General features: G+C 71.4%; 52 protein-coding genes (1 of these 52 cut by a window edge). 23 read left to right on the top strand and 29 right to left on the bottom strand.

Translation table 11 applies throughout. The features are described 5' to 3' along the window. Nucleotides 1-1061: the 5' portion of a sugar ABC transporter substrate-binding protein gene (locus J7E22_RS13735; RefSeq protein WP_214982374.1), read on the bottom strand. The gene continues 247 nt to the left of window position 1, outside the view; the window shows 1061 of its 1308 coding nt (coding positions 1-1061); it begins with the start codon at nucleotides 1059-1061; the stop codon falls past the left edge of the window. Between the two features lie 4 nt (nucleotides 1062-1065). Continuing rightward, nucleotides 1066-3048 carry a glycoside hydrolase family 127 protein gene (locus J7E22_RS13730; RefSeq protein ID WP_214982373.1) on the bottom strand — a complete coding sequence of 661 codons (1983 nt, stop codon included), beginning with the start codon at nucleotides 3046-3048 and terminating at the stop codon, nucleotides 1066-1068. A gap of 174 nt (nucleotides 3049-3222) precedes the next feature. Here J7E22_RS13730 and J7E22_RS13725 point away from each other — a divergent pair, with 174 nt between their 5' ends. The 9 genes from J7E22_RS13725 (at nucleotide 3223) to J7E22_RS13685 (ending at nucleotide 15549) form a co-directional block, all read left to right on the top strand. Continuing rightward, nucleotides 3223-4221: a LacI family DNA-binding transcriptional regulator gene (locus J7E22_RS13725; protein ID WP_214982372.1), complete on the top strand. Its 999-nt coding sequence runs from the start codon at nucleotides 3223-3225 to the stop codon at nucleotides 4219-4221. A gap of 559 nt (nucleotides 4222-4780) precedes the next feature. Then, nucleotides 4781-6463, top strand: a complete 1683-nt coding sequence (locus tag J7E22_RS13720) for a xylulokinase (RefSeq protein ID WP_214982371.1) — start codon at nucleotides 4781-4783, stop codon at nucleotides 6461-6463. Further along, nucleotides 6460-7179: an L-ribulose-5-phosphate 4-epimerase gene (locus tag J7E22_RS13715; RefSeq protein WP_214982370.1), complete on the top strand. Its 720-nt coding sequence runs from the start codon at nucleotides 6460-6462 to the stop codon at nucleotides 7177-7179. The genes J7E22_RS13720 and J7E22_RS13715 overlap by 4 nt, the downstream gene beginning before the upstream one ends. Next, nucleotides 7176-8693 carry an L-arabinose isomerase gene (gene araA, locus J7E22_RS13710; RefSeq protein WP_214982369.1) on the top strand — a complete coding sequence of 506 codons (1518 nt, stop codon included), beginning with the start codon at nucleotides 7176-7178 and terminating at the stop codon, nucleotides 8691-8693. Before J7E22_RS13715 ends, araA begins: the two co-directional genes overlap by 4 nt. An 11-nt stretch (nucleotides 8694-8704) precedes the next feature. Further along, nucleotides 8705-9973 (top strand): FAD-binding protein, encoded by a 1269-nt coding sequence (locus J7E22_RS13705; RefSeq protein WP_214982368.1) that lies wholly within the window; start codon nucleotides 8705-8707, stop codon nucleotides 9971-9973. 221 nt (nucleotides 9974-10194) lie between these two features. Next, nucleotides 10195-11862 (top strand): ABC transporter substrate-binding protein, encoded by a 1668-nt coding sequence (locus tag J7E22_RS13700; RefSeq protein WP_214982367.1) that lies wholly within the window; start codon nucleotides 10195-10197, stop codon nucleotides 11860-11862. After that, nucleotides 11859-13619 (top strand): ABC transporter ATP-binding protein, encoded by a 1761-nt coding sequence (locus J7E22_RS13695; RefSeq protein WP_214982366.1) that lies wholly within the window; start codon nucleotides 11859-11861, stop codon nucleotides 13617-13619. The genes J7E22_RS13700 and J7E22_RS13695 overlap by 4 nt, the downstream gene beginning before the upstream one ends. Then, the gene (locus tag J7E22_RS18295) at nucleotides 13616-14554 is read left to right on the top strand and encodes an ABC transporter permease (RefSeq protein WP_214982365.1); all 939 of its coding nucleotides are present in this window, start codon (nucleotides 13616-13618) and stop codon (nucleotides 14552-14554) included. Before J7E22_RS13695 ends, J7E22_RS18295 begins: the two co-directional genes overlap by 4 nt. Continuing rightward, nucleotides 14551-15549, top strand: a complete 999-nt coding sequence (locus tag J7E22_RS13685; protein ID WP_214982364.1) for an ABC transporter permease — start codon at nucleotides 14551-14553, stop codon at nucleotides 15547-15549. The genes J7E22_RS18295 and J7E22_RS13685 overlap by 4 nt, the downstream gene beginning before the upstream one ends. A gap of 45 nt (nucleotides 15550-15594) precedes the next feature. On the opposite strand, the gene J7E22_RS13680 is transcribed toward J7E22_RS13685, so the two are convergent. From J7E22_RS13680 to J7E22_RS13645, 8 genes are all read right to left on the bottom strand, one after another. Beyond that, nucleotides 15595-16572, bottom strand: coding sequence for a squalene cyclase (locus J7E22_RS13680; RefSeq protein WP_214982363.1), 978 nt, complete (start codon nucleotides 16570-16572; stop codon nucleotides 15595-15597). Between the two features lie 105 nt (nucleotides 16573-16677). Continuing rightward, on the bottom strand, nucleotides 16678-18003 hold the full coding sequence (locus J7E22_RS13675; RefSeq protein ID WP_214982362.1) for a GNAT family N-acetyltransferase: 1326 nt from the start codon (nucleotides 18001-18003) through the stop codon (nucleotides 16678-16680). A gap of 40 nt (nucleotides 18004-18043) precedes the next feature. Further along, nucleotides 18044-19519 carry a cryptochrome/photolyase family protein gene (locus tag J7E22_RS13670; RefSeq protein ID WP_214982361.1) on the bottom strand — a complete coding sequence of 492 codons (1476 nt, stop codon included), beginning with the start codon at nucleotides 19517-19519 and terminating at the stop codon, nucleotides 18044-18046. Between the two features lie 190 nt (nucleotides 19520-19709). After that, nucleotides 19710-20237 (bottom strand): hypothetical protein, encoded by a 528-nt coding sequence (locus J7E22_RS13665; RefSeq protein ID WP_214982360.1) that lies wholly within the window; start codon nucleotides 20235-20237, stop codon nucleotides 19710-19712. Between the two features lie 127 nt (nucleotides 20238-20364). Beyond that, a complete protein-coding gene (locus J7E22_RS13660) occupies nucleotides 20365-21030 on the bottom strand; it encodes a signal peptidase I (protein ID WP_214982359.1) in 666 nt (221 codons plus the stop codon). Continuing rightward, entirely contained in the window at nucleotides 21027-21908 is an 882-nt protein-coding gene (locus J7E22_RS13655; protein WP_214982358.1) for a hypothetical protein, read from the bottom strand. Before J7E22_RS13655 ends, J7E22_RS13660 begins: the two co-directional genes overlap by 4 nt. Further along, complete coding sequence (locus tag J7E22_RS13650) at nucleotides 21905-22480, bottom strand: M73 family metallopeptidase (RefSeq protein WP_214982357.1); 576 nt, start codon at nucleotides 22478-22480, stop codon at nucleotides 21905-21907. Before J7E22_RS13650 ends, J7E22_RS13655 begins: the two co-directional genes overlap by 4 nt. 107 nt (nucleotides 22481-22587) lie before the next feature. Further along, nucleotides 22588-23142 carry an alternate-type signal peptide domain-containing protein gene (locus J7E22_RS13645; RefSeq protein WP_214982356.1) on the bottom strand — a complete coding sequence of 185 codons (555 nt, stop codon included), beginning with the start codon at nucleotides 23140-23142 and terminating at the stop codon, nucleotides 22588-22590. Nucleotides 23143-23471: 329 nt separating this feature from the next. On the opposite strand from J7E22_RS13645, the gene J7E22_RS13640 reads away from it, so the two are divergent. Then, on the top strand, nucleotides 23472-24650 hold the full coding sequence (locus tag J7E22_RS13640) for an NAD(P)/FAD-dependent oxidoreductase (RefSeq protein WP_214982355.1): 1179 nt from the start codon (nucleotides 23472-23474) through the stop codon (nucleotides 24648-24650). Between the two features lie 154 nt (nucleotides 24651-24804). Here the strand turns inward: J7E22_RS13640 and J7E22_RS13635 are convergent, their stop codons facing one another. Next, nucleotides 24805-25284, bottom strand: a complete 480-nt coding sequence (locus tag J7E22_RS13635) for a GNAT family N-acetyltransferase (RefSeq protein WP_214982354.1) — start codon at nucleotides 25282-25284, stop codon at nucleotides 24805-24807. 118 nt (nucleotides 25285-25402) lie between these two features. After that, nucleotides 25403-25705, bottom strand: coding sequence for a YciI family protein (locus tag J7E22_RS13630; RefSeq protein WP_214982353.1), 303 nt, complete (start codon nucleotides 25703-25705; stop codon nucleotides 25403-25405). 110 nt (nucleotides 25706-25815) lie between these two features. On the opposite strand from J7E22_RS13630, the gene J7E22_RS13625 reads away from it, so the two are divergent. Continuing rightward, nucleotides 25816-26673: a helix-turn-helix transcriptional regulator gene (locus tag J7E22_RS13625; protein ID WP_214982352.1), complete on the top strand. Its 858-nt coding sequence runs from the start codon at nucleotides 25816-25818 to the stop codon at nucleotides 26671-26673. Between the two features lie 148 nt (nucleotides 26674-26821). Here J7E22_RS13625 and J7E22_RS13620 read toward each other — a convergent pair whose 3' ends face one another. Continuing rightward, entirely contained in the window at nucleotides 26822-27385 is a 564-nt protein-coding gene (locus tag J7E22_RS13620; protein ID WP_214982351.1) for a TetR/AcrR family transcriptional regulator, read from the bottom strand. A gap of 58 nt (nucleotides 27386-27443) precedes the next feature. Between J7E22_RS13620 and J7E22_RS13615 the strand changes: the two genes are divergently transcribed. Further along, the gene (locus J7E22_RS13615) at nucleotides 27444-28082 is read left to right on the top strand and encodes an NAD(P)-dependent oxidoreductase (protein WP_214982350.1); all 639 of its coding nucleotides are present in this window, start codon (nucleotides 27444-27446) and stop codon (nucleotides 28080-28082) included. After that, on the top strand, nucleotides 28079-28987 hold the full coding sequence (locus J7E22_RS13610) for an SDR family NAD(P)-dependent oxidoreductase (protein WP_214982349.1): 909 nt from the start codon (nucleotides 28079-28081) through the stop codon (nucleotides 28985-28987). Before J7E22_RS13615 ends, J7E22_RS13610 begins: the two co-directional genes overlap by 4 nt. Nucleotides 28988-29096: 109 nt before the next feature. Here the strand turns inward: J7E22_RS13610 and J7E22_RS13605 are convergent, their stop codons facing one another. Continuing rightward, nucleotides 29097-29975 carry a UbiA family prenyltransferase gene (locus J7E22_RS13605; RefSeq protein ID WP_214982348.1) on the bottom strand — a complete coding sequence of 293 codons (879 nt, stop codon included), beginning with the start codon at nucleotides 29973-29975 and terminating at the stop codon, nucleotides 29097-29099. A gap of 79 nt (nucleotides 29976-30054) precedes the next feature. Between J7E22_RS13605 and pnuC the strand changes: the two genes are divergently transcribed. Continuing rightward, nucleotides 30055-30720, top strand: a complete 666-nt coding sequence (gene pnuC / locus J7E22_RS13600; RefSeq protein WP_214982347.1) for a nicotinamide riboside transporter PnuC — start codon at nucleotides 30055-30057, stop codon at nucleotides 30718-30720. A gap of 81 nt (nucleotides 30721-30801) precedes the next feature. Beyond that, nucleotides 30802-31434, top strand: coding sequence for a hypothetical protein (locus J7E22_RS13595; RefSeq protein ID WP_214982346.1), 633 nt, complete (start codon nucleotides 30802-30804; stop codon nucleotides 31432-31434). Between the two features lie 21 nt (nucleotides 31435-31455). Here the strand turns inward: J7E22_RS13595 and J7E22_RS13590 are convergent, their stop codons facing one another. The 3 genes from J7E22_RS13590 to J7E22_RS13580 all read right to left on the bottom strand — a co-directional run bounded on the left by J7E22_RS13590 (nucleotide 31456) and on the right by J7E22_RS13580 (nucleotide 35465). After that, nucleotides 31456-32676 (bottom strand): ABC transporter permease, encoded by a 1221-nt coding sequence (locus J7E22_RS13590; RefSeq protein ID WP_214982345.1) that lies wholly within the window; start codon nucleotides 32674-32676, stop codon nucleotides 31456-31458. Then, a complete protein-coding gene (locus J7E22_RS13585) occupies nucleotides 32673-33638 on the bottom strand; it encodes an ABC transporter ATP-binding protein (protein ID WP_214982344.1) in 966 nt (321 codons plus the stop codon). Before J7E22_RS13585 ends, J7E22_RS13590 begins: the two co-directional genes overlap by 4 nt. A 144-nt stretch (nucleotides 33639-33782) precedes the next feature. Beyond that, a complete protein-coding gene (locus J7E22_RS13580; RefSeq protein ID WP_214982343.1) occupies nucleotides 33783-35465 on the bottom strand; it encodes a glycoside hydrolase family 13 protein in 1683 nt (560 codons plus the stop codon). Nucleotides 35466-35806: 341 nt separating this feature from the next. Here J7E22_RS13580 and J7E22_RS13575 point away from each other — a divergent pair, with 341 nt between their 5' ends. The 5 genes from J7E22_RS13575 to J7E22_RS13555 all read left to right on the top strand — a co-directional run bounded on the left by J7E22_RS13575 (nucleotide 35807) and on the right by J7E22_RS13555 (nucleotide 39459). After that, the gene (locus J7E22_RS13575) at nucleotides 35807-36925 is read left to right on the top strand and encodes a glycoside hydrolase family 5 protein (protein WP_214982342.1); all 1119 of its coding nucleotides are present in this window, start codon (nucleotides 35807-35809) and stop codon (nucleotides 36923-36925) included. Nucleotides 36926-37090: 165 nt separating this feature from the next. Further along, a complete protein-coding gene (locus J7E22_RS13570; protein ID WP_214982341.1) occupies nucleotides 37091-37645 on the top strand; it encodes an RNA polymerase sigma factor in 555 nt (184 codons plus the stop codon). Beyond that, complete coding sequence (locus tag J7E22_RS13565; RefSeq protein ID WP_214982340.1) at nucleotides 37642-38565, top strand: hypothetical protein; 924 nt, start codon at nucleotides 37642-37644, stop codon at nucleotides 38563-38565. The genes J7E22_RS13570 and J7E22_RS13565 overlap by 4 nt, the downstream gene beginning before the upstream one ends. 38 nt (nucleotides 38566-38603) lie before the next feature. After that, on the top strand, nucleotides 38604-38822 hold the full coding sequence (locus J7E22_RS13560) for a hypothetical protein (protein WP_214982339.1): 219 nt from the start codon (nucleotides 38604-38606) through the stop codon (nucleotides 38820-38822). Nucleotides 38823-38976: 154 nt separating this feature from the next. Continuing rightward, nucleotides 38977-39459, top strand: coding sequence for a GNAT family N-acetyltransferase (locus J7E22_RS13555; RefSeq protein ID WP_214982338.1), 483 nt, complete (start codon nucleotides 38977-38979; stop codon nucleotides 39457-39459). Between the two features lie 13 nt (nucleotides 39460-39472). Here J7E22_RS13555 and J7E22_RS13550 read toward each other — a convergent pair whose 3' ends face one another. Beyond that, nucleotides 39473-40249, bottom strand: a complete 777-nt coding sequence (locus J7E22_RS13550; protein WP_214982337.1) for an alpha/beta fold hydrolase — start codon at nucleotides 40247-40249, stop codon at nucleotides 39473-39475. Between the two features lie 50 nt (nucleotides 40250-40299). On the opposite strand from J7E22_RS13550, the gene J7E22_RS13545 reads away from it, so the two are divergent. Continuing rightward, nucleotides 40300-40713 (top strand): MarR family winged helix-turn-helix transcriptional regulator, encoded by a 414-nt coding sequence (locus tag J7E22_RS13545; RefSeq protein WP_214982336.1) that lies wholly within the window; start codon nucleotides 40300-40302, stop codon nucleotides 40711-40713. Here J7E22_RS13545 and J7E22_RS13540 read toward each other — a convergent pair. From J7E22_RS13540 to J7E22_RS13490, 11 genes are all read right to left on the bottom strand, one after another. Further along, nucleotides 40697-40861: a hypothetical protein gene (locus J7E22_RS13540; protein ID WP_214982335.1), complete on the bottom strand. Its 165-nt coding sequence runs from the start codon at nucleotides 40859-40861 to the stop codon at nucleotides 40697-40699. The genes J7E22_RS13545 and J7E22_RS13540 overlap by 17 nt on opposite strands. A 67-nt stretch (nucleotides 40862-40928) precedes the next feature. Next, nucleotides 40929-42122 carry an alpha-hydroxy acid oxidase gene (locus tag J7E22_RS13535; RefSeq protein ID WP_251009159.1) on the bottom strand — a complete coding sequence of 398 codons (1194 nt, stop codon included), beginning with the start codon at nucleotides 42120-42122 and terminating at the stop codon, nucleotides 40929-40931. Nucleotides 42123-42280: 158 nt separating this feature from the next. Beyond that, nucleotides 42281-43792 (bottom strand): rhamnulokinase family protein, encoded by a 1512-nt coding sequence (locus tag J7E22_RS13530; protein WP_214982333.1) that lies wholly within the window; start codon nucleotides 43790-43792, stop codon nucleotides 42281-42283. A 26-nt stretch (nucleotides 43793-43818) separates the two neighbouring features. Further along, nucleotides 43819-45903 (bottom strand): bifunctional aldolase/short-chain dehydrogenase, encoded by a 2085-nt coding sequence (locus tag J7E22_RS13525; RefSeq protein WP_214982332.1) that lies wholly within the window; start codon nucleotides 45901-45903, stop codon nucleotides 43819-43821. Nucleotides 45904-45907: 4 nt separating this feature from the next. Beyond that, a complete protein-coding gene (gene rhaI, locus J7E22_RS13520) occupies nucleotides 45908-47080 on the bottom strand; it encodes an L-rhamnose isomerase (protein ID WP_214982331.1) in 1173 nt (390 codons plus the stop codon). Nucleotides 47081-47464: 384 nt separating this feature from the next. Then, entirely contained in the window at nucleotides 47465-49744 is a 2280-nt protein-coding gene (locus tag J7E22_RS13515) for a family 78 glycoside hydrolase catalytic domain (RefSeq protein WP_214982330.1), read from the bottom strand. A gap of 115 nt (nucleotides 49745-49859) precedes the next feature. After that, nucleotides 49860-50765 carry a carbohydrate ABC transporter permease gene (locus tag J7E22_RS13510; RefSeq protein ID WP_214982329.1) on the bottom strand — a complete coding sequence of 302 codons (906 nt, stop codon included), beginning with the start codon at nucleotides 50763-50765 and terminating at the stop codon, nucleotides 49860-49862. Continuing rightward, on the bottom strand, nucleotides 50762-51688 hold the full coding sequence (locus J7E22_RS13505; RefSeq protein ID WP_374193279.1) for a carbohydrate ABC transporter permease: 927 nt from the start codon (nucleotides 51686-51688) through the stop codon (nucleotides 50762-50764). The genes J7E22_RS13510 and J7E22_RS13505 overlap by 4 nt, the downstream gene beginning before the upstream one ends. A gap of 5 nt (nucleotides 51689-51693) precedes the next feature. After that, entirely contained in the window at nucleotides 51694-53034 is a 1341-nt protein-coding gene (locus J7E22_RS13500; RefSeq protein WP_214982328.1) for an ABC transporter substrate-binding protein, read from the bottom strand. Nucleotides 53035-53355: 321 nt separating this feature from the next. Continuing rightward, nucleotides 53356-54450, bottom strand: coding sequence for a LacI family DNA-binding transcriptional regulator (locus J7E22_RS13495; RefSeq protein WP_214982327.1), 1095 nt, complete (start codon nucleotides 54448-54450; stop codon nucleotides 53356-53358). A gap of 162 nt (nucleotides 54451-54612) precedes the next feature. Continuing rightward, nucleotides 54613-55623, bottom strand: coding sequence for a LacI family DNA-binding transcriptional regulator (locus tag J7E22_RS13490; RefSeq protein ID WP_214982326.1), 1011 nt, complete (start codon nucleotides 55621-55623; stop codon nucleotides 54613-54615). Between the two features lie 387 nt (nucleotides 55624-56010). Here J7E22_RS13490 and J7E22_RS13485 point away from each other — a divergent pair, with 387 nt between their 5' ends. Then, nucleotides 56011-56925: a metallophosphoesterase gene (locus tag J7E22_RS13485; protein ID WP_214982325.1), complete on the top strand. Its 915-nt coding sequence runs from the start codon at nucleotides 56011-56013 to the stop codon at nucleotides 56923-56925. Nucleotides 56926-57037: 112 nt separating this feature from the next. Beyond that, complete coding sequence (locus tag J7E22_RS13480; RefSeq protein ID WP_214982324.1) at nucleotides 57038-57406, top strand: VOC family protein; 369 nt, start codon at nucleotides 57038-57040, stop codon at nucleotides 57404-57406. Nucleotides 57407-57487 lie beyond the last annotated feature (81 nt).

Below are 57487 nucleotides of genomic sequence, written 5' to 3'. Positions count from 1 at the left end.
TAGCCCCCGTCCGGCAGCGCCTGCTGCTGCTGGAGCCCGTTCGCGTACTGCATGAACGCCCAGCCGCCGGACGGGTTCGCCGCCCCGTTCGGGATGCACATGTTGTCGCCGCCGTCGAAGAACGACCGCTTGCCGTCCCACGACGGGATGAGCACCGTCCGCATCCTCGCCCGCATCGCCTTCGTCGCCGCGGGCACGGTCGCACCGTATGACGTCGGGAAGATGCCGACCTTGCCGGCCCGGAAGTCGGCGCCCCACGTCGTGCCGGCGTCCGCGAAGGACCCCTTCGCGAGGACCCCGTCCTTCCACAGCTGCCGGTAGAACTCGAGCATCCGTTCGAGGGCGTCGTTCCCGGTGATGTTCGCGTGCTGCGAGCCGACCCCGCCGCTCATCATGTCCGTCCCCGTGGCCCAGACGTGCGGCTGGGTGACGAACCCGATGATCCCCGCCGAGTTGCCGGGGAGTGACCAGCCGTAGACGTCGTCGCCGGTCTTCCGGATCGCCTTCGCCGCGTGCAGCAGGGTCGACAGGTCCTTCGTGGACTCGTCGACGTCCAGGCCCGCCCGCTCGAACAACTCGGTGTTGACGAAGAGCTGCGAGTTGTCCGCCAGGTACGGCAACCCGTAGTACCGGTTCCGGTACTCGAGCAGCCGGAGGTGGCCAGAGGAGATCTGGTCGAAGTAGTCCAGCCCCTTCACGACGTCGGTCAGGTCGGCGAACGCCTCGCGGAAGATGAACAGCTGCGAGTTGATGTCGTCGATGTCCACCACGTCCGGCGGCTCCCCACCGCGGATCGCGGTCGCGAGCTTCGTGACGTACTGGCCGTCGGGCACCGGCGTCAGTTCGACCTGCAGCTTCGGGTTCGCCTTGTTGAACCCGGCGACCGCGGCGGTGAGTCCGGCCTGCGTCGCCGCGCGGCACCAGACGTGCACGGTGCCGGTCGCACTGCGGCCGAAGCTCGCCGCCTTCGCGTCGACCTTGGGCAGGGTGCCGGCGCACCCCGCCAGGGCGAGGGCCGCACCGCCGGCGAGCCCGCCGGCGAGGAACGCTCTGCGGTCCATGACGTCACCGCGCCAGCGGGAGCCAGACGCGCATCGGCGCGGCTCCGCGGTTCGCCCAGGCGTAGTACGGCACCGCGGTCGCGGTGACGGTCTGGAGGCCCGTACTTGCGTCGCCGGGGCCGGCCGCGTCGTCGACGCTGGTCGCGGTACCAGCGTTGGTCGTGCCTCCCGGCCGCCCACCGTCGATCCGGCGGTACGGCCATGCTGGCTGCTCGTGCTCGGCGGGGGCGCGGCCCTGGATCCGCAGCGTGACGATGCCGTCGAGCAGGTCGTCGCGACGCTCCTCGGTGATCGGCGCGTCCACGTCGACCACCAGGTCGTCGACCGTGAAGCCCTGCTGGTCCGCCTGCTCGACCGCGTAGACCAACGGACCGCGCTCGATCGCGACCTGGCCGCGCGCAGCGTCGATCCTGCTGTCCGCGACGAAGCGGTGCGGCGTCGTGTCGAAGGTGAGCTCGACGGTGTCGCCCGCCGACCACTCCCGGTCGATGACGTGCACCGTGCCGGCAGCGGGGTGCTCCTGCCCGTCCGGACCGTCCACGGTCGTGACGTCCGACCACGCCGGGATCCGCAGGCCCAGGGCGAGCGGGCCGTCCTCGGTGACCGTGACGACCACGCGGCCGTCGTGCGGGTACCCGGTCTGGACGTCGACCGCTCCGAGCGATGCCGTCGCGTACTGGTGGACCTGCAGGCCGCCGTCGGTCGCGGTCGCCAGGTAGCCGTCCAGGCTGGCGAAGGTCCGCATGATGTTCGGCGGGCAGCAGGCGCAGTCGAACCACCCGCGGCGCCCGTGGGCGGGGGAGCGGTTCTCGTCCTGGTGGGCGTGGTCGCGCTGCTGCAGGGGGTTCACGTAGAAGTACTCGGTGCCGCCCAGGCTGACGCCCGCGAGGAACGCGTTGTACAGCAGCCGCTCGATGGCGTCCGCGTACACGGGCTTCCCGGTGGCGAGCAGCAGACGCCATGCCCACTGGATCCCACCGATCGCGGCGCAGGTCTCGGCGTAGCCGCGGTCCGTCGGGAGCTCGTACGGGTCGCCGAAGGCCTCCCAGTCCCAGCGGGCCCCGAGGCCACCGGTGATGAACGCCTTCGTCGCCATCATGTCGGCGAACTGCCGCTCGCTGGCTGCCAGGAGCTCGGTGTCGCCTGTCTCGATCGCGACGTCCACCGCTCCCGACGCCAGGTACACGGCACGGACGGCGTGGCCTTCGACGGTCGTGGCCTCGCGGCTCGGCACCCGGTCGGAGAAGTACGTCGGTTCGCCGCCGGCCCGCTCGATGATGCCGTGCCCGCGGGCGTCGACGAACCAGTGCGCCAGGTCGAGGTAGTCGCGGTTGCCGGTCTCGCGGTAGAGCTCCACGAGCCCCATCTCGACGACGGGGTGGCCGTCGATGTCGGTCTTCTTGCCGTCGCCGTCGCCGAACGTCCGCACCAGGTGGTCCGCGTTCTTGATCGCGACGTCGAGCAGTCCGGTGTCGCCGGTCGCACGGTGCTGCGCCACGGCGGCCTGGTACAGGTGCCCGGCGCAGTACAGCTCGTGGCTCCACTTCAGGTCCGTGTACCGCTCGCCCTTCCCGCGGACCTGCTGCACGGAGTCGAGGTAGCCGTCGTCTGCCTGCGCCTGGGCGTACAGGGCGGTGACCTCGCGCTGGAGCTCGAGCAGGTCCTCGGACGGAGCGCGTCCGTACTCCCACGCCACCGCCTCGAGCCACTTGGTCACGTCGGAGTCCATGAAGATCGGGCCGGTGGCCTCGCCCGTTTCGAGCCCCGCGGCGATCCGGAGGTTCCGGAAGTTGCCCGCCGTCTCGAGCAGCTCGTGGGCGCCGCGGATCGCGTCGCGGCCGTTGCGCTCCTGTCGGAGCGCCCAGAAGCCGCCGGTGATGCGGGCATCCCCGGTGGGCAGGGGACGGAGCGTGAGGTGCGCGTCGGCGGTCGGGAGGACCGGGGTCGCGGTCTGTGCGCGGCTGTCCGTCGCGAGCGTGGTGGTCATGTCGCCTCCTTGCGATGTGACTGTCCCCTTGCCGAAGCCTCCGTCGGTGGAGGACCAAGCTTCGGAAAACGGTTTCTGCGGGGGACGTTACGACACGATCGGGAGGCGCGCAAGGGCTGATTGCTCGGAGTCACGTATGATCTCCTCCACATCCTGACCCGGAAAGGAGTTGCCGTGACCCTCGAGCGCACGCGACAGCCCGTCCGGATCACCGACGTGGCGGCGCTCGCCGGGGTGTCGATCGGGACCGCGTCGAAGGCACTGAACGGCACGGGGCAGCTCCGCGACTCCACCCGGCTCCGGGTCAAGGAAGCCGCCGAGAAGCTCGGGTTCGTCGGCGACGCCCGGGCTCGTGCGCTGTCCTCCGGCCGGACCTACACGGTCGGGATGATCACCACGGACTCGTTCGGGCGGTTCTCGATCCCGGTGCTCCTCGGCGCCGAGGACGCCCTGTCCGCCGGGCAGATGGCGGTGCTGCTCTGCGACACCCGCGACGACCACGTGCGCGAGGCCCACTACCTCCGGTCCCTCGTCGCCCGCGGGGTCGACGGGATCATCGTCACCGGGCGGTCCGCCGATGCCCGCCCGCCGATCGACGTGTCCATCCCCGTCGTGTACGCGTTCACTCCGTCGACCTCGGACGCGGACGTGTCGGTCACGCTCGACGACGCTGCTGGTGCGGCGCTCGTCGCGCAGCACGTGGTGTCGCTCGGGCGGAGCCGGGTCGCCCTGGTCACCGGCCCCGAACGACACCGGTCGGCCGTCCGCCGCGTCGCGGGTGCGTCCGGGGTGCTCGGTGACCGGCTCGTCGCACCGCCGCTGTACGGCGAGTGGTCGGAGCGCTGGGGGCGCCAGGCGGTCGACGTGCTCGCGCGGACGACGCCGGACGTCGACGCGATCGTCTGCGGGAGCGACCAGGTCGCGCGCGGGGTCTGCGACCGGCTGCGGGAGCTCGGGAAGCGGGTGCCGGAGGACGTCGCGGTCACCGGGTTCGACGACTGGGACGTCATGGCGCTCGCGAGCCGGCCGCCGCTCACCACGGTCGACCTGCGGCTCGAGGAGCTCGGTCGGGTGGCGGGGCGGGCGTTGCTCGACCTGATCGAGGGTGGGGCGCCAGCGTCGGCGACGGTCACCCCGTCCCTGGTCATCCGCGAGTCCACCGTCGGCGCGTAGGCGGTCCGCTGCCGCTGCCTCCGAGGTCGGAGCTGTCGAGCGGGCAGGACGCGCCGCTCGCGTTCGTCGACCGGGCGGAAGTCGTCGCGGGGACGGGCCGAGGGTGACGAAGAGTGCCCGCTCGGCGTCGGGGCGGCACGGGACTGGCGCGGTATCCCCTGCGCCACGAGCGCGCCACGAGTGGGTAGGACGTGCCGCCGGCGTTCGTCGAGCGGGCGGAAGTCGTCGCGGGGGCGGCCCGACGGTGACGAAAAAGGCCCGCTCGGGGGCGGGGCGACGCGAGACTCGCGCGGCCCCTCCTGCGCCACACCGGCGCCACGAGTGCGCCGTGAGTGGGCTGGACGTGCCGCTCGTGTTCGCCGGGCGGGCGGAAGTCGTCGCGGGGGCGGCTCGGGGGTGACGAAAACGGCCCGCTCGAGGTCGGGGTGGCACGGGACTGGCGCGGTATCCCCTGCGCAACAACTGCGAGGGCCGGGCGGCGCGGCGGCGTTGCGAGAGTGAGCGCTCACGTGCCAGGATGTGAGCGCTCACGAGGGACGACGAGGTCTGGGAGGACTGCATGAGCCACGACCGCAGGCAACAGGTCCTGGACGGCCGCACGACGCTCGGCATCGAACTCGGTTCGACCCGCATCAAGGCGTGCCTGGTGGACGAGGACCTCGTCCCGATCGCCGCCGGTTTCCACGAGTGGGAGAACGAGTTCGTCGACGGCCGCTGGACGTACTCGCTCGAGGCGGTCGAGACCGGCCTCCGTGCCGCGTACGCCGCCCTCGTCGCCGACGTCGAGGCGCAGTACGACGTCCGACCCACGACCTTCCGCGCCGCCGGCGTCTCCGCGATGATGCACGGCTACCTGGCGTTCGACGCCGACGGGGTGCTCCTGGTGCCGTTCCGCACCTGGCGCAACACCTCGACGGGCCCCGCCGCGGAACGCCTCAGCGCCGCGCTCGGGTTCAACATCCCGCTCCGCTGGTCGATCGCGCACCTGTACCAGGCCGTCCTCGACGACGAAGCACACGTCGCCCGGATCGCCGGCATCACCACGCTCGCCGGGTACGTCCACCGCCGCCTGACGGGTCGCGACGTCCTCGGGGTCGGTGACGCGTCCGGGCTGTTCCCGATCGACTCGACGCCCGCCGACAGCGGCCCCGGTGACCCGGGCACCCGCGACTACGACGCGGCGATGCTCACGACCGCGCAGGACCTGATCGGTGTGCCGGACCTCCGCGCGCTCCTGCCCGAGGTGCTCGTGGCGGGCATGGACGCCGGAGCGTTGACACCCGAGGGTGCGGCGTGGCTGGACCCGACCGGGGCGCTCCAGCCCGGGGTGCCGCTCTGCCCGCCCGAGGGCGACGCCGGCACGGGCATGGTCGCGACGAACGCGGTCGCACCCCGCACCGGTAACGTCAGCGTCGGCACCAGCATCTTCGCGATGGTCGTGCTCGAGCAGCCCCTCGGTACCGCGCACGAGGAACTCGACATTGTCACGACGCCGTCCGGTGATGCCGTCGCCATGGTGCACTGCAACAACGGCGCGAGCGAGATCGCGAGCTGGGCACGGGTCTTCGGACGCTTCGCCGAGGCTGCCGGTACCCCGCTCGACGCCGATGCGGTGTACCGGACGCTCCTCGACGAGGCCGAGCACGCCGACCCCGACGCCGGCGGTCTCCTGTCGTTCAACTACCTGGCCGGCGAACCCGTCACGCACGTCGAACACGGCCGACCCCTGCTGCTCCGCACCCCGGACAGCCGCTTCACCCTGGGCAACCTGATCCGCTCAGAGGTGCACGGCGCGTTCGCCACGCTCGCGATCGGCATGGAGGTCCTGCACGCCGAGGGCGTCACGGTCGACCGGATGACGGCGCACGGCGGGCTCTTCCGCACCCCCGGCGCGCCGCAGCAGCTGCTCGCCGCGGCCCTGCGGGTGCCGGTCGCGCTCGAGGAGACCGCGGGGGAGGGCGGTGCGTGGGGCATCGCCGTCCTCGCGGCGTACCTCGAGCACACCGAGCACGCGCTCGCCGACTTCCTGGCCGACACCGTGTTCGGCGGGACGGCCGGACAGGTCGCCGAGCCGCAGCCGCGCGACGTGGAAGGGTTCACGTCGTACCTCGAGCGGTACCGCAGGGCCCTGCCCGTCCAGGCCACCGCGGCCGCCACGACCGGCGCGAGCGCGACCACCGACGGCGGCGACGCGCACGACGGGGCCGAGCCGGCCCTCCAGAACGAAGGAACGACCCGATGACCGACGCACCGGACCAGCACGACGCGACCACCCAGGAGGCCGTCGCCCGCACCCGCGAGCGCGTCGCCCGCCTGCACGGCGAACTGGTCCGCTACGGCCTGGTGATCTGGACCGGCGGCAACGTCTCCGAGCGCGTCCCCGGCACCGACCTGTTCGTCATCAAGCCGTCCGGCGTCTCGAGCGACGACCTGACGCCCGAGAACCAGGTGGTCTGCACGCTCGACGGCGTTCCGGCCGAGGGCTGGGGCAACGCGCACGGGCCGAGCTCGGACACCGCCGCGCACGCCTACGTCTACCGGAACATGCCCGAGGTCGGTGGCGTCGTGCACACGCACTCCACCTACGCCACCGCCTGGGCCGCCCGCGCCGAGGAGATCCCCTGCGTGATCACGGCGATGGCGGACGAGTTCGGCGGACCGATCCCGGTCGGCCCCTTCGCGATCATCGGCGACGACTCGATCGGCCACGGCATCGTCGAGACGCTGAGCGGCCACCGCTCCCGAGCCGTCCTCATGCAGAACCACGGCGTGTTCACGATCGGCAAGGACGCGAAGGACGCCGTGAAGGCCGCGGTGATGTGCGAGGACGTCGCACGCACCGTGCACATCGCGAAGCAGGGCGGCGACCTCGTGCCGATCGCCCCCGAGGACATCGATCGACTCTTCGATCGCTACCAGAACGTCTACGGACAGAACCCCGAAGGAGCCATGCGATGACGCAGGTCGACCCGCAAGCAACACTGGACGGCTACGAGGTCTGGTTCCTCACCGGCAGCCAGGGCCTCTACGGCGAGGAGACCCTCCGCCAGGTCGAGCAGCAGTCCCGCGCCGTGCACGAAGTGCTCGCGGCTGCCCTGCCCGTGAAGCTCGTCTGGAAGCCCGTCCTGAAGGACGCCGACGGCATCCGCCGCGCGCTCATCGAGGCGAGCGCGGACGACAAGGTCATCGGCGTCACCACGTGGATGCACACCTTCAGCCCCGCCAAGATGTGGATCGGCGGCCTGCAGGCCCTCACGAAGCCGCTCCTGCACCTGCACACCCAGGCGAACGTCACCCTGCCGTGGGCGGACATCGACTTCGACTTCATGAACCTGAACCAGGCGGCGCACGGCGACCGCGAGTTCGGGTACATGCTGGCGCGGCTCGGTGTCCGGCACGCCACCGCCATCGGACACGTGTCCGACGAGCGCGTGCAGCAGCGCGTCGCGAACTGGACCCGTGCCGCCGCCGCCGCTGCTGCGGTTCGGGAGCTCAAGCTGACGCGCTTCGGCGACAACATGCGGTACGTCGCGGTCACCGAGGGTGACAAGACCGAGGCCGAGATCGAGCTCGGCGTGCAGGTCAACACCTGGGCCGTGAACGAGCTCGCGGCGGCGGTGGACGCCGCGACCGACGAACAGGTCGACGCGCTCGTGGCCGTCTACGACGAGTCGTACGACCTCGTCCCCGCGCTGCGCGCCGACGGGGAGCGCCGCCAGGCCCTCCGCGACGGTGCCGCGATCGAGATCGGGCTCCGCGCCCTGCTCGCGCAGAACGACTCCGCGGCCTTCACCACCAACTTCGAGGACCTCGGCACGCTCAAGCAGCTGCCCGGCCTCGCGGTGCAGCGGCTGATGGCCGACGGGTACGGCTTCGGCGCAGAGGGCGACTGGAAGACCGCGGTCCTGGTCCGAGCGATGAACGTCGCCGGTGCCGGGCTGTCCGGTGGTGCGTCGCTCATGGAGGACTACACCTACGACCTCACCCCGGGTGCCGAGAAGATCCTCGGTGCGCACATGCTCGAGGTCTCGCCGACCCTGACGTCGACCACCCCGACGCTCGAGATCCACCCGCTCGGCATCGGTGGCAAGGACGACCCGGTGCGCCTGGTCTTCACCGCCGACGCCGGCGAAGCGGTCGTGGTCGCGCTCTCCGACACCCGCGACGGGTTCCGCCTGACCGCGAACGTCGTCGACGTGGTGCCCCCGACCGAGGCCCTGCCGAACCTGCCGGTCGGTCGTGCCGTCTGGGAACCGCGACCGTCGTTCCCCGTCGCCGCCGAGGCCTGGCTCACCGCCGGGGCCGCCCACCACACCGTGATGACCACCGCCGTCGGCCTGCAGGTCGTCGAGGACTTCGCGACGATGGTCGGCACCGAGTTCCTGGTCATCGACGAGCACACCACGGCGCGCGGCTTCCGCGACGAGCTGCGGCTGCAGCAGACCTGGCACCGCCTGGACCGCGGGTTCTGAGGACTGCTGCCATGACCGACGTGGTCGCGACGACGCGAACGAACTGGGCGGGGAACATCGCCTACACCGCTCCGATCCTGCTGGAGCCGACCTCGGTCGCCGAGGTCCAGCAGCTCGTCGCGACCACGCCGCGCCTGACGGCGCTCGGCTCACGGCACTCCTTCAACCGGATCGCCGACACCGACGGCGCCCAGCTGGCGCTGGCCGGGTTGCCACCCGTCCTCGACATCGACGCGTCCCGCCAGGTCGTGCGGGTCGCCGCCGGCATGACGCACGCGCAGGTCGCGGCCGGCCTGGAGGCACGTGGCTGGGCCCTCGCGAACCTCGCGTCCCTGCCGCACATCTCCGTCGCCGGGGCGGTTGCCACCGGTACGCACGGATCGGGGGTGCGCAACCCCTCGCTCGCGCAGGCGGTCGTCGGGCTGGAGGTCGTCCGGGCCTCCGGCGAACTCGACCACGTCGACGCCGGTTCGCCGGACGGCGCACTCGACGCGCACCGGGTCGCGCTGGGTGCCCTCGGCGTCGTGACCGCGGTGGAGCTCGCGATCGAGCCGTCGTTCCAGGTCGCCACGACCGTGCACCTGGACCTGCCGTGGGAGGCCGTCGAGTCCCACTTCACCGAGATCGTGTCCGACGCCTACTCGGTCTCGCTCTTCACGTCGTTCGACGACCGGGGCGCTCGCCAGGTGTGGGTCAAGCGCCGTCTCGACCAGCCGGAACCCAGCGTCGACCTGGTCGCGCTCGGGGCCGTGCCGGCGACCGGGCCGATCCACCCGGGTGACAACGACCCGGCCGGCGTCACGGAGCAGGGCGGCGTCCCCGGACCGTGGTCCGAGCGGCTGCCGCACTTCCGGTCGGAGTTCACCCCGTCGACCGGTGCCGAGATCCAGGCGGAGTACCTCGTCCCCGCGGCGCTGGCGGTCGACGCGCTGCGGGCGCTCCGTCCCCTCGCCGGGCTGTTCGCGCCGCTACTCATCGCCGCGGAGGTCCGGACGATCGCCGCGGACACCGCGTGGCTCGCGCCGTCGTCCGAGCGGGCATCGGTGGGCATCCACTTCACGTTCCGGCGGCACCCGGCAGCCGTCGAGGCCGCCGTGCTCCGGATCGAGGAGGTGCTCGCGCCGTTCGACCCGCGGCCGCACTGGGGGAAGGTGTCGGCGGTCAGCGTCGAGCGGCTGCAGGCGGCGTACCCGCGGTTGTCCGACTTCGCGGCACTCGCGCGTGACCTCGACCCGACCGGGCGCTTCCGCAACCCGTTCCTGGCCCGCGCCCTCTCCTGACGCCCTGGGCCGCTTCGCGCGGGGGGAACTCGTTGCGAACGCATCGGGAATAGCGGGCAGGGCGTCGGCACTTGGACCGTTACGTCGTGCGACGTCCGTCGCACGCGGGATTCGGTCGGGCTCGACCGGCGGTGTCAGGATGGACGCCGCCCGGGAACCCGATGCCGAGCCTCCCGCCGCGGCCCCGCCCGCGCCACCACACCCCACGAGGAGTCATCGTCATGAGACGACCGAAGCGCCTGACCATCACCGCGGCGGTGGCCGCTGCAGCAGCCCTGGCACTCGCCGGCTGCTCGGGCGGGGGCGCTTCCGGCACCGCGTCGGGCGGCACGTCCAAGGGCGGCACGCTCAACATCCTCACGACGTCGACCGCGGTGCACCTCGACCCGGCGACGAGCCAGAACCTCAACATCACGACGCTCGGTCTGGTGCTCCGCCGCCTGACCGCGTGGGATGTCGAGCCCGGCAAGACCGCGAAGGTCGTGCCGGACCTCGCCACGACGACCGGCGACTCGAGCGACGGCGGCAAGACCTGGACGTACCACCTGAAGAAGGGGCTGAAGTTCCAGGACGGCTCCGCGATCACCACGAAGGACATCAAGTGGGGGATCGAGCGCTCGTTCGCCCCGACCCTGACCGGCGGGCTGAGCTACCACAAGTCGTTGCTCGTCGGCGGTGACGCGTACAAGGGGCCGTTCGACGGCAAGACGCTGAACAGCATCGAGACGCCCGACGCCTCGACGATCGTCTTCAAGCTCAACGCGGCGTACGGCGACTGGCCGTGGCTCGCGTCGATGCCCGCGTTCGCTCCGGTTCCACAAGGGCAGGGCACCGACACCGGTGCCTACGACGCCAAGCCCGTCGCCTCGGGCCCGTACCAGGTGCAGTCGAACACGCAGGGCACGCAGATCACGCTCGTGCGGAACAAGAACTGGTCCGCGAAGACCGACGACGTCCGCACCGCCGGTCCGTCGAAGGTGGTCTTCAAAGAGAGCCAGGACCCGTCGACCGTGACGCAGACGCTCATCGCGGACAACGGTGACGCGAAGAACTCCTTCGGTGCCACGTACCTCGGTGCCGCCGAGCTGAACCAGGTGCGGAGCAACCCGTCCGCGCAGGGTCGCCTGGCGACGTCGAAGGCCGGCCCGATCCAGTACATGGCGATCAACACCCAGAAGGGTCAGTTGAAGGACCTCAAGGTCCGCCAGGCGCTGCAGTACGCGGTGGACCGGAAGTCGTACCGGATCGCTGCCGGTGGCGCCCTCGCCGGCACCTACGCGTCGACGCTCATCACGCCGGGCATCGAGGGCCGCAAGGACTACGACCTGTACAAGGCGAGCGACACCGGTGACGTCGCGAAGGCGAAGTCGCTCCTGAAGGACGCGGGCGCCGGGAACCTCAAGCTCACCCTGCTCACGCCGAACGACCCGTCGTCGCTCGCCGAGTCGCAGGCCCTGCAGGCCGGCCTCAAGCGCGCCGGTGTCACGGTCACGCTGAAGCAGGCGGACAGCGACTCGTTCTACACCGATGCGACGAACGGCAGCGACTACGACCTGGTCCTGTTCAGCTGGCAGCCCGACTTCCCGAGCGCGAACGCCAACATCCAGCCGCTCTACGCGTCGTCGCAGATCGGTTCGGGTGGCTACAACGTCTCGCACTACAGCAATCCCGCCGTCGACGCGTTGATCGCCAAGGCCACGGGCACCGCCGACCGCTCGGCCGCCGAGAAGCTCTGGGCCGAGGCCGACAAGAAGATCATGGCGGACGCCCCGGTCGTGCCGCTGATCTACGCGAAGCAGTCGTTCCTCGCCGGCTCGAACGTCCAGGACTTCCACGTCGCGGACTTCCCGGCCTACCCGAACTACCTCAAGGTGACGCTCGCCAAGTGAGTGCACCGCTGCTCGAGGTCGAGGGGCTCCGCGTCGCGTTCGGCGACGCGGAGCCCGTCGTCCGTGACGTCTCCTTCACGCTGACCCCCGGCCGGGTCCTCGCCCTGGTCGGGGAGTCCGGCTCGGGCAAGTCGGTCAGCGCGATGAGCATCCTCGGACTGCTGCCGCCCGAGGCCCGCGTCTCCGGCAGCATCCGGTTCCGCGGCACCGAGCTCGTCGGGGCGTCCGACGACGCCCTCCGTGCGGTGCGCGGTGCCGGCATCGGCGTCGTGTTCCAGGAGCCGATGAACTCGTTCACCCCGGTCCTGTCGATCGGGACCCAGATCACCGAGGCCGTCCGGGCGCACCCGACCGACCTGGACCGTGCGGCGGTGTCGGCCCGCGTGGACGAGCTGCTGCGGTCCGCCGGACTCCGTGACCCCGAACGCATCCGGAAGGCGTACCCGCACGAGCTGTCCGGCGGGCAGTTGCAGCGCGCCATGATCGCGATGGCCCTCGCCGGTGACCCGGTGGCGCTCATCGCGGACGAGCCGACCACCGCGCTGGACGTCACCGTGCAGGCCGGGATCCTCGACCTGCTCCGCACCCTGGGACGCGAGCGCTCCCTGGCCGTGCTGCTCATCACACACGACATGGGCGTGGTCGCGGACGTCGCCGACGAGGTGCTCGTGATGCGCCGCGGCGACCCCGTCGAGCACGGCAGCGTCGCCGACGTCTTCGCCCACCCGACTGCCGACTACACCCGCGAGCTCCTCGCCGCCGTCCCCGGCCTGGAGGCGCGGCCCGGTCGCACTGCGGACGCCGAGTCTCGGCCTGAGCGACCGTTCTCGGGCTCGGCAGCGCGAGCGGTGTCGCCCAGCCCGAGTCCCGGGGCACCGGACACGGCACCGGACGCGACGCCGGGCGCGAGCGGCGCGCCGGGCGCGAGCCGCGCCTCCCGGCCGGTGGTCGCGCAGCTGCGCGACGTGGCCGTCCGCTACACCCGCCGCGGCGAGCCCACGGTGTCCGGGATCAGCTTCGAACTCCGCGCTGGCGAGACCCTCGGCCTCGTCGGGGAGTCGGGCTCCGGCAAGTCCACGATCGGGCGCGCGCTGGCCGGCCTCGTGCCGGTCGTCGCCGGTTCCGTCGAGGTGGACGGCAGCGACCTGCGGACGGCGCGCGGCAAGCGGCTCCGCGAGCTCCGCAGCCGCGTCGGCATCGTGTTCCAGGACCCGGCCTCGTCGCTGAACCCCCGCCAGACCATCGGGTGGAGCATCGCCGAACCCCTGCTCGTGCACGGCACCGAGTCCGCGGACGAACGACGCGCCCGGGTCCGCGAGTTGCTCATCGCCGTGCAGCTCGACCCGACCTGGGCCGAGCGGTTCCCGCACCAGCTCTCCGGCGGACAGCGGCAGCGCGTCGCGGTCGCCCGGGCCCTCGCGCTCCGGCCCGCCCTGGTGATCGCCGACGAACCCACGTCGGCCCTCGACGTCACCGTGCAGGCGGCGGTGCTCGACCTGCTGTCCGTGCTCCAGGTCGAGTTCGGGTTCGGCATGCTGCTCATCAGCCACGACCTCGCGGTCGTCCGCCAGCTCGCCGACGAGGTCGTCGTGCTCCGCGACGGTCGAGTCGTCGAGCGTGGCACCACCGACGCGGTGCTCGACGAACCGCAACAGGACTACACGCGCATGCTCCTCGCCGCCGCACCCGTGGCCGACCCCGTGCGACAGGCGGCGCGGCGCGAAGCGTGGCGCGAGTGGGAAGGGATGGCCTCGTGACCGTCAACGTCGTCGACCGGCCGGTCGCCGCGGCCGCGGGACGGAGCACCGGGTTCCGCTCGGTTGTCCGTCGGGTGCGGCAGGACCGCTGGGCCGTCGCCTCCGCGATCGTCATCGCCGTGTTCATCGTGGTCGCGGTCGCCGCTCCGCTCATCGCCGCGATCACCGGGCACGACCCGTACGGCTACAACATCGACGCCCTCAACTCGTTCGGGGCGCCGAGCGGCCCGGCCGGCGGGATCAGCGCACAACACTGGTTCGGCGTCGAGCCCCTCACCGGCCGGGACCTGTTCGCGATCGTGACCTACGGCGCGCGGACCTCGCTCGGCATCGGCCTGGCCGCGACCCTGGTGTCGATCGTCATCGGCGTGCTGGTCGGCGTCACCACCGGGTTCTTCGGCGGCTGGTACGACCGGGTGCTGTCGCGGATCGTCGACGTCATCTTCGGGTTCCCGTCGCTGGTGTTCATGATCGCGCTGACCGCGATCGTGCCGACGTCGTTCCCGAAGCCCGTCCTGGTCGTGCTGGTGATCGGCTTCTTCGGCTGGCCGTCGGTCGCCCGCGTCGTCCGCGGGCAGACGCTGTCGCTGGTCAGCCGCAACTACGTCGTCGCCTCGACGGCGATGGGCGCCGGACGGTGGCACGTCATCCGCACGCAGCTGCTCCCGAACCTGGCGGCGACCATCACGGTCTACGCCACCATCTCGATCCCGTCGATGATCGGTGCCGAGGCCGCGCTGTCCTTCCTGGCCGTCGGCGTGAACCCGCCGACGCCGTCGTGGGGGCGCAGCATCGGCGACGCCATCGGCTGGGTGCAGACCGACCCGATGTACCTGGTGTTCCCCGGCGTGGCACTGTTCCTCGTCACCCTGGCGTTCAACGTGCTCGGCGACGCCCTGCGCGACGCCCTCGACCCCCGCGGAGGCACCCGGTGAACGCCCTGAAGTTCATCGGGATCCGGGTGCTCGGGGCCGTCGTCGTCCTGCTCGTGGTCGCGGCGATCACCTACGCCCTGTTCATGCTCCTGCCGACGAACCCCGCCCGTGCGATCTGCGACAAGCCCTGCACGCCCGACCGGTTGCGCGAGGTGCAGGCGTTCCTCGGCACGAACAAGCCCTGGCTGGCGCAGTTCGGCGCCTACCTGGCGGGCATCTTCACCGGACGCACGTTCGGCAGCGGCGCATCCGTCATCCACTGCGCGGCCCCGTGCTTCGGGTACTCGTTCCAGCTGCACCAGAGCGTCACCGACCTGATCCTGTCTCGTCTGCCCGTCACCGCCTCCATCGCGATCGGTGCCGCGGTGCTCTGGCTCGTGGCCGGGGTCGCCGGGGGCGCACTGTCCGCGCTCCGGCGGGGGACGTTCGTCGACCGTGCGGTGATGACCGTCGCGGTCGCCGGGGTGTCCTCGCCGTCGTACCTGGTCGGCCTGCTCGCGATCCTGCTGTTCGGGTTCGTCCTCGGGATCCTGCCCACGAGCGGGTACGTCGCGTTCGGGGACGACCCCGTCGGGTGGTTCACGCACCTGATCCTGCCGTGGTGCGTGCTCGCGTTCATCAGCGCGGCGATCTACGCACGCTTGACGCGCGGCGAGATGCTCGAGTCGATGTCGCAGGACTTCGTCCGCACCGCCCGCGCGAAGGGCCTCCGTGAGCGGCAGGTCGTCGTGCGGCACGGGCTGCGGACCGCGATCCTGCCCGTGGTGACCCTGTTCGGGCTCGACCTCGGGTCGCTGCTCGGCGGTGCCGTCATCACCGAGAAGGTGTTCTCGATGCAGGGGCTCGGCGCGCTCCTCATCGACGCCGTGCACACGCTCGACCTGCAGGTGGTCGTCGGCTTCACGCTGTTCTCGGCGCTGCTGATCGTCACCGCGAACGTGATCGTCGACGTGGTCTACGCATTCGTCGACCCGCGGGTGCGCCGGCGCGCGTAGGTCCCCGGGTCCGGCCTGGAGGCGCGGCTCACCCGGGCGCGCACCTCACGTCGTCGCTTCCCACCACCGCAACACGCGGGTGCCGGAGAGCGTCAACCACCGGGACGGCTCGCCCGTGGGCACGTCGACCTCGAACCACTGCCGTCCCGGTGGCCGCTCGCCCTGGAGCCAGCGACCGTCGTCGGTGCGGGCCCGTCGCACGACGTCGACGGCGTCCGCCGCGCGCGGATCGGGAGCGGTCCCGTCCTGGAGCGCCGCAGCCCGCAGGTGGTCGGTGACGCGGAGCGCCGTGTAGATCCACCGGAACGGGTACGCGAACTCGTGCACCCAGGGACCTACGACCGTGCCGTCCGACTTCCGGTACAGCAGTCGCCGTTCGAGCAGGTACTCGGCGCCACGGTGTCGCGCTGCGCGGAGCTCAGCAGCGCGCGGGTGCCGGCCGCCCGTCCGCCGCTCGTGGTCGAGCAGCCCGTCCAGCACATTCAGGGTCGAGTGGAAGGACGACACCGTCGAGCCCTCCACCCACTCGCAGTTCCAGCCGCCGTCGGCCTGCTGGTGCTCGAGCAGCCAGTCGGCGATCCCGTCGACGTCGGCGCCGAGCCACGCACCGTTCGCCAGGGTGAAGGCGTTGATGCAGCAGTCGACCTCGCCACCCCAGTAGGGCAGCTGGTCGTACTCCCACCGACTGTTCGCCGCGAGCCGCGCCGCGGTGTCCCCGAGCACGGCGGCATCGAGCCCCCAGTCGCGCAGCGCGTTGAGCGACCAGGTCGTCGCCGTGTAGGGCTGGCCGGGTTGCCGTGCTTCAGGGCCGTCGAACGCGAAGTCGCCGGGGAAGTAGGCCCCGCCCGCCCACTGGCCGTCCGGGTCCTGACGGGCGAGGAGCGCCGCACCGAACCCCTCGGTCGCGACCCGTGCCCGCGTGGCCTGCCACGTGGTGGCGGGGGCGTCGAGCAGGTCCCGTTCGGTCTGCCACCGGAGCGCCGGGTCCGCGTCGAGGAGCCAGTCGACCACCGTGTCGTCCATGGCGAGTCAGGCTACGCCGTCACCGCGCGACGCGTGGCGGGCAGGAGGAGCCCATCGGGCGGTTCGGCCGTCCCGGTGTCAGACGCCGGGACGGTCGACCCCACGTCAGAAGTACGTGATGCCGTGCGGGGTCCGGAGCGGCGTCAACATCGCCGCGAGGAGTGCCGGTGCGGCCGGGTCCACCGCGCGGAGGAGCCCCGCGGACGCGAGGGTCCGCGGCGAGACCGAGCCGATCAGCAGCGCACCGAGGTCGGCGACGTCGAGCTGGAGGTCAGACCCGGCCGCGTCGACGTCGTTCGTGACCCGTGTGACGCTGCCCCGGCCCTCCAGGACGTCGAGACGGTACGTCCCCGTCGTGAAGCCGAGCGCGTCGGTCACGGCGAGCGTCAGCGACCCGTCGACCGCGTACGGACGCGACGCGAGCACCCGCGGCACGTCGAGGACTCGGAGCCAGACGTGGTCCTCCTCGTGCTCGACGTCGTACGCACGGTTGTCCCCGAGCGCGGCGACGATCGGGTCGTCGAGCCGCGAGCGGCTGTACTTGACGACGTCGTTCAGGTCGATCGAGAGCAGGAACTCCCACAGCGACAGGTACGCCTCGTCGGTCGCGTAGACCAGGTCGACGATGGTGAGGACCGTGTCGCTGTCCCGGGTCGCTCCCTCGGCGACGCGCCAGGTGACGTAGCCGTCGACCTCGTCGGACCCGTCGGGACGGTGCACGGCGGCGCGGACGCCCTTCGCGGGTTCGCCGTCCAGGCCGAGCAGACCGAGGGCGACCGGCCACGTGCCGGCGTTCCGGACCATCGAGCCGGGCGTGCGGGCGTTGAACCGGTCGAACACCGAGCGGCCGACGCCGCCCGCGAGCCACTCGGGGGTGACCACGGCGACGGTGCCGCTCGTCGGCGCGAGGAACGGCAGGGCGCGGTCGCGCCGGACGCGGACGGCCCGCTCGCGGATCGCGCTGCCGAAGCCGAAGCGGCGGTAGATCGTGCCCTCTGACGCGGTGAGGGAGGCCATCGCGTACCCGTCGGCCACACCGCGCTCGAGCGCGTGCGTCATCATGCGACGGAGGATCCCGCGTCGGCGCTCGGTGGGCCGGACCGTCACGGCGGAGATCGCCTGCGTGTCGATGGACGAGCCGTCGCCCCAGCTGAGTGCCTTGTGGAACCAGGCGAAGGTGCCGGCGGGCCAGGTCTCGTCCACGGAACCGGGCTGCGGGTGCCGGACGTAGGCGCCGAGCCAGGTGTTGTCGTCCTCGACGAAGTGCCCGACCATGCGCGCGGCGTGCTCGTCGCCGGGGTGTGGCTCGTGGAACCCGAGGCCGACGGCCTGCATCCAGCCCTCGGTCTCGGCGTTCGGTGCCCCCTGGTCGTCCGTCCCGGGCGCGAACTCGCGCAGCTCGTAGCGGTCGTCGAATGCCTCGTTGCTCACGGTTCGACACTATCGGTGCCGGGGTTGGACGTGACAGGGGTCACGGCATGCTGCGCCGGGCCTCCTGCGCCACCACGGCCTCCAGGTCCGCCAGTCCCCGCATCTGCTGCAACGGCCGGACCATCCGCCGGTTCCCCCGCAACGCCGGTTCGGCCCGCTCCAGGAAGGCCCAGTACCCGGCGGTGAACGGGCAGGCGTCCTCCCCGAGCCGCTTCGTCGGGTCGTACCGGCACCCACCGCAGTGGTCCGACATCCGGTCGATGTACCGCCCGCCGGACGCGTACGGCTTCGTGGCGACGACCCCGCCGTCAGCGTGCTGCGACATCCCGATGATGTTCGCCGGCATCACCCAGTCCGTGCCGTCGACGAACACGTCCGTGAACCACTCGGTGAGCGCCAGCGGGTCGTACCCGCGCTGCAGCGCCCAGTTGCCGAGGACCATGAGTCGCTGGATGTGATGCAGCCACCCGTGGTCGCGGAGCCCCTCCACCGCGGTGCTGATGCAGACCGCGTCGACCTCGGTGGGATCGAGCTCCTGCCACCACCGGGGCAACGGCTGCGTGGCACCGAGGGCGTTCTCGGACGTACCGTAGTCGTCACCGAGCCACCAGTAGAGGTGCCACACATAGTCGCGCCAGCCGGCGACCTGCCGGACGAACCCCTCCACGCTGGACAGCGGCGCGCCTCCGGAGGCATGGGCGTCGAGCGCCGCGGTGATCGCCCGCCGCGGATCGAGCACGCCGAGGTTCATCGGCACGCTGAGCAGCGAGTGCGCCATCGTCCAGTCGTTCGTGAGCACGGCGTCCTCGAACGGCCCGAAGTCCCCGAGCCGCACGGCCACGAAGTCCTCGAGTGCCTGCTCGGCCTCGTCCGCGGTGACGGCGAACCGCCGCCGGTCGTCGCGTCCGACGAACCGCACCGTGCCGTCCCGTTCGAGCCGGTCGAGGTCGTGACGGACCTGCTCGTCGACGTCGTCCTCGACGGGCCACCACGGCTCCGGCAGCCCCAGGGTCGTCGCACCGCGCGGTGGTGGTTCGCGGTTCTGCTCGTCCGTGCTGAAGGTCCCACCGACGGGCTGGTCGCCGTGCATGAGCCACCCCTCGCGCCGCCGGACCCGCTCGTAGTGCGCCTCCATCAGGAAGCGGCCGGTGCCCTCGGCCGCCCACTCCGCGAACTCGGCCTCGTCGGTGACGAACCCGCGGCTCGGCAGGACCCGGGTGCCGTGACCCCAGTGGCGGACCTGGGCGCGGAGGACGCGGGACGGCGGGTCGATGACCTCCAGGTCGTCCCGCCCGACGAGCGCCTGTCGGACCGTGTCGACGCGGACGTGTTCCGCCCGCTCGCCGAGTTCCCGGACGCGGTGTCGCAGCGCGCTGAGCCACAGGTGGGCCTTCGCCCGGTGCACGGGACGGGTGGTGAGGAACTCGAGGGCCTCGACCACGACGGTGGGCCCGCCGTCGTCGAACTGCGGTCCGTACTGCCCGGGCAGGATCAGGCGTCGCCGCTGCTCGGTCATGCCGGGGACGGTACCCGGCGGGACGGGGCACCGGCCTGGAGGCGCGGCTCGCCTCGCGTACCCCGGGTCGCGTCCGGCGGACCATCGGTCGGACAGCCGGCCCGCGGCAGCGCAGCGGACCCGCAGCAGCGCACCGGCCCTGCTCCGGCGTGCCGTCGCGCCGCGATCAGCCGGTCGCGCCGCGCGGCGATCAGTCGGTCGCGCCGCGCGGCGGGTTGACGAGGAGCCCGACCCGGTCGCGGAGGTAGTCGGCGAGCGGCACGGCGGCACCGGCGGTCGCGGACCACCGGACGAGGGGGACGCCGTCCTCGACGAAGAGCGCGCCGGGGGAGCCGACGAGCGTGTCGTCGAGCGGGATCGGCGTCGCGCCGTGGTTGACGGTGTCGCCGTCCGCGAAGTGTCCCTTCGCGGCGGCCGCACGGTACGCGCGGCGGACCTCGGCGGAGACGGACTGGAACTGCGATCGCCCGGGGTCGGTGACACGCGTGATCGAGCCCGTCGCCCAGACGCAGCCGACGCTGTCGTCGGACGCGCCGACGAGCAGGGCTCCGATCCGCCAGACCCGGCCGAGTGACCGCATGGTCGGCTCGCGGCGGATGCCGAGCACCGATCGTGGTTCGACGTACTCGGCGAGGGCCTCGTCACGGACGCCGGCGGCACGGAGGCGTCCTGCTGCGTCGTCGAGCAGCTCGCGCGCTCGCTGCACACCGTCCATCACGTCCCCAGAGCCTAGACGGGACCCGCCGAGACGGGACCCGCCGAGACGGGACCCGCCGAGACGGGACCCGCCGAGACAGGATCCCCCGACACCGCGGCCGCGCCCCGACGCGCGACGTCTGGACCCCTCAGGCCGACCGTGCGTCGTCGGCGATGTGCGCGCCTCCACGCCGACCGCCGCCCCGGCGGTCCCGCTTCCGCTTCCGCGCCGCCCCGACGAGCCCGACCGTGATCATCACCCCGCCGTACGTCAGCAGCACACCGGCCACCGTCGGGATGAGCCAGCTCCGGGAGCCGTTCACCAGCTGGTTGACGTACCCGAGGTCCGGCAGGCTGTACCAGACGACCCCTCGGATCTGCGCGGCGGTGACCGGCGCGGGGTCGGCGTGGGCGTTGTTGTCACCCTTGAGCACGAAGGTCCGCGCTCCCGTCGTGGACGACGCGATCGAGACGACCCGGTGGCTGATGACGGCCGGCTGGCCGGACACGATCTGGTAGGTGACGACGTCCCCGACCCGGATCTGGTCCACCGGCGTCGGTCGGACGACCACCAGGGTCCCCGGGGGCAGCGACGGCTCCATGGACTGCGTCAGGACGGTGAGCGGCATCGACCCGGTCGCCTTCGGGATGACGATGAGCACGACCGCGAGTGCGCTGACCAGCAGGAGCAATCCGGTGCTGATCCCGAGCGTGATCGCGGACACGACCGCCCGCCACCCGGTGCGTTCGGGGCGTGGCCGCCGCGTGGTGCGGGTCGGGTTCGTGGCGGTCTCCGCTCGGTGTGCCCGGGTCATGCGCCGCACCGGATGGCGGGCCCGTTGTTCTGGGTGAAGAGGGTGACGGGCGTCGTGCCCGCGACGGTGCTGGTCGGGTTGCCCGCGCTGTCGAGCACCTTCACGACGACGGTGATGGTCCCGCTCGACGCGACCGTGGCCGGGATCTGGCTCGGTGCGAGGGTGACGCGGCCGTAGTAGGACTGTTGCCGGTCACCGACCATCGTGCCGTTGACGTACGCGGCGTACCAGGTGTCGGCGGGGCGGGACGACGTGGGCCAGGCGATGTCGACGTAGTTGCCGCTGTGGTCGGTGCAGGTCGCTGCCGGTGCCGCCGCCGCGGTCGCCATCGAGAAGGTGCTCCGGACCGTGGTGCTCGTCCACGACCCGGTCGTGACCGCGAGCGACAGCGTGATGGTGGTGGTGCTCGAGGCAGGTGCCGATGACGTCGGTGTGCTGCGGACGCACCACACGGCGGCGGCGCCGGGGGAGAGTGTGGAGCGCAGGCTCGGCAGGGAGGCCCAGGTGCCGGAGACCGCTCCCGCGCCGGTGGTCGTCGTGGTCGTGCACGCCGTGGCGCTCGCAACCGGCCATGCGACGACGGTGATCGCGGCGGCCAGCGCGGAGCTCCCGCCGGTGACGGCGACGCTCGTCGAGGTCGTCCCGCCGAGCGTGCCCGGGTTCGACAGGGTCAGCGGGGCGGTCACGGTCGGGACCGAGGACGAGAACGTCGTGGTCGCGGCGGTCGTGTTGCCGATCGACGCGGACACCGTGCCGACGGACACGCTGGAGGCGACGGTCCCGGTCGTGCTCCAGAGCGCCCAGGCGGCCGACGAGCCCGCACCCACGAAGACGACCGTGAGGAGGACGGCGAGCAGCACGCGCAGTCGGCGGGTCACGGGGTCACCTGCGTCCCGGTCACGGTGAGCGTGAAGTTCGCCACGGCACCCGCGACGGACTGCGGGGCGTCGGTGTCGAGCGTGAGCACGGCGCAGCCCGTCCCGCCCGCGCCGGCGGGGAGGGTGTACGAGCTGCTCCCGGTGTCGAAGCTCGCGAGTCGACCGCTCGCGCCACCGCTGCTCGCGGTGCAGTCGGCCGCGGACGCCACGACCGACAGGCGGAGGGTCAGCTCACCGAGCACGGCCGGGTTGGACGCCGTCGTGGCGGTCGTCGTGACGCGCATCGTCAGGGGGATGGTGCCCGTGTTCCGGACCGTGAAGGTCCCGGTGGCCGAGGTCCCCGGCCCGAGCGCCGACGTGTTCATCGCGGACAGTGGTCCGACGGCGATCGCCGCGGTGCCGGACCGGACGGTCGACCCGCTCGTGCTCGCGGAACCGTTCCACAGCGCGTACGTGCCGCTGGTGCCGAGGAGTGTGGTGGCCACGGCGACGACCAGGGTCAGGACGGTGGGCCAGAACCAGCGGACCCGGCGCACGGCGCGGTGTCGCGCCGTGCTGCGTGGTGTCCGCATGTCCGTCCCCTCGGTCGATCGACGTGCTCGTGCTGGTTCCGCTGCTGGTTCTGCTGCTGCCGGGTCGCGGACGGTGGATCAGGGACCCTCCGCGGCCCGGCGCGCGATCAGGAACCGATCGCGGTCTGCGTCAGCGTGAACGCGAGGGCGCCGACGTTGATCGATCCGCCCTGGCCCGTGGTGGCGGAGGACGGCAGGGCGATCGTGAAGACGACCTTGACCGTCGAGGTCGCCGACGACGGCGACACGACGAAGGTGTTGGCGGTCGAGGGGGACTGCACGACCGAGGCGCTGGTCGACGTCACGGCGAGCGTCTTCGTCGTCGCGGCGAGCAGCGCGGCATCGCCGGTGATGCTCTGGTTCGCGTAGGTCAGGTTGGCCTTGAGGTCCTGCCCGGTGGCGCCGATCGTGAGCGTCTGCGTGACCTGGTACGTGTTGCCCGGGACCATGAGGGCCGTCGAGGGGTTGATGGGCGTCGAGTGACCGTTCGTGATGTCGGTCCATGCGCCGTCGTTGTTCGCGCTGAGGGTGAGGGTGCCGGAGGCGACCGAGGACGCAGCGCTCGAGGCGTTGGCGTTCCAGAGCGCGAAGGTGCCGGCTCCGCCGAGCAGGAGGGCGACGCCGGCTGCTCCGGCGATGGTTCCGGTGAGGATCTTGTGCACGAGGGGGTCCGTTCTGCGCTGTGGCAGCGCTGTGGCCGGCGCACACGATTCGGGCTGGCGTGCGACGGGACGGTGTCATCGACCTCGGGTTCCCGGAGGTCGCGGCTGACCTTTGCCGGGAACGGTCGCCGGGCTCCGGAACAGGAAAGCTGCTCGTGCGGGCTGGACTCGCTCTGCTGACGACGATAGCTGTCCCCCAAATGGCGGACAAGTTGAAACATGCATATGCATGTACCCACTTCGGGGGTCATTTTCAGTCCACCCAAGTGCGGACACCGTTGTACCCCGACCTGCGGACACGTCGGGAGCGCCTCCGTAGGCTCCAGGACATGCCCTCAGAGCGCACGGACGTGCTGGTCGTCGGCGGCGGCCCGGTCGGGGTGTTCCTGGCCGCGCTCCTCGCGTCGGCCGGTGTCGACGTCTTGGTGTGGGAGCGGCGGAGCGGCCCTCCCGAGGGGTCTCGGGCGATCGGCATCCACCCGCCCTCCCTCGACGCCTTCGCGACGATCGACGTGCTCGCGCCGGTGCTCGCCGAGGCAGCGCTCGTGCGGACGGGCGTCGCGACGAGTCGTGGCCGGACCCTCGGCACGCTGTCGTTCGCGCACGCGTCACGGACGCACCCCTACGTGGCGACGCTCGACCAGCACCGGACCGAGTCCCTGCTGCGTGCTCGGCTCGGGGCCCTGAACCCGTCGGCGCTGCGCGTCGGCGTCACCATCACCGGCATCACCGCCGTGGACGGCGGCGTCGACGCGGCCGGGTCGGACCCGTCCGGCGTTCCGATCGCCCTCCGCGCACGGTTCGTCGTCGGGGCGGACGGGGCACGAAGCACCGTGCGGGACCTGCTCGGCATCGCCCGGGGCGGTCGCGAGTACCCGGGGCGCTACGCGATGGGCGACTTCGCGGACCCGGAGGACGCCGCCCGCCGCGGGTCGGCCCTGGTCGACGTCGGGCCGTCCGGCGTGGTGGAGTCGTTCCCGCTGCCGGGCGGACGCCGTCGGTACGTCGCCCTGGTCGGGATGTCGGATCATCCCGACCGCAGCGCGCACGGCGACCACGTTGACGCATCCGAGCTCGCGGCGATCGTGCGCGACCGGACCGGAGCGCAACCCGACCCCGGGTCGTGCTCCATGCTCAGCGCGTTCCGTGCGCGGCGGCAGTTCGCCGAGCGGGTCGGCATCGGTCGGGTCGTCCTGGTCGGAGACGCCGCGCACGAGGTCAGCCCGATCGGCGGGCAGGGCATGAACCTGGGATGGCTCGACGCCGCGGCGCTGGCCCCGATCCTCGTCGACGCGGTCCGCAGCGGAGCGTCCGGCCCGTGGCCGGCCTACGCCCGGCAGCGACAGGGCGCGGCCCGTCGCGCAGCAACGCAGGCCGAGGTGAACACGGCGCTCGGGCGCCCGGCAGTGGGCGTTGCGTTGGCCGCCCGGGAGGCACTGCTCCGGTCCGCCCTGGCACTCCCGTCCGCCGGTGGGCTGGCTTCGCTCTACGCGATGCGCTGGTCCTGATCGTCCCGTCCGTGGCCCGCGCAACCGAGGCGTTTGCGTGATCGACGACGGTCGCGACGAGCGCACAGACGAGGTCGCCAGGCTGTCGGCACCGCAGACGTCCGCGCCGACGATGGCGAGCACCACGCCGACCGCACGAGTCAGCCATCCGGGGTCAATGGAGGTCGAGGGTGTACTCCCGTTCTCCGTTCGACCGGCGACACAGACGCATCCCCAAGCGCTCCATGAGTCGCCAGGAGGAGCGGTTGTCGTCGTGGCACGACGCCGTGATGCGGTCGAGTGTGAAGTCTCGAACAGCGACCGGTAGGAAGGCCTCCAGTGCCTCGAGGGCGTATCCCCGGCCCTGGTACTGCGGATCGATCTGGAACCCGAGGTCAGCGACGGCGGGACGGCGTCGACTCGCAGGAACCCAGAGGCCGACGTCTCCGATCACCCGGCGCTCCGCGACGAGCTCGACGGCCCGGCCGTGCCACACTCCGCGCCGGGTGGCGTCCTGCCGCGCTTGCTCGGCCACGAAGGCCGAGGCCTGCTCCGCTGTCATCGCTTCGCCGGGCTGGTACCGACGGACGGCCGGAAGCCCCTGGTAGGCGAGGAAGTCAGCGACGTCCGCTTCCGAGAACGGTCGAACCTGCACGCGGCCGACCGCTCTCACCGATCCGGGAGGAGCATCACCGATCACCCGACGACGCTAGCAGCGTCGTGCACGCGCACCGGGGGTCGGGATCGTCATGGTCGTGCTCGTCGAAGCGGGGTCAGTCGGCGAAGGCCGCGGACGCCGGGCCCACGATGGGGCGCCAGCGGTGCACGACCTTCCTGGCGACGACCTCGTTGACGACGAACGGATCGTTCCCGACGATCTCGTCGATGCGGGCGCGGTCGGCGACCCGGTAGACGAGCAGCCCACCGGGTGCCTCGTCGTCGCCCCACGGACCGGAGAGGAGGAGCTCGCCCTGCTCGAGTCGCTCGCGGAGGTAGGCCAGGTGCGCCGGACGGTGCTCGTCCTGCAGGGTGGTGTCGTCAGGGTAGGCGTACTCGACGGTGAAGATCTCGCTCATGGTGGTTCCTTTCGTGGTTGCCGAGACCAACCTTCGCCCCGACGGACACCGGTCGGGTAGGACTCCGGATACCACCGAGGAGCGCCGCCGGTGGGCGGATGATGGGGTACGTGGATGATCGCGGCGACCTGAGCAGGCTCCTCACGACCTGGCGAGCGCGACTGCGCCCCGCGATGGTCGGCCTGCCGGCCGTTTCCTCCCGGATCCCGGGACTCCGACGGGAAGAGGTCGCGATGCTCGCGGGGGTCTCCGTGGACTACCTCGTCCGCCTCGAGCAAGGCCGCGCACGGCACCCGTCCGTCCAGGTCGCGCGCGCGCTCGCCCGCGCGCTGCAGCTCTCGGCGACCGAGCGCGATCAGCTGTTCCGGGCAGCAGACCTGCCGATCCCGCTGCCGGCTGAGATGCCGACGCACATCCCGCCCAGCGTGCAACGACTGCTGCTGCGGGCGCCCGAGACGGCGATCGGGGTCTACACCGTCGACTGGACACTCCTGTCGGTGAACCAGTCGTGGCAGGCACTGCTCGGCCAGCCGCCGAGGGACCACAACCTCATCGAGGCGCACTTCGCCGGGACCGCTCCCGAGGTCCTCATGAGTCGCGCCTACATCGAACGGTTCGAACGCGCGCTCGTGACCGACATGCGCAACGCGGGCCTGCGCTACCCGAACGACAGCACCGTGCAGCAGCGGCTGGCTCGACTCAGGGCCCTGCCCCGTTTCGAGGAGATCTGGCTGGAGGGCTCATCCGTCGAGCAACGGTCCGAACCGAAGACCTTCAACCACCCGGTGGTCGGTCCGATCACAGTCGACTGCGATGTGTACACGGCAGTCGGGACCGACCTCCGCATCATCACGTACACCGCGGAGCCCGGGTCCGAGGACGCGTCGAAGTACGACCTCGTCCGCACCCTCGGCACACCCGAGTCGCCGACGGCAGCGGAAGCGACCGCGGTTCCCTTCGGTCCGTGACTCCTCCCGTCGACGACGGCGAGCACCACACCGACCGGCACTCCGCTGACGACCGCTGACACCGGGCGGACCGTCGTGCCGACGTTGCCGTGACGCCGAAGCGTTCGATCGAGGGGAATGCCGCCTCGAGGTCGGGCACGGCGTCACGCTACTTCCAATGCCCGACGGCCTGGACGCATCGTTCTATCGTTTCGCCGTCGATCGATGCTCGCTCGATCGTGGCGCGGTAGTAGATGGGGCCCACCGCGAGGGCTGCCGCGTCAGAGAGTGCAGATGTCGTCACGAGTTCCCCGCACTGCTCCGCTTCACGAAGGCCGTCCGCCAGTTTGTCCGCGACGATCTGAGCGAATCCAGCTCGTCTCGTGTCCATGGCGGGGTCCCAGAGCGAGGTGCTGGCGAGGGTCGTGGTGACCGCCAGCACGTCATCCTGTTCGAGTTGCCGTGCTATCGCGGTGAGTTCGCGGCGGAGCCAAGCGATGTACGGAGACGAGGGAGTGTCGAAGAACGGCAGGGGAACGGTCGCCATGGCTTCGGCCAGGAGCTGGTCGGTGCGCGGCCAGTGCCGGTAGACGGTAGCTCTCCCGATCCCCGCCTCCTCCGCGACGCGATTGTGGGTGATCGCAGGGGGACCCTCGCGGAGGAGGAGCTGACGGGCAGCGGTGATGATCGCCTCCTGGCTCCGGAGGAACCTCGGGTCGCCGGTTGTTTCCACGTCGCCATTCTATGAGATGGCTTGACTCATAAGTAGCGGACATGCGATGCTCCGTCCTATGAGACAAATTGTATCGAAGTCGACCGTGGCCGTCCTCGGGGCGTCCGGCGCGACGGGCCGCCTGGTCGTCGCCAATGCCCTGGAGGCGGGACATGACGTGGTCGCCGTCGTCCGCCGCGCGGGCTCGTTCACGCCCACTGCCGGGCTCCAGGAACGCATCTGGAGTGATGTGCACGATGGGGACGCCCTCGCTCCAGCCCTTGCGGGCGCCGACATCGTGATCAGTGCGCTGGGAGGGGCTGGAAGCGGGCCGACAACCGTGTGCACGGACGCCATCCGAACCGCTGTGCCCGCGATGGTCGCAGACGGGATCGCCCGGCTGATCGTGGTCAGTGCGCACGGGGTCCTGGAATCGCACGACGGGTCGCTGTACTGCCGCGCCGTGTGGTCCGGGGTGGGTGAGAAGATGCAGGACAAAGAGACGATGGAACCCCTGATCGTCGACTCTGGCCTGGACTGGACGATCGTCCGTCCGCCAGCCCTGAGAGACACCCCCGCGACGGGGAAGTACGTCGTGGGCGAGGAGATCCCGATCCGGCTCTGGCACTCGATCGGCCGCGCCGACCTCGCCGCGTTCCTCGTCCAGGAAGCCGAACAGGCGCAGTTCGTGCACCGCTACCCTCGCATCCACCGATGAACGACTCCGCCCGCCGGGTTGCCGTCGTCACCGGAGCAACCCGCGGGATGGGGAGCGCCATCGCGCTCGGCCTCGCCCAACGAGGAATGCACGTCGTCACGATCGCCCGGAACCCCCAGGGCGCGGCCGCACTCCGCGACCAGGTCGGCCGCACCGCGCCGCGTGGGACGGTCGAGGTCATCACCGGCGAACTCTCCACCAGGCGCGGCATCATCGCAGCCGCCAGCACCATCGCGGAACGCCATCAGGCGGTGAGTGTCCTCATCAACAACGCGGGCGCGCACTTCCCGGACCACGAGCTCACCGCTGACGGTGTCGAGAGGCACATCGCCATCGACTACCTCGCTGGTTTCGGGCTCACGGTCCTCCTCGAACCGCAGCTCCGTGCCGGCCACGCACGGGTCGTGAACGTGGCCTCCGACACGCTGCGCGACACCCGACGACTCAAACTCGTCGGACCCCCCAAGCCCGCCACCGTCGACCCAGAGGACCTCGACGACCTCACCCGCTTGAACCCGGTCGATCGCTTCGTGCCCTTCGAGGCGTACGCGCGGGCGAAGCTGCTGACCGTCACCGCCGGCTACGACCTGGCCCGGTCCCTGGCAGGCGACGTCACGGTGAACGCCGTCCACCCGGGGATCGTCGCAACAGACATCATCGACGATCTCATCCCCGCTGTTCTGCGCCCCTTCGGCGGACTCGTGCGCCGAACCATGCTCACCCCGGAACAGGGCGCCTCCGCCTCGCTGCGGCTCGCGACCGACCCCGCCCTGGACGACGTCACCGGCCGCTACTTCGTCCGCCACGAGGAAACCCCCACCCCAGCCACGACGAACGACCGCGCCGTGCAGCGGCGCCTCCGGGCCGCGAGCGACCAGTTCTTCGGTCTCACCGCCGCCCGGTAACTGGGCGATCACGCATCTGGTCCGGCCACCGAGGCCGGAGGGAGCTGGTGGGATGGGCTGGAGGAGATCGTCCGCGAGCAGCCGCGGACCGAGTACCGCACGGCCGCGGTCAGGCGACGAGTCGCGCTCCGGCGAACCCGAGTTCGACCACGAGCACGAGCGATGACGCGATGACGAGCCGGAAGAGCGTCCGTGTCGGCGGCCCGGTCAGGACGAGGCGGATGCCGACCCCGGCGAGCACGAGCACGACGACCGCCCCGACGACGGCGAGCACCACACCGACCGGCACCCCGCCGACGACCGCTGACCCCGGGTGGACCGCCGTGCCGACGAGCTGGCCGCCGAGGACGAGTCCCGCCGCGACGACGAGCGACACGAACGCGAGCACCCCGGCCCGGTGCAGACCGAGCCGGTGCGGGAAGCCGCGCACACCGGTCGCGGCATCGTCGACCAGGTCCGGCAGGACGTTCGTGCAGTGGATGGCAACGCCGAACACCGCCCCGGTCGCCACGGCCCACCACGCGGGCAGCTGCGGGTCGGGCCCGGCCGAGACCGCGACGACGGGCAACAACCCGAAGGCGACGACGAACGGCGCCACCGACCACGCCGTGCGCTTGAGTCCGGCGTCGTAGGCCCAGCCGGCCGCGACGAGCACGAGGTGTGCGACGGCCGCGACCGGCCCGAGGGTGATCGAGAGCAGCACGGCGACGCCGGCAGTGCCGTAGGCCGCCGCCCGCACGGTCGTCACCGGGATCAGGCCCTGCGCCACGGGTTTGTCCGAGCGACCGACCACTCGGTCGCGGTCGGCGTCGATCCAGTCGTTCGCCAGTCCGATCGACAGCTGGCCGGCGAACACCGTGAGCGCGACCAGGACGACCAGCCACACCGGGTGCCCCACGGCCGCTGCGATCACGGTCGCGAGCACGGTGACCACGACGGTCGGCCCCGGGTGGGACGACGCGAGGAGCAGTCGCACCCGTCCGGTCATGACGTCACCTTACGGACCACCTCGTCGGAATGCCCGAGAGACCCATACGGTTGCATCGACCGGAAACGAGGAGGGCCCCATGGGCATCGTGCGGTGGTTGTTCGACGCGCAGCTCGTCATCGGCGACCAGACGGTGCTGTGGCGCGAGGTGATCGGCAACGTGTTCGGCCTGCTCAGCGCACTCGGCGGCATGCGCCGGAAGGCGTGGGCGTGGCCGGTCGGGATCGTGGGCAACGCCCTGCTCTTCACGGTCTTCATGGGTGCCCTGTTCGACACGCCGAACCCGGTCAACCTGCTCGGCCAGGCGGGACGCCAGGTGATGTTCATCATCGTGAGCGTCTACGGCTGGTACCGCTGGACGCACCGCGCGGACGACGCGACGACCGTCGTCGAGCCGCACTGGGCCTCCTGGCGGACCCGCGGACTGCTGGTGCTCGCCCTGGTGGGCGGTACTGCGGTCCTGACGCCGGTCTTCCGCGCACTCGGTTCGTACGAGCCGGTCTGGAGCGACGCGTGGATCTTCGTCGGCTCCCTGCTCGCCACCTGGGGCATGGCGAAGGGCTGGGTGGAGTTCTGGCTGATCTGGGTCGCGGTGGACCTGGTCGGCGTGCCGCTGCTGTTCTCGGCCGGCTACTACGCCTCCGGGTTCATGTACGTGTTCTACGGGGTGTTCACCCTGACCGGCTTCTTCGTCTGGATGCACCAGCGCGTGCGGCCGTCCGTCGCGCCCGTCGTCGTCGGCTGACCCCTGTCGGTTCCGGCCGGAGCCGACAACCCCCAGTCCGGGGAGCAGACGCGAGGGGTCCTCGTCCTGTGGGATGGCTGAATGAACCACGTGCACGACGAGCGCTTCGAGGATGAGCAGTCCCTCGCCGAGCGCATCGTCCGCGGAGCGATCCGTGCCTACCGCCTGCACCCGTTCGAATCCGTCGACGCCGCGGTCGTCGCCGAGGTCGCCAGCGTCCCGGTCGAGACCGTGGTGCGCCTGTTCCCGACGTGGGACGCCCTGCTGCTCGTGACCTACGACCGGTGGGCCCAGCTGCGCGGCTCGCGACGCAACACCCCGCCGACGTGCACGATCGACCAGGTCCGGATGACCCTGGCCGAGGACCTGGCCGACCCGGGCCTGGTGCGGGTCCTCGCCGGTGTCATCACGATCGCGGCCTCCGACGGCGGCTTCGCCGAGCTGTTCCGGAAGCGCTTCGAGGACTACGTCGCGCAGCTCACCGTGGGGCTGCAGCGGGACCTGGACGCCGCCGTCGAGCAGTCCTCGATCCCCGCGTACCAGGCGGCGACGCAGCTCGCGGCGATGTACCAGGGCCTGCAGATCCAGATGCTCGTGCGCCCGCACCTCGACGTGATCGTCGAGTACGACCGCGCCGCTCGGACGCTCCGGCAGGGGTGGCGGCAGACCGACGTGACCGCCTGGGACCTCGACGAGGTCGTCCTCACGAGCTAGGGGCGACCGCCCGGCCGTGGGTCAGCGGACGCGACCGCGACGCCACCCGGCGATCTGGCGCAGCGTGACCTTCGACCCGTACTGCGCGACGGAGTGCCGAAAGAGGTACTCCGCGAACCACAGCAGCAAGCCGGCGACGACGAACACCTCGACGATGCAGAGCACGGACTGCGTCACGCTCAACGAGCCCACCGCGTTCCGGACCATCGCGGTGATCGGCGTGAACGTCGGGAAGTACGTGAAGAACGCGGTCACGGGCGACGACGGCGTCGTCACGACGAAGAACGCTGCGTAGAGCGGGATGATCAGCGCGAAGATCGACGCGGACTGCAGGGCGGAGGCGTCCTTGATCGACGGCACGGCCGCGCCGACCGAGACGAACAGCCCGGAGGCCAGGAGCACCCCGCCGATCAGCAGCAGCGCCCCGACGACCATGCGCCACGGGTCGACCCCCAGGCCGCCGAGCTTCGACGCGATGAGCGGCAGGGCGACCAGGAACCCCGCGAGCCCCGGCACGACGAAGATGCCGACCTGCACGAAGCCGACCAGCAGCATGGCGATGACCTTGCCGCGGATGAGGTCGCCCGCCGTCACCGTGGTGAGGATCATCTCGGAGATGCGGTTCTCCTTCTCCTCGACGACGACGGTCACCATGCGGGCCGCGAGCAGGATGACGAGCCCGAAGAACGCCGCGACGAACACGAACGGTGGCAGGACGGACAGCCACCCGGGCGCGACGGCACCGTCGGCGTACGTGGTGACGTCGGCGTTCGGCGGGTTGCGCAACAGGTGCACCGCGGTGGGGTCGTCCACGTGCTCGGCGACGCTCTGCTCGAGGACCCGCTGCGCCAGCGACGAGTACCCGTTGTTCTCGAAGAGCCCTCGGTCACGTGCGTCGACACGGATCGACGCGCTCGAGGGCGAGGCCGGGAACTCGATGAAGGCGTCCAACTTGCCGGCGCGCACGGCGGCCCGGTCGGCGCCGGGATCGGTGGACGGCGACCCGCCCCACTTGGCCGCGACCGACGCGGACACCAGCCCGGAGCGGTCGACGTAGTGGAACGGCGTCCGGGTCGCCGAGGCGCTCGAGACGACGGAGTCGGTGCCCGCGGACTGGCCGATCCCGACGAGCAACGACACGACCACGATGACCACGGGCAGCGCGAGGGTGCCGATCCAGAACGCGGGCTTCTTGACGGCGCGGACGAACTCGAAGCGCACCACCGTGCCGAGGCGGCTCACGCGGCTGCCCCGGATCCGGTCATGCTGGACATCATCCGGGCCGGCACCGGGGCGTCGGTGCCGGCGTCGTGGCCGTAGAGCTGCACGAAGATCTCGTCCAGCGGGATCCGGCGCATCTCGAACCCGGTGACGTGCACACCCGCGGTGACGAGTTCGGCGAGGATGTCCGAGCCGTCGGCTGCGGCGTCGGGCCGGGGGACCAGGTAGGCGACGTGGCCCTCGTGCCGGGCGAGACGGTAGCGGTCGGACGGCGGCACCGCTCCGGAGAGCGAGACCTTGGCGACGGCCCCGCCGAAGGCGTCCTGCACCTCGGCGACGGTGCCGTACGCGGCGGCCCCGCCGTCCTTCAGCAGCAGGATCCGGTCGCAGAGCCGTTCGACCTCGTCCATGTGGTGGGTGACCAGGACGACCGTGGCGCCGTCCGCCTTGCGCTCGTCGACCAGGTCGAGCAGGAGCCGACGGTTCACCGGGTCCAGGCCCTTCGTCGGCTCGTCGAGGATCAGCAGGCGCGGGCGGTCCATGATCGTGATGCCGAGCTGCACCTTCTGCTGCTGGCCGCCGGACAGCTTGTCGATCCGGAGCTTCGCCCGGTCCGCGAGCCCGACCCGCGCCAGGTAGTCCATGCTCCAGCCCGTGGCGGCCGCCCGGGGCAGCCCGCGCAGGACGCCGAAGTACGTCATGACGTCGATCACGGATTCCTTGCGGTACAGCCCGCGTTCCTCGGGCAGGTACCCGATGCCGCCCGCGGCCGGACGGTACGGGTGGCCGTCGATCGTCAGGGTGCCGGCCGTCGGGGTGGTGATGCCGAGCAGGGCGCGGATGGTCGTGGTCTTGCCGGAGCCGTTGCTGCCGAGCAGCCCGAAGGTCTCACCGGGGGCGATGTCGAACGACAGCCCGTCCACCACCGTCCGCTCGCCGAACCGCATCACGAAGTCCTGCACGCTGATGCTCGCTCCGGCCATGCGCCGAACCTACCGTCACCGGCTGACGGACGGGCGCGCCCGGCTCAGCGGCAACGCGAAGCGTTGCGCCGGGCGCGCCGACCGAGCCTGCGAGAGAGGACGGTGCCAGCCGGCACCGCGCCTCCCGTCCGCATCGTGCGTCCGTCAGGACCGCAACCAGGCGGTCCCCACCCCGGCCAGCGCGCCGTCCACCACCGGTGCCGAGGCGAGCAGCAGTTCGCCGGCCGGCAGCGCGTAGGGCTCGTCGCCGAAGACCGTCACGCTCGTCCAGCCGCTCGGCCGCCGGAACGCGAGCACGTCGTCGCGGCCCGTCTCGATCCACTCGAGCCGCTCCTCGGACTGCAGCTGCCCGCGGAGGCCCAGAGCCGTCCGGTACAGGTGCAGCGTCGAGTCGGGGTCGGCCTCCTCGGCCTTGACGCTCGACTCCGCGAACCACGCCGGCTGCGGCAGGTGCGATCCGCCGGAGCCGAACCCGAAGCTCTCGCCCGTCCGGGTCCACGGGAGCGGCACACGGCAGCCGTCGCGGCCGACGTCGACGCCCGGGTTCCGGAAGAACGCGGGGTCCTGGCGGTCGGCGTCGGGGATGTCGCCGACCTCGTGGAGACCCAGTTCCTCGCCCTGGTACAGGTACGCGGACCCGGGCAGCGCGAGCTCGAGCAGGGTGGCCGCCCGAGCGCGACGCAGGCCGAGCGGGCGGTCGAGGGCGTCCTGCGAGCCGCCCGCCAACAGCCACGCCGCGCCCTGCTTGTCGGTCGTGGGTGCGTGGTCCGCGTCCCCGCTTCGCGGCGGGAGCGCGTACCGCGTGGCGTGCCGGACGACGTCGTGGTTCGAGAACACCCACGTGGTCGACGACCCGGACTGCTCGGCGAGCCCGAGGTTGAACTCGATGATCTGCTTGAACGACGCCGCGTCGAAGTCCGACTCGAGCAGGTCGAAGTTGAACGCCTGCCCGAGCCCCTCGGCACTCGCGTACCGGGCGCGACGGTCGGCGGCGACCCAGGCCTCGGCGACCGCGGTTCGGGCGGGCGTGTACTCGTCGAACACCGTCCGCCACTCGGCGTAGATCTCGTGGACGTCGTCGCGGTCCCAGAGGATGTGCGAACCGTCCTTCGGCGCCGCGAGGACCTCGGCCCAGGCGGGGAGCTCGGCGGGCAGGTCCTTGGCGAGACCGTGGGCGACGTCGATGCGGAACCCGTCGACGCCGCGGTCGGACCAGAAGCGGAGCGTGGTGAGGAAGTCGTCCCGGACCTCGCGGTTCGCCCAGTTCAGGTCGGGCTGTTCCTTGGCGAAGTTGTGCAGGTACCACTGCCCGTCGCCGACGGCGGTCCAGGCAGGGCCGCCGAAGATCGACACCCAGTCCGCGGGCGGCTCCGCGCGGTCCGGTCCGGTGCCGTCGCGGAAGACGTACCGGTCGCGGGCCGCGGAGCCCGCGGGCGACGCCAGCGCCTCACGGAACCACGCGTGCCGGTCACTCGTGTGGTTCGGCACGATGTCCACGATCACCCGCATCCCGGCACCGTGCAGGGCCGCGACCATCGCGTCGAAGTCGGCGAGGGTCCCGAGCCGGGGGTCGACGTCGCGGTAGTCGTCCACGTCGTAGCCCCCGTCGGCGAGGGCGGACGGGTAGAACGGGCTGAGCCACACTGCCTCGACCCCGAGCGACGCCAGGTACGGGACGCGGTCGGTGATGCCTCGCAGGTCCCCGATGCCGTCACCGTTGGCGTCCGCGAAGGACCGCGGGTAGATCTGGTAGACGCTCGCCTGGCGCCACCAGGTCTCGTCGGTGGTGGTGCGTGCGGGTGCGGGGGTCTCGACGACGTCGGTCATGGTCGTGGTGGTCCTTCCGGGTGGGGCGGTCGTGGTGGTGATCCCACGCATCCTCGATCGTGGGGCATCGCGCTCGTCCTGTCGATGGGGGAGGACGGTCCACACGGCGAGGACGTGGGGGCCGACCCCGAGCAAGTCGTTGACACTGAGCCCTCACCAGTGCGACCCTGCTGCATGTTGACGTTGCCATCACCGGGGACAGGGCCCGGTGGGCGCCGACCACGACTCGACGACGACGTCGAGGAGCTCCAACGGAGGAGCAGAGAGGGACGACCATGATCGACCGATCCAGAACGCCCGGAACCGCGAGGGGACACGCGCGACGGGGGAAGACCGCACGGGTGACCGGCCTGCTGGCGGTGCTCTGCGCCGGAGCCACCGCGATGGCGCTGGCCGCACCGGCGACGGCCACAGCAGCACCCGGAACGACCACCGCGACCAGCGCGCACGTCGCGACCACCGCCTCCGCGGACCGGCACCACCCGTCGTCGGCGCTCGACCCCACCCAGTTCCACGGCGTGAACTGGGCCGACCCGCGCGACAACTACGCCAACGGGCCGGTGATCCCGTCGGGACTCTCCACCGCTGACGGCTACGCCACCACCTACCGCAAGTCCGACCGGATCATCCGGGAGTTCCGCCACGACCTCGGCGCGGACACCGTGCGGCTGCCCGTCAACCCGTACTCCGTCGGCACCGACTGGTGGCGCTCCTACCGCGCCGCCATCGACGCCGCACGCCACGACGGGGTCAAGGTCGTGCTCGGCTACTGGGAGGGCAACGACGCCAGCAAGGACGGCAAGGTCGACGACCCGGCCGCCTGGACCGCCATGTGGGACACCCTCACGCGGACGTACGCCCACGACCCGGGCGTGTACTTCGAGCCGATGAACGAGCCGTTCGGCTACGCCCCCGCCGATTGGATCCAGGTCGCGACCACGTGGGTCGACCGCTACACCGCCCAGGGCCTCCCGCGGAACCGGATCTTCGTCAGCGGCACCGGCTACAACGACCACGTCGACGCCGTCTGCGCAGCACCGGCGCTCGCCGGGACGTACGTGTCGCAGCACTACTACGGCTTCTGGGGCACGCACTCGGCGGCCGACTGGGCGGCTGACTTCACCAGCCGGCTCGGCGACCAGGCGTGCTCGGCCCGCACCGTGCTCGACGAGTTCGGTGTCCCGATGACCACCGGCATCGACTACCAGGGTTCCGCCACCACTGGGAACGCCGACGCGGACAACTCGGTCGCGTTCCTGCAGACGGTCACGACGATCGTGCGGCAGCGACACCTGGGCGCCGTCTACTGGCCCGGTCTGCGGACCGACGACACCTACAGCCTGGAGGCACTACAGGGCTCCGGCACGCACGTCTCGCTCCGCGTGACGAACCAGTCCGGCGTCGACCTGCTGCACTGGGCATGGGGAGCGGGCCGCCGAGCCCCCTTCACCGTCGGCTGACGCCGAACCGACCCCGACCGCCACGGGCGGCGTCCGTGCTCCGCAGCACGGAGGCCGCCCGTTCGCGTCGGCGCTGTCGCCTCGGATGACGCTCGTCCACATCGGTGATCCCGAACGGGACGGCGTGCCGGTGGAACCGATCCCGGCCGACCGGACAATACAGACATGAGCGAGACGACGGGGGACCGCGCCGACTGGGCGCTGGGCCTCGCAGGGGACGGGCGTGCGTTCGGTCGCGTCTTCGACCGGCACGCGCCACGGTTGCGACGGCACGCGGTCGGGCTCGTCCCGACCCCGCACGATGCCGACGACGTCGTCGCGATCGCGTTCCTCGAAGCGTGGCGGCGAGGGGACCGAGTCCGGTTCGTCGGGGACTCGCTCCTGCCGTGGCTGCTCGTCACGGCGACCAACGCAGCCCACAACCTGACGCGGACGTCCCGACGACACCGACTCTTCCTCGGCCGGTTCCCGGTCGACGAGTTCGCTCCGGACCCGGCCGACTCCTTCACGGACGGTGCGGCGGTCTCGGCGCTCCGCGGGCTCGCACTGGCGGACCAGCGAGTCCTGACCCTCTGCGTGGTCGAGGGGCTCAGCGAGCGGGAGGCCGCAGCCGCCCTCGGCGTGCCACCCGGCACGGTCAAGTCACGACTCCACCGCGCGAAGGCGCGGCTCCAGCAGCAGTACTCGGTGACAGCGGAACCCCTCGGAGGCGCATTGTGAACGACAGCGACATCTCTCCCCGTCTCGCAGCGATGCGTGACGCGCTCGTGGCCGATGTCGACGCCGTCCGATCCGGCGGGACCCGACCCCCTCGTCGGCTGTGGGCTTCCCGCGGGACGGTCGCCGCGGTGGTCGGCGCGTTCCTCGTCGGGTCGGCGGTGACCGGCGGGATCACCGCTGCCGCACTCCCCGGTGCCGATCCCGACGCTGCGCTGGAGAGTTCCCTCGCGACGTCGACGCGGTACCAGGTCGAGGAGGGCAACCACGGGCGACTCCTCGGGACGCCCCGCTTCACCGTTGCTTCGGGGCACGCAACGCTCGACCTCGGAGCGCCACCCGCCGGGGCCGACCGGGTGACCCTGACGTGGGAGTGCCTCGACCGCGGCACCGTCACGGTCGAGCTCGGCGGGAGCGCGATCGACGGTCCGACGTCGTGCGCTCCGTCGTCGCGGACCGGGCGCGCGACCTCGGTCGGTTCGCAGTGGGGCATGTACCCGGCACCGGCTTCCGGGCAGGCTGCCGTGTCGGTCTCGGGCTCCGGTGCGACCCGGTACGCGGTCTGGGCCTCCTGGGCGAAGGCGGCGACGATCGCGCGTCCTTCCGTGCAGCAGCACGCTGCGACCGCCGACCACGTGGTCACCCGCGACGAGTACACGGCCGCGTTCAACCGGCTCGAGGGATGCCTGGCGCAGGCGGGACACCCGATCGGTACCGTCCCGCTCTCGTGGTTCTCGAACGGGGTCTGGACGCAACGACCCCCGGGATCCGGCCCGTGGTACGTCTACTCGACCTCGTCCGCGGCCACCGAGGTGTTCGACACGCAGTGCTACCCGCGCGAGTTCGAGGACGTCGACGACGTCTGGCAGAGCGAGCACCCGATGCCCACCGATTCCCCGGCGCAGTCGTCGACCGGTGGTTGACGTCGGCGGTCTGGTGGCGCCGTCGCTAGGGTTCGGGGATGACCCGCCGGGACTGGACCATCAACCACTTCTCGCTGAGCAATCCGGCCGGGGACGGGCAGGGCGACGTCCCGGCACTGCTGCGGCGGCTGGCGGACAACCTCGAGGCCCTCGGCGACGTCAACGTGCAGGACATCACGTTCGCGAGCGATGTGAGCGACGGCGAGGATGACCTGACGATGACGATCTACTACCACCCCGAGCCGCGCCGCCGATGAACGGGTGGGATGACGGTCGGGACGCTCGGTGCAGTGCTGCTCCTGTTCGCCGTCGCCGTGGTCGTGACGGACGTCGCGACCCAGGGACGACTGCTGGGAGCATCGTGACGGCCCGGGCGTCCGGTGCCAACTGCCGGTCACGTACTGTGGCCTGATGAGCCCGCGCCCCGTGACCGGCGCCGACGTCGACGACGTCCGCGCGTTCCTCCAGGCTGCTGACCTGACGATCGCCGGGCTCGACGCTCCGACGACGCGGTTGTGGATCGACCGCGATGCCGGCGGCGCGATCGTCGGCAGCACCGGGTTCGAGCTGAGCGCCGACGGTCGCCATGCGTTGATCCGGAGCGTCGCGGTTCCGAGTGATCGCCGTGCTGCGGGTGCGGGGACACGGCTGGCCCGGTTCGCACTCGAACAGGCAGCACGGTCAGGGGCGCGACGGGCGTGGCTGTTCTCGCGCCGCTCGGGCCCGTTCTGGCAGCGGCTCGGGTTCGTGGCCGCCGATCGTGGTGAGCTCGCGTCGGTGCTGGCCGGGACGGAGCAGGTGCGCCTGTTCACCGAGACCGGTCAGCTCGAGCGCGAGGTCGCCTGGGCCCGGGACCTGTCGGACCTGCCCGGGGATCTTCCTCCGGTCGGGTGAGCAGGCACCCCGCTCAGCGCCCGGCGAGGAACCCGTCGATCGCGGCCCAGGTCGCGTCCGGCGCTTCGAGGTGCGGCAGGTGCCCGGCGGCGGGGATCTCGACGAACCGCCCACCGGGGATGGCCTCGGCGACGACGCGACCGTAGGCGGGCGTGGCGATCCGGTCGCTGGCGCCCCAGACGACGAGCGTCGGCGCGGCGATCGATCCGAGGCGCTCGAGCAACCCGGGGTCGCTCATCCCGGGACCGGCGATGGCAGCCATCGTGCGGCCGTTGCTCTGCTGGACGGCACGCTGTTCGTCGGTCATGAGCGCCGGGTCGAGGAACCCGCGCGCCGGGTCGTGCCAGGCCGCTTCAGCGAGGCCACGGGCGTCGAGCGCGAAGAAGTCGGCCATCGGGTGCCCGTCGACGACCACGCCGACGCCGTCGATGTCGACGACCGCGCCGATGACGCCCGCGAACCGCTCGTCGGCCGCTGCCTGGATCGCCATCTCGAGGGCGATCCAGCCCCCGATCGAGGAACCGACGAGCACGACGTCGCGCTCGGGCCGTGCGAGCAGCCCCTCGAGGTACGCGGCGGCGAGGTCCCGCACCGAGGCGATCGTCTCTGGACGGTCGGTGCCGTCCCACCCCGGGTGCGTCGGGGCGACGGCGTGCATGGTCTCGGCGAGGTGCCCGACGATGGGCGCGACGGTGCGTGGCCCACCGCCGCCGTGCAGGACGAGAGCGACGCGGGACTGCGGGTCGCCGGCGCGGAGGACGGGGAGGTCTGCGGGGAGTGAGGTGTGCACGGTGCTCCTGAATCAACATGTTTATGTACGAGTGTTGATACGGTAACACCGTGACGACGAACTTGGAAGTCCTGGGACAGGCGATCAAGCGCGCCCAGTACCGGAACCACCGCACGATGGACGCCGCCCTCCGCGACGTCGGCGTGACCCTCGTGCAGTGGGACGCGCTGCGTGCGGTGGACCGGATGCCCGGCGCGTCAGGGCACGACCTCGCCGTGGCGACGTTCCAGAGCGATCAGGCGTTCGGCACGCTCGCCGGGCGACTCGTGGAACGGGGACTGGTCACGCGTGCGGCGGGCGTCGGGCGACGGTTCGAGTACACGTTGACGAACGACGGCCGAGCGGCGCTCGAGGACGGGCGACGACTGTCGGTGGATGTCCTGCAGGAGCTCTTCGCCCCACTCGACGAGGATCAGCGCGCGGCATTGCTCCGGCTGCTCGGCGTCCTCACCGGACGAGGGTGAGGACCGGACGCCCGACGGCCCGTCGCGGCACCGGCACGAGGTGACGCTCGGGTTCAGCGGGCGCCGCGATCTCGTCGTCGTCCAGGAACCCCTCCGTCACCCACGCCAGATCGGCGTCGATGTCGTGGTGGAGTTCGATGGGTCGCACCCCAGCAAGCTAGCCCACTTTCGCTAGACAAACTAGGGACCCGGTCCGGTCCGCGTCGAACGACTCCTCAGGTGCGCGCGATCGGGGTCAGCCGCTGCAGCTGCGTGACGTGTCCGGGCTCGAGTTCGTCGAGCGACGCCACCCCGAGCAGGCGCATCGTCCGCTCGATCTGCTCCGACAGGATCTGGATCATCCGGTCGACCCCGGCCTCGCCGCCCGCCATCAGCCCGTAGAGGTACGCACGGCCGACCATCGTGAACCGAGCCCCGAGCGCCACCGCGGCGACGATGTCGGCACCGGACATGATGCCCGTGTCCAGGTGCACCTCGGTGTCCATGCCGACCTCCTTGACCACGGAGGGCAGCAGGTGGAACGGGACCGGAGCACGGTCGAGCTGGCGCCCTCCGTGGTTCGACAGCGTGATGCCGTCCACCCCCATGGATGCCAGTCGCTTCGCGTCCGCCAACGACTGCACACCCTTGACGACGACCTTGCCCTTCCACTGCGACCGGATCCACTCCAGGTCCTCGTACGTGACGGTCGGGTCGAACATGTGGTCGAGGAGTTCCCCGACGGTGCCCGACCACCGGTCGAGCGACGCGAACGCCAACGGCTCCGTGGTCAGGAAGTCGAACCACCACCACGGCCGGGGGATCGCGTTCAGGACGGTCTTCACCCCGAGCTGCGGCGGGATCGAGAACCCGTTCCGCTTGTCCCGCAACCGGGCACCCGCGACCGGGACGTCGACCGTGACGAGGAGCGTGTCGAACCCGGCGGCTTCCGCTCGGGAGACCAGCGCCATCGACTTCTCGCGGTCCTTCCACATGTACAGCTGGAACCAGTTGCGCCCGTGCGGGTTCGCGTCGCGGACGTCCTCGATCGCGGTGGTACCCATCGTCGACAGGGAGAACGGGATGCCCGCGCGACCGGCGGCACGGGCCCCGGCACGCTCACCCTCGGTCTGCATCATCCGCGTGAAGCCGGTCGGAGCGATGCCGAACGGGTACGCCACCGGGGCGCCCAGGACCTCCCGCGAGGTCGACACCCGCGACACGTCGCGCAGGATCGCCGGCGTGAACTCGATGTCCTCGAACGCCTGCCGCGCGCGCTGCAGCGAGATCTCCGCCTCGGCCGCACCCTCGGTGTAGTCGAACGCGGCCTTCGGGGTGCGTCGCGCGGCGATGGCGCGGAGGTCCCAGATCGTCAGTGCCTGGTCGAGCCGACGGCGCCGTGCGTTCAGGTCGGGCTTCTTGAACTGCATGAGCGGCGCCAGGTCGCGCACGGTGGGCAGCTGACGCCTGACCTTCGTCCGGGCAGTGGACGCGGCCCCGGGCCCCGGGAAGGGCGCTCCGGTCGCGGGGTCGACGCGCGCGCCGTCGACGCGCTCGCTGTCGATGCGCTCGCCGTCATCGGTGGTGGTCATGCGTGGCTCCTGACGGTGGTTCGGTCGGTGTCGGTGCTCGTCGGCGCCGTGGGCAGGTACCGCGTGGGCTCGACGGTCCGCGCGACGATGCTGCGGAGTTCCTCCAGTGAACATCCCGCGAGGCCCGCGAGACCGGCACTCCGCGCCTGGACGAGCACGTTGCCGAGCGCGGTCGCCTCGACGGGCCCCGCCAGGACCGGCAGTCCAGTGCGGTCGGCGGTGAGTTGACAGAGCAGTCGGTTCTGCGAGCCACCGCCCACGATGTGCACGACCCGGATGTCCTTCCCGGTGACCTCGCCGATCGTCGCGAGCGTCGAAGCGTACGCGCGGGCGAGCGATTCGAGGATGCTCCGCACGAACTCGGCGGGGCTCGCGGGCGCGGACAGGCCGTGCGCGGTGCACCAGGCGGCGATGCGGGCGGGCATGTCGCCGGGGGGCGTGAACGACTCGTCGGCGACGTCGAAGACGGGAACCGGGGCGGTGACGGCCGCGGCGGCGGTGAGCAGTGCCTCCAGGTCGATGCCCGTGCCCGCACGCTCCCAGGTCCGGACGCTCTCGCTGAGCAACCACAGACCGGACACGTTCTTCAGGAACCGGACCCGGCCGTCGACGCCGCCCTCGTTCGTGCAGTTCGCGCGGCGGGCCGCGTCCGTCAGGACCGGGGCGTCGAGCTCGACGCCGACCAGCGACCACGTCCCGCTCGAGATGTAGGCGAAGTCGGGATCGGTCGCGGGCACGGCGACGACGGCGCTCGCCGTGTCGTGCGAACCGACCAGGGTGACCACCGAGCGTCCGCCGACGGCGTCGGCGACGGCGGGGAGCAGGGGGCCGAGTCGGTCCCCCGGGTCGCGGAGCGCGGGCAGCAGGCCGGACGGGAGGCGCGACACGGCCCCCAGGAACGGGTCCCACCCGCGGGTGGTCGGGCTGAGCACGCCGGTGGTCGAGGCGTTCGTGCGTTCCGCGGCCACGACCCCCGTGAGCCAGTAGCCGAGCAGGTCGGGGATCAGCAGCGCACGGTCGGCCAGCGCCACGGAGGGATCGGCCGCGAACTGGAAGAGCGTGTTGAACGGCAGGTGCTGCAGCCCGTTCCGGGCGTACAGCGCTCGGGCGTCGATGCGGTCGCGCACGATCGGGACGCCGTGTTCGTGCCGCTCGTCGCGGTAGTGGTACGGCAGCCCGAGCAGGCGGCCGTCGCGGAGGAGACCGTAGTCGACCGCCCACGAGTCGATGCCGATGCTCGCGATGTCCGAACCCTGGCGGAAGGCGTCCCGCAGCCCGGCGACGACCTGCCGGTACAGCTCGACCACGTCCCAGTGCAGCGCGGATCGGTCACCCTCGTGCAGGGTGACGGGGCCGTTCGGGAACCGGGCGACGTGCTCCATCCGCACGCCGTCCGGGCTGACGTGCCCGACGATCACGCGGCCGCTGGTGGCGCCGAGGTCGACCGCCGCCACGCTGCCGGTCGTGCGCGCCGGGTCGAGCACCCGGCGGCTGCCGCTCCTCGTCATCGGACCGTCCTGTCGTCCATCGGCGGTCAGCGCAGGAACGCGGCGGCCACGCCCGCGTCCACCGGGATGTGCAGGCCTGTGGTGTGGGAGAAGTCGTCGGTGCAGATCGCGGCGACCGCGTTCGCGACGTTCTCGGGCACGACCTCGCGCTTCAGGATCGTGCGCTGCGCGTAGAACTTCCCGAGGTCCTGCTCGTCGATGCCGTAGGTCTTCGCCCGGTTCGCACCCCAACCGCTCGCGAAGATGCCGGACCCCCGGACGACGCCGTCGGGGTTGATGCCGTTGACGCGGACGCCGTGCTCACCGAGTTCGGCCGCGAGCAGCCGGACCTGGTGCGCCTGGTCGGCCTTGGTCGCGGAGTACGCGATGTTGTTCGGCCCCGCGAAGACGGAGTTCTTCGAGGAGATGTAGACGACGTCGCCGCCGAGGCCCTGCTCGATGAGGACCTTCGCCGCGGCCTTCGAGACCAGGAACGAACCCTTCGCCATCACGTCGTGCTGCAGGTCCCAGTCCTGTTCCGTGGTCTCGAGCAGGCTCTTGCTCAGGGACAGGCCGGCGTTGTTCACGACGAGGTCGAGGCCGCCGAAGTGCAGCAGCGTCTGCTGGATGGCCTGGTCGATGTCGGAGGCACTGGTGACGTTCGCGGCCACGCCGATCGCCTGGTCCGGTCCACCGATCTCGGCCGCGGTCTCCTGCGCCGTCCCGAGGTCCAGGTCAGCGATGACGACCGCGGCGCCGTCCGCCGCGAGGCGCTTCGCGATGGCCTTGCCGATCCCGGACGCGGCCCCCGTGACGAGCGCGATGCGGGTCGCGAGTCGCTTCGGCGCGGGCATCCGCTGCAGCTTCGCTTCTTCCAGGGACCAGTACTCGATGCGGAACTTCTCGGCCTCGTCGATCGGGGCGTAGGTGCTGAGCGACTCGGCGCCGCGCATCACGGTGATGGCGTTGGTGTAGAACTCGCCCGCGACCCGGGCGGTCTGCGCGTCCTTGCCGAACGAGAACATGCCGACGCCGGGGACGAGCACGATGAGCGGGTCGGCGCCGCGGATCGCGGGGGAGTCCGGGGTCGCGTGGCGGTCGTAGTACGCCTGGTAGTCGGCGCGGTACTGCTCGTGCAGCTCGTGGAGGCGGGCGATCTGGTCCTCGATGCTCGCGGTCGCGGGCAGGTCGAGCAGGAGCGGCGTGACCTTGGTGCGGAGGAAGTGGTCCGGGCAGCTCGTGCCGAGGGCAGCGAGCGGCGGTGCTTTCTGAGCGGCGAGGAAGTCGAGCACGACCTCGCTGTCGGTGAACCGTCCGACGACCGGCTTGTCGTGACCGGCGATCCCGCGGATGGTCGGTGCGAGGGAGGCGGCGCGGGATCGTCGTTCCTCCTCGGGGAGTGCCTCGAACCCCGCGCGGACCGCGCCGAACGGCTGGTCCTTCCCGTGAGCTGCGATGTACTGCTCGGCGGTGTCGATGATCCAGCGCGAGTTCGCTTCCGCTTCCTCCGACGACGAGCCCCACGCGGTGATCCCGTGGCCGCCGAGGATCGTGCCGATCGCCTCGGGGTGATCGCGCTGGACGGCGGCGATGTCGAGGCCGAGCTGGAACCCGGGGCGGCGCCACGGCACCCAGACGACCTTCGCGCCGAAGATCCGCTCGGTCAGTGCCGGGCCGTCCGCCGCGGTGGCGATCGCGATGCCGGCGTCCGGGTGCAGGTGGTCGACGTGGAGGGCGTCGACGAGGGCGTGCATCGCGGTGTCGATCGACGGCGCTGCTCCGCCCTTGCCGTGCAGGCAGTAGTCGAACGCGGCGACCATCTCGTCCTCGCGCTCGACACCCGGGTACACGCCCTGCAGAGCCCGGAGCCGGTCGAGCCGCAGCACCGCGAGGCCGGCCGGGGTGAGGGTCCCGAGGTCGCCCCCGGAGCCCTTCACCCAGAGCAGCTCCACCGGTTCGCCCGTCACCGGGTCGGTGGCCGTGCCCTTCGCCGACGTGTTCCCACCGGCGTAGTTCGTGATCCGCGGATCGGAACCGAGCGCGTTCGAGCGCGCGATGAGGTCCGCGACCACCTGTTCTGCCGTCTCCTGCGTTGCCGGGTCCACCCGAGCCTCCAGTCCGTCGATCGTCATGTGTCTACGCGCCCCAACCGGCCTGCACGCCGCCGACGCGGGACTCGGCGATGGACTGCTGGTACCCGGAGTCGAGGTAGGCGCGCATCGGGTTGGCGGGGAGGCCGCGCGATTCGCGCCAGGCGGCGAGGTCCTTCCGGACGTCCGTCTGGAACGCGTCCATGAACACCTCGTTCGCGCCGAGTACGTCGTGCGCCTCCTGGGCTGCGGTCAGCGCGACCCGGTCGAGGAGCAGCGCGCGCGCCGTCATCTCCTGCACGTTCAGCACGGAGCGGATCTGGCCGGGGATCTTGTCCTCGACGTTGTGGCACTGGTCGAGCATGAACGCCACGTCGGGGTTGTCGTACCCGCCGCCGCGGATGACCTCGACCAGGATCCGGAACAGCTGGTACGGGTCGGCGGCGCCCACGATCAGGTCGTCGTCGGCGTAGAAGCGCGAGTTGAAGTCGAAGCTGCCGAGCTTGCCGAGCCGCAGGAGCTGCATCACGATGAACTCGATGTTCGTGCCGGGGGCGTGGTGGCCGGTGTCCAGGCAGACCATCGCCTTGTCGCCGAGCGCGGCCGTCTGCACGTAGCTGGTGCCCCAGTCCGGGACGTCTGTGTGGTAGAACGCCGGCTCGAAGAACTTGTACTCGAGCACCAGGCGCTGGTCGGTGCCGAGGCGGTCGTAGATCCTCGACAGGCTCTCGTGCAGACGGTCCTGGCGGCTGCGCATGTCCTCTTGTCCGGGGTAGTTCGACCCCTCGGCGAGCCAGATCTTCAGGTCGCGGCTGCCGGTGGCGTGCATGACCTCGATGCACCGGAAGTGGTGGTCGATGGCCTTCTGCCGGACGGCTGCGTCGGTGTGGGTGAGTGCGCCGAACTTGAAGTCGTCGTCCTGGAACGTGTTCGAGTTGATCGTGCCGAGGCGGACGCCGTGCTCCTCGGCGTGGCGCTTGAGGTCGGCGAAGTCGTCCACGAGGTCCCACGGGATGTGCAGCGCCACGGTGGGGGCGAGTCCGGTGTACCGGTGCACCTGCGCGGCGTCGGCGATCTTCTCGTAGGGGTCCCGCGGGGTGCCGGGCGTGCTGAACACCTTGAAGCGGGTGCCGGAGTTGCCGAAGGCCCAGCTGGGCAGCTCGATCTGTTGGGCTGCCAGCTGGTCGGCGATGCCGGCGAAGCTCGGGGTCGATGTCATCGTGTCACTTCCTCGTGTGCGATTGAATCGTTTCATACGGTACGTGCTGCGCGCGGTTCGCGCAACCGGTCGTTCGTTTCGGCCGTCGTCGTCGTGGCGGCGGCGGAGGCGGCGGTGGCCGGTGGCGGCTGCGGTGGCGGCGGCCGGGGCGGAACCAGGTTCCGGACACAGCACCGTGTCGTTCCGCGGTGTCGTGTCCGTTTCCCGGTGTCCGACTGCCGGAACCAGGTTCCGGAGCGGCGAGGTGGGACCGGGGAGCCGGATCGAACCACGGATCCGACGTCGAACCAGGCGCGTCGGCTGGTTCGATGTCGTTCCCGTGGTTCGATCCCGCCCGGCGGCGGCGTGCGGCGCCCGGCAACGCGCGCCGCCGCCGCCGCGCGGCTACGGCACCGGGACCGCCGCGGGAGCGCGGAACTCGTGCGTGCCGCCCGAGACCCGCTGCTCGTCCGCCCCCGGCAGCACGACGACCGCCGACACGCCCTCGGGCACCTCGGCGTGCACGACGAGCTCGCCGTCGACGAGCTCCCACCGCACCGCGATCCTGCCGTGCACGCTTTCGAGTGACGTCGATGCCCACGTCAGCCCACCACCCGGCTGTGGCGCGATCCGCACAACGGCGTACCCGGGCTCGAGCGGCGCCAGCCCCCCGACCACGCGGTGCATCCAGTCCGCCACCGCACCGAGGGCGTAGTGGTTGAACGACGTCATCTCGCCCGGGTTGATCGTGCCGTCCGGCAGCATCGAGTCCCACCGCTCCCACACCGTCGTCGCACCCATCGTCACCGGGTACAGCCACGACGGGCACTCCGTCTGCAGCAGCAGCTGGTACGCGTCGTCGAGGTGCCCGGTCCGCGTCAGCGCATCGGTGATGAACGGCGTCCCCGCGAAGCCGGTCGAGATCCGGTACCCGGCCTCTGCGGCGAGTTCGGCCAGGCGGTCGCCGGCAGCGGCCTCGTCCTCCGGGGACAGGATGCCGAACACGATCGCGAGCGTGTAGACGGTGGTCGCGTCCGACAGGATCCGCCCGCCCGGCTGCAGGTAGTGCTCCGAGAACGCGGCCTGGAGGCCCGTGGCGAGTTCCCGGAACTCGCTCGCGTCCCGGCCGAGCAGCTCCGCCGTCTCGGCGACGATCGTCGCGGAGCGGAAGGCGCAGATCGTCGCGACGACGCCCTTGTCCGCCTTCGCGTCGGCGGGGGCCTCCGGCGGGGCGTCCGGGTCGAGCCAGTCGCCGAACTGGAAGACGGTGTCCCAGAGACCCTGGGGCGACAGGTGGTCACGGACGCGGCGGACGTGCGCGACCATCGAGTCGAACTGCTCCGCCAGGACCGCGGTGTCGCCGTACGCCTGGTACAGCGTCCACGGCACCCAGACCCCGGCGTCCGACCACAGGGCGGTCGCGTCGGGCTTGCCGAAGTCCTCGGCGGGGGAGTACTTCAGCACGTCCGGCACGACGAAGGGGATGACCCCGTCGGCGTGCTGCTGCTCGAGCCACACGTCCCGCAGCCAGTCGCCGAGGAACGCACGGGTGTCGAACAGGTACGAGGCCGTCGGGGCGAACGCGGCGATGTCACCCGTCCAGCCGAGGCGCTCGTCACGTTGCGGGCAGTCGGTCGGGACGCTCAGGAAGTTGCCCTGCATCCCGCGCACCACGTTGTCGTGGAAGGTGGTGAGCAGCTCGTGGCTCGACGCGAACGTGCCGGTGCGGGCGAGGTCCGAGCCGACCTGCACGGCGGTGATCGCCGCGCGGAGTTCGTCGTGCGTCCCCGGCCACCCGTCGACCGAGGCGTACCGGAAACCGTGGAAGGTGAAGCGGGGCTCGAACACGTCGGGCTCGGTGCCGCCGCTCAGCGTGAAGTGGTCGGTCGCCTTCGCGGAGCGCAGCGGGCGCACCCCGAGCTCGTCGTGCTCGAGCACCTCGGCGTGCTTGAGCGTCAGGACGGTGCCGGCCGGACCGCTCGCCGTGACGCGGATCCACCCGACCAGGTTGACACCGAAGTCGATCAGGGTCGTGCCGGCCGGGCTCGTCCAGATGGACACCGGGGCGATCTCGGCGAGCGGCCGGACCGGGGGAGCGACGTCGGCGACGAGCTTCTCGCGGGGGACGTCGACCACGTGCACGGCTCCGCCGTCGACGGTGCCCGGCTGCAGGACGCGGTCGTCGCGGCGTCGGGCGTCGATGTCCTCACCGTCGTAGAGCTGGTCCGCGGTGATCGCGCTCGGCAGCGCCTGCCAGTCCGTGTCCGTCGCGACGACCTGTTCGTGTCCGTCCGCGAACGTGACGCGGAGCTCGGCGAACCCGGCGCGTTCGTCCGTGTACCAGCCGCCACCACCGCCCCACGCCAGGCGACCGGCCGCCCAGCCGTTGCCGAGGACGAGCGCGAGCACGGCGGCGTCGCCCGACCCGAGGCCGTCGAGGTGGGCGGTGACGTCGTGGGACACCACGCGGAGGCGCCACTCGTAGCTCGTCCACCCGGGTTCGAGCAGGTGGTCGGAGACGCGGCGGCCGCCGAGCCAGCCCTCGACGACGCCGAGGGCGCTGAGGTCGAGGGTCGCGCTCGTGACGGCGCCGTGGCCGGCGTCGAGGGTGAACTCCCGGCGCAGGATCGGTGCGCTCCCGAGGTCGGCGTCGCTCGCGATGAACGGTGCGGTCCAGGCGGTCATGTGTGCAGTCCTTCCCGGCTGACGTCGTCGTCGGCCGATGCGGTTGTCGGAGGTGGGTCGAGGCGTCGCGAGCCGACCGTGCGGAGGCGGGCGTGCCTCCAGGCCGGGTCGGGCGTCAGCCCTTGACGGCGCCGCTGGTCATGCCGGCGACGATCTGACGGTTGAAGAAGATGTAGAGGATCAGCGGCGGGATCGTGATGAGCAGGACGTCCGTGAACAGCAGGTTCAGCTGACTGACCGACTGGCTCTGGAACGTGTACAGCGTCTGCTGCACGGTGGCGTTCTCGGAGCCGGGCAGGAAGTACAGCGGGTTCGCGAAGTCGTTGAACACCGCGACGGACTGCACCAGCACGACCGTGATGATCACGGGTTTGAGCAGCGGCAGCACGACCCCGAAGAACAGTCGGATCGGGCCGGCACCGTCGAGGACCGCGGCCTCGTCGAGTTCCTTCGGGATCGTCGCGACGAACGCCCGGAACAGCAGGATGCAGAACGACAGACCGAAGGTGGCCTCGATGAGGATCATCCCGCCCATCGTCTTGAACAGGTTCAGCCCCTGGAGCACCCAGATCGTCGGGACGATCGCCGGCGGGACGATGAGCCCCGCCAGCACGAAGAAGCTGATCAGGCCGTTCCAGCGGCCCGGGCGGCGCTGGAGCACGTAGCCGACCATGGCCGAGAAGACCACCATGATCGCCACGCTGCCGACCGTCAGGACCGCGCTGTTCAGGAACGCCCGGACGATGCCGGTCTCACCCGTCTGGAAGACCGTCTGCAGGTTCTGCCACAGCTGCCACTTCGCCGGCAGGGTGAAGCCGAGCTGGTTCGCGTCGGCCGGCGACTTCGCGGCCTGCAGCAGGACGAAGACGAACGGCACCAGGAACACCACGAAGCTGACGACGATCGCGACCGTCCCGATCACCCACTTGCGGACCGTGCCGGGGCGGCGCCCGCGGGCGGGGCGCGGCGTGCGGCCGGAACTGGTGACGGCTGTCCCGGGACGAGCGGTTGCGGTGCTCACAGGTCCGCCTCCTTGCGGTTGAGGAGCCAGGAGACCGGGACCATGATCGCCGTGACGACGACGAACAGGACCACGTTCCCCGCGGTGGACAGGCCGTAGAACCCGGCCTGGTACTGCTTGTAGATCACGCTCGCGATGACGTCGCTGGTGAAGCCGGGCCCACCACCGGTCATCGCCCAGATGAGGTCGAACGACCGCAGTCCGCCGATGAGCGACAGGATGATGACGGTGCCCATCGCCGGTCGGGACAGCGGCAGGGTGATGTTCCGGAAGATCGTCCAGCTGCTCGCACCGTCGACGCGGGCGGCCTCGAAGTACTCCTGCGGGATGGCGACGATTCCGGCGATGAAGATGAGCGTCGCGATGCCGACGCCTTTCCAGATGTCGACCGCGGCGACGCTCCAGAGCGCGAGGGACGGGTCGGTCAGCCAGCCGGGGGTGGGCAGGCCGACCGAACCCAGCAGGCCGTTCACGATGCCGTGGAACGGGTCGAGCAGCGCCTTGAAGGTGATGCCGATGCCGATGGTCGACACCAGCACGGGGAAGAACACCACCGCTCGCAGGTACCCGCGCCCGAGCACGGGGCTCGTGAGGAGCAGGGCGAGGGCGAGTCCGAGGACCACCTTCGCCGCGCTCGTCACGAACCCGTACTCGAACGTGTGGATGAAGCCCGAGACGAGCTGCGGGTCCTGGAAGAACCGGACGAAGTTGTCGAAGCCGATGAAGGTCTGGTCGAACAGCGTCCAGCGGGTGAGCGCGAAGTAGAACCCCGCGAAGGTCGGGACCGCGAAGAACACGACGTACAGCGCGATCGCCGGGATGAAGAACCAGGCCGGGTAGAAGGAACGCATCTTGGTGCGCACCGGGCCGGGCCCGTCCTTCGTGGTCTGCGGCGGCAGCGCCGTCGTGAGGGTCGCGGTCACCGACGTCACCAGCCCTTCAGGCCGAGCTGCTGCGCCTGCTGCACGACGTCCTGGTCGTACTGCTTCGCACCCACCGAGGCCGTCGAGATGCCCGAGCCGACCTGCACGCAGATCTTCTCGAGGTTCGGGCCCTTGATCGGCGAGAGGAACTCGAGTGCCGGGGTGGCCTTGCCGCTGTCGATGTACTTCTGCAGGTCGGTCAGCATCGGGGGCACCGAGCTGGGGAGCTTGCAGGTCGAGATGACGTACGGGCCACCGGGGGTCCCGGTGTCGTTCTGGACCTTGCAGCCGTCGGACGAGTTGGCGAAGGCGATGAACTTCTTGGCCGCCGTGAGCTTGTCACCCGAGGTCGTCTTCGGGATGTACAGGCCGTTCGGCTCCCAGATCGTCAGGTTCGTGTCCGAGGCGTTGGACGCCGGCAGCGCGAAGGCGCCGATGTCGTTGACCGCGCTCGGGCTGTCCTGCTGGAGGGTCGAGATCGCGTTGGTCAGCATCGGGTACTGGGCGCCGGTGCCGTCCGCCAGCATCTTCAGTCCGTTCGCCTGCGTCGCCGAGGCGTAGTCCTTGTTGACCAGGCCCTTCTGCTGCACCTCGGCGAGGTGGTCGAAGCCGGCGAACGCCGGCTGATCGGCGTAGGACTCCTTGTGCTTCGTGTACTGGGTCGCCCAGTTCTTCTGCTGGGCGGTGATGTTCGCGAAGTCACCGAGGACGAAGAGCTGGCTGGTCCAGGTGTCGCCGTACGTCTGGATGATCGGGGCGACCTTGCCGGCGGCCTTGATCTTCTGGCTGTTGCTGATGAACTGGTCCCACGTGGTCGGGACGCTCAGCCCGAGGTCCTTGTAGACCTTCTTGTTGTACATCACGCCGCCGCCGAAGCTCGTGCCGAACGGGGCGCCGTACATGCCCTTGCTCGTGCTGACGACCTTGACGAACTGCTTGTCGACGTCCTTCGCCCAGCTCTCCTTCGACAGGTCGACGAGGGTGTTGTCCGGGTTGAGCGCCTGCATGAGCGAGCCGGAGTTGTAGTTGAAGACGTCGTCCATCTCGCCGGTCGAGAGCCGGGTCTTGATGAGGTTGTCGCCGTCGGTGCCCTGCGGCTTCGTGTCGACCTTGACGGTGATCTTCGGGTTCGCCTTCTCGAAGGCGCTGACGAGGGCCTTCGTGGTGACGGCGGTGGCGGTCGAGTTGTCGACCAGGTAGCTGATCTGGACCTTGCCACCGCTGCTGCCGGTGTCGGCGGAGCCGCCCGACGAGCACGCGGTCAGGCCGCCGATCAGGACCGTCGCGCCACCGATGGCGATGAGCCGGGTGACGAGCGACCTGGTGGTCAGGGAACGAGCTGACATTCCTTACCTCCTCGTAAGGGCCGGGGCGGGGTACCCCGGAGGAAACGGCTCCGGGGCCCGCTCCGCTGCGGGTCCCGGTGGTGCTGTTTAGAACGTTTCAACCGGAATGGAACCACGAGGATTGAAGCGTGTCAATCACCGATCTGGTTTCGTTACCGAACGGCGCGTCGGTGCGGCGGCCGGTGCCGCGCGCCGGGGCGGCGGCCGGCGTGGTGCGAGGTTGGTGGCGTCGTGCGAAGTTGTTCGCCCGCACGGGGCAACCAACCTCGCACCACGCGGAAGTGCGCGGCCGCCCGCGCACCGCCGCGCCGCCCGCGGGCGTCAGACCTCGCGCAACCGCGGGTCGCTCGGCGCCCGCAACCGGGCCGCCGCCGCAGCCCCCGCACGCCCGACGGTGCTCTCCCGCGCGACCAACTCGCTGCCGATCACGACGGTGCGGTGCCGATGCGTCCCGGGCGGGTCGGTCAGCTCCGCGAGCAGCAGGTCCACCGCCGCCGCACCCATCTCGACACCGTGCATCGTCACCGAAGTGAGCGGCACCGCCCCACCCCACGCGATCGAGTTGTGGTCGCACCCGGACACCGGGATGTCCTCGGGCACCCGGAGTCCGGCGGCGCGCAGCTCGGTGACGACCGCCATCGCGAGCAGGTCGGTCACCCCGAGGACCCCGTCGGGACGCTCCGCCGCGGGCATCCGCGCGATCCGGTCGCCCGCGTCCGTCCCGCCGGGAGGGTCGATGTCCCCGGCGTCGATCTCGACCAGGCTGACACCCGGGTGCTCCGCGATCGCCCGGAGGACCCCCGCTCGCCGTCGGTGCACGGGCTGCAACTCCGGACGGGCGCTCACGAACCCGATCCGCCGACACCCGCGCTCGATCAGGTGCGCGGTCGCGATGTACGCCGCCTGCTCGTTGTCCACGACGACCGAGCAGGCGTCGACGTCCGACGGCTCGTAGTTCACGTAGACCACGGGCCGCCCGTGCCGTCGGGTGAGCTCGACCTGGTCGCGGGACTCCGACATCGTCGCGAGCAGGATCCCCCCGACGCGGGTGCTCTCGAGGTACGCCAGGTGGTCGCCCTGCGCCTGCAGATCGTCCTCGCTGCTCGCGATGAGCAGGGTCCGGCCGTGCTCACGCGAGGCCCGCTGCGCCCCGTTCACGATGTCGCTGAACAGCGAGTTCCGCAGCGACATCACCACGAGGCCGATCGACCGCGAGCTGCCCGAGGCCAGTGCCCGGGCGTTCCGGTTCGGCGTGTACCCGAGTTCCGCGATCGCGTCGCGCACCCGGGTCGCCGTCCCGTCGGCCACCCGCTCGGGGTGGTTCAGGACGTTCGAGACGGTGGCGAGGGACACGCCGGCACGCTCGGCGACGTGGTGCACGCTCGGCGGTCCGTCGCGCTGGGGGAGGTGCGCCATGCAGACGATCGTAGGTCGCGGTGGTGGACCGGTGGGTCCACGGGACGGGAGGCGCGGTGCGGGCCTGCACCGTGCCTCCCGTCCGGCGGGTGGTCCCGCAGGCCACCCCGCGGGGCCGACCGACTGTCGGGGAAGGCGGGCAGGCCGCCGTTGCCGGGTGCGTCAGCTCTCGGCGACGGTGGACTGTCGGACGACGAGCTCGGGCGTGAACTCCACCCGCTCGAGCTCGATCTCCTGGCCCTGCTCGACCTGCGCGGTCAGCAGCTCGAACGCGCGACGCCCGAGGTCCTGCGCCGGCTGCCGGACCGAGGTGAGCGGCACGACCGCGGACTCGGCGAACGCGATGTCGTCGTAGCCCACGATCGCGATCTCCTCCGGCACCGCGATCGACCCGCGCATGATGAACGCCTGCTCGAGTCCGACGGCCAGCAGGTCGTTCGCGGCGAACACCGCGTCCGGACGTGCCGAGGCCGGTCGTGCCTGGATCTCCTCGCCGATGCGGCGACCCTCCAGGACGGACAGCGACTTGGTGGTGAGGACCTCGACCTCGGCGCCGGCGGCCTGCGCTGCTGCTGCGGCTCCCGCGTGCCGGTCGGCGACCTGGCGGATGCCGAACGGGCCGCCGACGAAGGCGATCCTCCGGCGGCCGATGGACACGAGGTGCTCGACGGCGAGGCGGCCGCCCGCGACGTCGTCGACGGAGACGGAGGCGAACGGCTCCTCGTCCGCGCGACGGTCGACCAGGACGACGGCGGTGCCCTGGTCGCGGAGTCGTGCGAGCCGTGACAGGTCGTCGCCGGCGGGGGAGATCAGCAGGCCGGCGACGCGCCGCTCCTCGAAGAGGTCGACGTAGGTGCGCTCCCGCTCGACGGACTCGTCCGAGTTCCCGATGAGGACGGCGAAGCCCTTCGCCATGGCGGCGTCCTCGGCACCGCGGGCGACGTCGGTGAAGAAGGGGTTCCCGCCGTCCAGCACGACGAGGCCGACCGTGGAGCTCCGGCCGGCCCGCAGCTGTCGGGCGGAGTCGTTGCGGACGAAGCCGAGTTGCGCGATCGCCGACTGCACCCGCTCGACCGTGCCGGGAGCGACCTTGTCGGGCCGGTTCAGCACGTTCGACACCGTGCCGAGGGACACGCCCGCGAGGGCTGCCACCTCCCGCACGCTCACCGTCATGCGCTCATCCTGGCATCGGGCGCGCGGATTCGGTGTGGCCGGGGCCGTGAGCGGGCGAAATGCGGTGGCGGTCGGCTGCGCGGTTCTTCCCATAACGGGTGCGATGGAAGGCGGAATCGCGCGTACCCGCCCGTTCCGCCGAACCAGGTACGCGCGATTCCGTTGGGTACGCGCGGTTCCGTTGGGTGGGCGCGGGTCCGGCTGGGTGCGCTGCGCACCCGAGGCGAGCGGACGCGACGGTGAGCGTGCCTGGCGGAGCCGCGTCGCGCCTCCCGTCCGCAGTCGGTGACGCCGGTCGGACGGGAGGCCCGCCTGTGACGGGCTGACGAGCTGACGGGCTGACGAGCGGTCGGGCAGGTCGCCGGGGTGCGCGGCTAGCGTGGGTGCATGCAGCCGCCCGCACCGGACACCCTCCGCATCCTCCACCTGTCCGACACGCACCTGACCGGGGACGGCGCCCTGCACCAGGGGTCGGTGGACACGACCCGTGCGCTCGAGTCGGTGCTCGACCACGTCGACGCCCTGCCCGGCATCGGGCTCGTCGTCGTCTCGGGGGACGTCTCCGAGGACGGCAGTGCGGACTCCTACCGTGTCGTGCTCGAGCGTGTCGGCGACTTCGCTCGACGGCACGGAGCGGCGTTCGTCGCGGTGCCGGGCAACCACGACCAGCGCGAGGGGTTCCGGCAGGTGCTGGCGAACGGACACGTCCTGGGTGCGGGGGCGCAGGCGGTCGTGCACACCATGGAGCACGTGCCGCTGACGGTGCCCGTGTCCGGACGGTCGATCGTCGCCGGGCGCCGGATCGTCACCGTGGACACGAGCGTGCCGGGAGCCGGGTACGGCGAGGTCAGCGACCTCGCACTCGAGCGACTGCGCGCGGCGCTCGCCGACGAGTCGACGCCGTTCGGCAGCGTGGTCGTCCTGCACCACCCGCCGCTGCCGGCGCCCACGGAGCTGCACGACGCGCTCCGGTTGCAGAACCCGGAGGCCCTGGCGGAGGTCCTCCGCGGGTCGGACGTCCGGGTCGTCCTCGCCGGTCACTACCATCACCACTTCGCCGGGGCGCTGGCCGGCGTCCCGGTCCTGGTCGCTCCCGGGGTCGCGAACGACACCGACGTCGCCGGGCCGTACGAGGAGGAATCGGCGTTCGTCCAGTCCGGGGCCCTCGTCGTCGACCTGGCGGCGGACGGCTCGGTCTGGTCGACGCCGGTCCGCGTGCCGGTGGTCGGGGTCGACCGCCGGGCGTTCCACCACGATGCGGACACCGTGCGGCGGATCATCGAGGCTGCCGGGCGGCGGTGAGGCGAGCGCCGGGGCGGCTCGTGGCTGCAGCGGCCCTGTCGCGCGTCAAGTGTCAGAGTGTTGACATAGACTGCTCGTTGTCAACTTCCTGACAACGAAACGGAGCATCACCATGGCGGTCACCGGCCCCGACTTCATCTCCCTCCAGACGCGCGACCTCGAACGCTCTGCCGCGTTCTACCAGCAGTACCTCGGGCTGGTCCGATCCCCGGCCGGCCCACCGCACGCCGTGGTGTTCCAGACCGAGCCGATCGCCTTCGCCCTCCGCGACCTCGTCGCCGGCGTCGACCTCGAGGCCGTCCCGCAGCCCGGGGTCGGCGTGGCCGTGTGGCTCCACGCGACCGACGTGCAGGCCATCCACGACGCACTCGTCGCCGACGGCCAGACCATCGTCAGCGCGCCGATCGACGGACCCTTCGGGCGGACCTTCACCTTCGCTGACCCGGACGGGTACCAGATCACGCTCCACGACCGAGCCTGAACGCGGCGGGCGCGCCTGCATCGGCCGCGCGGCCGCCCGCGCCGTTCGCCCGGCGATCGGGTGACGGCGCGGGCCACGGCG

The sequence above is a fragment of the Curtobacterium sp. ISL-83 genome (genome assembly GCF_018613895.1).
Taxonomy (GTDB): Bacteria; Actinomycetota; Actinomycetes; order Actinomycetales; family Microbacteriaceae; genus Curtobacterium.
The sequence above is the reverse complement of the archived record's forward strand: the minus strand, read 5'-3'. Positions and strand labels throughout refer to the sequence as shown.

Bases quoted from the DNA above. Each gene is read 5' to 3' on its own strand.
- pnuC (WP_214982347.1), top strand. From the start codon at position 30,055: ATGGGCATCGTGCGGTGGTTGTTCGACGCGCAGCTCGTCATCGGCGAC.
- J7E22_RS13670 (WP_214982361.1), bottom strand. From the start codon at position 19,519: ATGACCGAGCAGCGGCGACGCCTGATCCTGCCCGGGCAGTACGGACCG.
- J7E22_RS13555 (WP_214982338.1), top strand. From the start codon at position 38,977: ATGAGCCCGCGCCCCGTGACCGGCGCCGACGTCGACGACGTCCGCGCG.
- J7E22_RS13485 (WP_214982325.1), top strand. From the start codon at position 56,011: ATGCAGCCGCCCGCACCGGACACCCTCCGCATCCTCCACCTGTCCGAC.
- J7E22_RS13715 (WP_214982370.1), top strand. From the start codon at position 6,460: ATGACCGACGCACCGGACCAGCACGACGCGACCACCCAGGAGGCCGTC.
- J7E22_RS13730 (WP_214982373.1), bottom strand. From the start codon at position 3,048: ATGACCACCACGCTCGCGACGGACAGCCGCGCACAGACCGCGACCCCG.
- J7E22_RS13480 (WP_214982324.1), top strand. From the start codon at position 57,038: ATGGCGGTCACCGGCCCCGACTTCATCTCCCTCCAGACGCGCGACCTC.
- J7E22_RS13580 (WP_214982343.1), bottom strand. From the start codon at position 35,465: ATGACCGACGTCGTCGAGACCCCCGCACCCGCACGCACCACCACCGAC.
- J7E22_RS13700 (WP_214982367.1), top strand. From the start codon at position 10,195: ATGAGACGACCGAAGCGCCTGACCATCACCGCGGCGGTGGCCGCTGCA.
- J7E22_RS13610 (WP_214982349.1), top strand. From the start codon at position 28,079: ATGAACGACTCCGCCCGCCGGGTTGCCGTCGTCACCGGAGCAACCCGC.
- J7E22_RS13570 (WP_214982341.1), top strand. From the start codon at position 37,091: ATGAGCGAGACGACGGGGGACCGCGCCGACTGGGCGCTGGGCCTCGCA.
- J7E22_RS13615 (WP_214982350.1), top strand. From the start codon at position 27,444: ATGAGACAAATTGTATCGAAGTCGACCGTGGCCGTCCTCGGGGCGTCC.
- J7E22_RS13495 (WP_214982327.1), bottom strand. From the start codon at position 54,450: ATGGCGCACCTCCCCCAGCGCGACGGACCGCCGAGCGTGCACCACGTC.
- J7E22_RS13650 (WP_214982357.1), bottom strand. From the start codon at position 22,480: ATGCGGACACCACGCAGCACGGCGCGACACCGCGCCGTGCGCCGGGTC.
- J7E22_RS13530 (WP_214982333.1), bottom strand. From the start codon at position 43,792: ATGACGAGGAGCGGCAGCCGCCGGGTGCTCGACCCGGCGCGCACGACC.
- J7E22_RS13525 (WP_214982332.1), bottom strand. From the start codon at position 45,903: ATGACGATCGACGGACTGGAGGCTCGGGTGGACCCGGCAACGCAGGAG.
- J7E22_RS13500 (WP_214982328.1), bottom strand. From the start codon at position 53,034: ATGTCAGCTCGTTCCCTGACCACCAGGTCGCTCGTCACCCGGCTCATC.
- J7E22_RS13660 (WP_214982359.1), bottom strand. From the start codon at position 21,030: ATGACCCGGGCACACCGAGCGGAGACCGCCACGAACCCGACCCGCACC.
- J7E22_RS13720 (WP_214982371.1), top strand. From the start codon at position 4,781: ATGAGCCACGACCGCAGGCAACAGGTCCTGGACGGCCGCACGACGCTC.
- J7E22_RS13680 (WP_214982363.1), bottom strand. From the start codon at position 16,572: ATGGACGACACGGTGGTCGACTGGCTCCTCGACGCGGACCCGGCGCTC.
- J7E22_RS13515 (WP_214982330.1), bottom strand. From the start codon at position 49,744: ATGACCGCCTGGACCGCACCGTTCATCGCGAGCGACGCCGACCTCGGG.
- J7E22_RS13705 (WP_214982368.1), top strand. From the start codon at position 8,705: ATGACCGACGTGGTCGCGACGACGCGAACGAACTGGGCGGGGAACATC.
- J7E22_RS13630 (WP_214982353.1), bottom strand. From the start codon at position 25,705: ATGAGCGAGATCTTCACCGTCGAGTACGCCTACCCTGACGACACCACC.
- J7E22_RS13490 (WP_214982326.1), bottom strand. From the start codon at position 55,623: ATGACGGTGAGCGTGCGGGAGGTGGCAGCCCTCGCGGGCGTGTCCCTC.
- J7E22_RS13595 (WP_214982346.1), top strand. From the start codon at position 30,802: ATGAACCACGTGCACGACGAGCGCTTCGAGGATGAGCAGTCCCTCGCC.
- J7E22_RS13535 (WP_251009159.1), bottom strand. From the start codon at position 42,122: ATGCAGTTCAAGAAGCCCGACCTGAACGCACGGCGCCGTCGGCTCGAC.
- rhaI (WP_214982331.1), bottom strand. From the start codon at position 47,080: ATGACATCGACCCCGAGCTTCGCCGGCATCGCCGACCAGCTGGCAGCC.
- J7E22_RS13560 (WP_214982339.1), top strand. From the start codon at position 38,604: ATGACCCGCCGGGACTGGACCATCAACCACTTCTCGCTGAGCAATCCG.
- araA (WP_214982369.1), top strand. From the start codon at position 7,176: ATGACGCAGGTCGACCCGCAAGCAACACTGGACGGCTACGAGGTCTGG.
- J7E22_RS13640 (WP_214982355.1), top strand. From the start codon at position 23,472: ATGCCCTCAGAGCGCACGGACGTGCTGGTCGTCGGCGGCGGCCCGGTC.
- J7E22_RS13605 (WP_214982348.1), bottom strand. From the start codon at position 29,975: ATGACCGGACGGGTGCGACTGCTCCTCGCGTCGTCCCACCCGGGGCCG.
- J7E22_RS13585 (WP_214982344.1), bottom strand. From the start codon at position 33,638: ATGGCCGGAGCGAGCATCAGCGTGCAGGACTTCGTGATGCGGTTCGGC.